Annotated in this window: 56 protein-coding genes and 2 pseudogenes (1 of these 58 running past the window's edge); 30 read left to right on the forward strand and 28 right to left on the reverse strand. The window is 71.0% G+C overall.

Translation table 11 applies throughout. The features are described 5' to 3' along the window. Positions 1-109: 109 nt before the first annotated feature. Positions 110-646: a hypothetical protein gene (locus E1288_RS21085; protein WP_132487698.1), complete on the reverse strand. Its 537-nt coding sequence runs from the start codon at positions 644-646 to the stop codon at positions 110-112. Positions 647-757: 111 nt separating this feature from the next. On the opposite strand from E1288_RS21085, the gene E1288_RS21090 reads away from it, so the two are divergent. Genes E1288_RS21090 through E1288_RS21100 form a run of 3 tightly spaced genes read left to right on the forward strand, consistent with a single transcriptional unit; the run spans position 758 to position 2,667 of the window. Then, positions 758-1,231, forward strand: coding sequence for a hypothetical protein (locus tag E1288_RS21090; RefSeq protein WP_235883708.1), 474 nt, complete (start codon positions 758-760; stop codon positions 1,229-1,231). Positions 1,232-1,269: 38 nt separating this feature from the next. Beyond that, positions 1,270-1,746, forward strand: a complete 477-nt coding sequence (locus E1288_RS21095; protein WP_132487700.1) for a glycine-rich domain-containing protein — start codon at positions 1,270-1,272, stop codon at positions 1,744-1,746. Between the two features lie 6 nt (positions 1,747-1,752). Beyond that, entirely contained in the window at positions 1,753-2,667 is a 915-nt protein-coding gene (locus E1288_RS21100; RefSeq protein WP_132487702.1) for an aminoglycoside phosphotransferase family protein, read from the forward strand. A 44-nt stretch (positions 2,668-2,711) separates the two neighbouring features. Here E1288_RS21100 and E1288_RS21105 read toward each other — a convergent pair whose 3' ends face one another. From E1288_RS21105 to E1288_RS21135, 7 genes are all read right to left on the reverse strand, one after another. Then, the gene (locus tag E1288_RS21105) at positions 2,712-4,265 is read right to left on the reverse strand and encodes a long-chain-fatty-acid--CoA ligase (RefSeq protein ID WP_132487704.1); all 1,554 of its coding nucleotides are present in this window, start codon (positions 4,263-4,265) and stop codon (positions 2,712-2,714) included. Positions 4,266-4,296: 31 nt separating this feature from the next. Continuing rightward, a complete protein-coding gene (locus tag E1288_RS21110; protein WP_235883709.1) occupies positions 4,297-4,881 on the reverse strand; it encodes an RBBP9/YdeN family alpha/beta hydrolase in 585 nt (194 codons plus the stop codon). A 25-nt stretch (positions 4,882-4,906) separates the two neighbouring features. Beyond that, on the reverse strand, positions 4,907-6,223 hold the full coding sequence (locus E1288_RS21115; protein ID WP_132487708.1) for an MFS transporter: 1,317 nt from the start codon (positions 6,221-6,223) through the stop codon (positions 4,907-4,909). A gap of 134 nt (positions 6,224-6,357) precedes the next feature. Next, complete coding sequence (locus E1288_RS21120) at positions 6,358-7,410, reverse strand: BKACE family enzyme (protein ID WP_132487710.1); 1,053 nt, start codon at positions 7,408-7,410, stop codon at positions 6,358-6,360. 48 nt (positions 7,411-7,458) lie between these two features. Continuing rightward, positions 7,459-8,343: a TauD/TfdA dioxygenase family protein gene (locus E1288_RS21125; protein ID WP_132487712.1), complete on the reverse strand. Its 885-nt coding sequence runs from the start codon at positions 8,341-8,343 to the stop codon at positions 7,459-7,461. A 68-nt stretch (positions 8,344-8,411) separates the two neighbouring features. Continuing rightward, a complete protein-coding gene (locus tag E1288_RS21130) occupies positions 8,412-9,386 on the reverse strand; it encodes a quinone oxidoreductase family protein (protein WP_132487714.1) in 975 nt (324 codons plus the stop codon). 69 nt (positions 9,387-9,455) lie between these two features. Beyond that, positions 9,456-10,496: a TauD/TfdA family dioxygenase gene (locus tag E1288_RS21135; protein ID WP_165968197.1), complete on the reverse strand. Its 1,041-nt coding sequence runs from the start codon at positions 10,494-10,496 to the stop codon at positions 9,456-9,458. Positions 10,497-10,621: 125 nt separating this feature from the next. On the opposite strand from E1288_RS21135, the gene E1288_RS21140 reads away from it, so the two are divergent. After that, complete coding sequence (locus E1288_RS21140; RefSeq protein ID WP_207954470.1) at positions 10,622-11,620, forward strand: AraC family transcriptional regulator; 999 nt, start codon at positions 10,622-10,624, stop codon at positions 11,618-11,620. Positions 11,621-11,627: 7 nt separating this feature from the next. On the opposite strand, the gene E1288_RS49855 is transcribed toward E1288_RS21140, so the two are convergent. Continuing rightward, complete coding sequence (locus tag E1288_RS49855) at positions 11,628-12,332, reverse strand: MarR family transcriptional regulator (protein WP_132487718.1); 705 nt, start codon at positions 12,330-12,332, stop codon at positions 11,628-11,630. A 231-nt stretch (positions 12,333-12,563) separates the two neighbouring features. Here E1288_RS49855 and E1288_RS21150 point away from each other — a divergent pair, with 231 nt between their 5' ends. The 4 genes and pseudogenes from E1288_RS21150 to E1288_RS21160 all read left to right on the forward strand — a co-directional run bounded on the left by E1288_RS21150 (position 12,564) and on the right by E1288_RS21160 (position 15,362). Next, positions 12,564-13,745 (forward strand): cytochrome P450, encoded by a 1,182-nt coding sequence (locus E1288_RS21150; RefSeq protein ID WP_132487720.1) that lies wholly within the window; start codon positions 12,564-12,566, stop codon positions 13,743-13,745. A 5-nt stretch (positions 13,746-13,750) separates the two neighbouring features. Then, a pseudogene (locus E1288_RS21155) lies at positions 13,751-14,554 on the forward strand (oxidoreductase); the annotation flags it as partial. 3 nt (positions 14,555-14,557) lie between these two features. Then, positions 14,558-14,746, forward strand: a complete 189-nt coding sequence (locus tag E1288_RS48870) for a ferredoxin (protein ID WP_268951851.1) — start codon at positions 14,558-14,560, stop codon at positions 14,744-14,746. Positions 14,747-14,879: 133 nt separating this feature from the next. Further along, positions 14,880-15,362, forward strand: coding sequence for an AraC-like ligand-binding domain-containing protein (locus tag E1288_RS21160; RefSeq protein WP_132487724.1), 483 nt, complete (start codon positions 14,880-14,882; stop codon positions 15,360-15,362). A gap of 146 nt (positions 15,363-15,508) precedes the next feature. Here the strand turns inward: E1288_RS21160 and E1288_RS21165 are convergent, their stop codons facing one another. The 4 genes from E1288_RS21165 to E1288_RS21180 are packed head-to-tail and all read right to left on the reverse strand — an operon-like array spanning position 15,509 to position 19,078. Further along, positions 15,509-16,864 (reverse strand): hypothetical protein, encoded by a 1,356-nt coding sequence (locus E1288_RS21165; RefSeq protein WP_132487726.1) that lies wholly within the window; start codon positions 16,862-16,864, stop codon positions 15,509-15,511. After that, a complete protein-coding gene (locus E1288_RS21170; protein WP_132487728.1) occupies positions 16,861-17,679 on the reverse strand; it encodes an ABC transporter ATP-binding protein in 819 nt (272 codons plus the stop codon). Before E1288_RS21170 ends, E1288_RS21165 begins: the two co-directional genes overlap by 4 nt. Positions 17,680-17,714: 35 nt before the next feature. After that, positions 17,715-18,542, reverse strand: coding sequence for a zf-HC2 domain-containing protein (locus E1288_RS21175; protein ID WP_132487730.1), 828 nt, complete (start codon positions 18,540-18,542; stop codon positions 17,715-17,717). After that, positions 18,539-19,078, reverse strand: coding sequence for an RNA polymerase sigma factor (locus E1288_RS21180; RefSeq protein ID WP_132487732.1), 540 nt, complete (start codon positions 19,076-19,078; stop codon positions 18,539-18,541). The genes E1288_RS21175 and E1288_RS21180 overlap by 4 nt, the downstream gene beginning before the upstream one ends. 201 nt (positions 19,079-19,279) lie before the next feature. Between E1288_RS21180 and E1288_RS21185 the strand changes: the two genes are divergently transcribed. Next, positions 19,280-19,684, forward strand: coding sequence for a hypothetical protein (locus E1288_RS21185; protein ID WP_207954471.1), 405 nt, complete (start codon positions 19,280-19,282; stop codon positions 19,682-19,684). Between the two features lie 111 nt (positions 19,685-19,795). After that, positions 19,796-20,707, forward strand: coding sequence for an aminoglycoside phosphotransferase family protein (locus tag E1288_RS21190; protein ID WP_132487734.1), 912 nt, complete (start codon positions 19,796-19,798; stop codon positions 20,705-20,707). Positions 20,708-20,733: 26 nt separating this feature from the next. Here the strand turns inward: E1288_RS21190 and E1288_RS21195 are convergent, their stop codons facing one another. Together E1288_RS21195 and E1288_RS21200 are read right to left on the reverse strand one after the other, a co-directional pair. Beyond that, positions 20,734-21,141, reverse strand: coding sequence for a YybH family protein (locus tag E1288_RS21195; protein WP_132487736.1), 408 nt, complete (start codon positions 21,139-21,141; stop codon positions 20,734-20,736). Between the two features lie 113 nt (positions 21,142-21,254). Then, positions 21,255-22,454: a S8 family peptidase gene (locus E1288_RS21200; RefSeq protein ID WP_132487738.1), complete on the reverse strand. Its 1,200-nt coding sequence runs from the start codon at positions 22,452-22,454 to the stop codon at positions 21,255-21,257. A gap of 144 nt (positions 22,455-22,598) precedes the next feature. On the opposite strand from E1288_RS21200, the gene E1288_RS21205 reads away from it, so the two are divergent. After that, positions 22,599-25,463 (forward strand): ATP-binding protein, encoded by a 2,865-nt coding sequence (locus E1288_RS21205; RefSeq protein WP_235883710.1) that lies wholly within the window; start codon positions 22,599-22,601, stop codon positions 25,461-25,463. 329 nt (positions 25,464-25,792) lie between these two features. Here E1288_RS21205 and metX read toward each other — a convergent pair whose 3' ends face one another. From metX to E1288_RS21220, 3 genes are all read right to left on the reverse strand, one after another. Continuing rightward, the gene (gene metX, locus E1288_RS21210) at positions 25,793-26,983 is read right to left on the reverse strand and encodes a homoserine O-acetyltransferase MetX (protein WP_132487740.1); all 1,191 of its coding nucleotides are present in this window, start codon (positions 26,981-26,983) and stop codon (positions 25,793-25,795) included. Then, a complete protein-coding gene (locus E1288_RS21215; protein ID WP_132487742.1) occupies positions 26,980-28,314 on the reverse strand; it encodes a bifunctional o-acetylhomoserine/o-acetylserine sulfhydrylase in 1,335 nt (444 codons plus the stop codon). Before E1288_RS21215 ends, metX begins: the two co-directional genes overlap by 4 nt. A 419-nt stretch (positions 28,315-28,733) precedes the next feature. After that, entirely contained in the window at positions 28,734-29,306 is a 573-nt protein-coding gene (locus E1288_RS21220; protein WP_207954472.1) for a TetR/AcrR family transcriptional regulator, read from the reverse strand. 248 nt (positions 29,307-29,554) lie between these two features. Between E1288_RS21220 and E1288_RS21225 the strand changes: the two genes are divergently transcribed. From E1288_RS21225 to E1288_RS21245, 5 genes are all read left to right on the forward strand, one after another. Next, complete coding sequence (locus E1288_RS21225; protein ID WP_132487744.1) at positions 29,555-30,679, forward strand: FAD-dependent oxidoreductase; 1,125 nt, start codon at positions 29,555-29,557, stop codon at positions 30,677-30,679. A gap of 287 nt (positions 30,680-30,966) precedes the next feature. Beyond that, complete coding sequence (gene pqqA / locus E1288_RS21230; RefSeq protein WP_132487746.1) at positions 30,967-31,107, forward strand: pyrroloquinoline quinone precursor peptide PqqA; 141 nt, start codon at positions 30,967-30,969, stop codon at positions 31,105-31,107. Between the two features lie 76 nt (positions 31,108-31,183). Then, positions 31,184-31,465, forward strand: coding sequence for a pyrroloquinoline quinone biosynthesis peptide chaperone PqqD (gene pqqD / locus E1288_RS21235; RefSeq protein WP_132487748.1), 282 nt, complete (start codon positions 31,184-31,186; stop codon positions 31,463-31,465). Beyond that, positions 31,458-32,549 carry a pyrroloquinoline quinone biosynthesis protein PqqE gene (gene pqqE / locus E1288_RS21240; RefSeq protein WP_132487749.1) on the forward strand — a complete coding sequence of 364 codons (1,092 nt, stop codon included), beginning with the start codon at positions 31,458-31,460 and terminating at the stop codon, positions 32,547-32,549. The genes pqqD and pqqE overlap by 8 nt, the downstream gene beginning before the upstream one ends. A gap of 22 nt (positions 32,550-32,571) precedes the next feature. Next, a complete protein-coding gene (locus E1288_RS21245) occupies positions 32,572-33,786 on the forward strand; it encodes an MFS transporter (protein WP_132487751.1) in 1,215 nt (404 codons plus the stop codon). 81 nt (positions 33,787-33,867) lie between these two features. On the opposite strand, the gene lexA is transcribed toward E1288_RS21245, so the two are convergent. Together lexA and E1288_RS21255 are read right to left on the reverse strand one after the other, a co-directional pair. Beyond that, on the reverse strand, positions 33,868-34,530 hold the full coding sequence (lexA, locus tag E1288_RS21250) for a transcriptional repressor LexA (protein ID WP_132487753.1): 663 nt from the start codon (positions 34,528-34,530) through the stop codon (positions 33,868-33,870). Positions 34,531-34,695: 165 nt separating this feature from the next. Continuing rightward, positions 34,696-35,400: an NAD(P)-dependent oxidoreductase gene (locus E1288_RS21255; protein WP_132487755.1), complete on the reverse strand. Its 705-nt coding sequence runs from the start codon at positions 35,398-35,400 to the stop codon at positions 34,696-34,698. A 135-nt stretch (positions 35,401-35,535) separates the two neighbouring features. On the opposite strand from E1288_RS21255, the gene E1288_RS21260 reads away from it, so the two are divergent. From E1288_RS21260 to E1288_RS21275, 4 genes are all read left to right on the forward strand, one after another. After that, on the forward strand, positions 35,536-36,462 hold the full coding sequence (locus E1288_RS21260) for an AraC family transcriptional regulator (protein WP_132487757.1): 927 nt from the start codon (positions 35,536-35,538) through the stop codon (positions 36,460-36,462). 87 nt (positions 36,463-36,549) lie between these two features. Continuing rightward, positions 36,550-36,885 carry an ArsR/SmtB family transcription factor gene (locus tag E1288_RS21265; RefSeq protein WP_132487759.1) on the forward strand — a complete coding sequence of 112 codons (336 nt, stop codon included), beginning with the start codon at positions 36,550-36,552 and terminating at the stop codon, positions 36,883-36,885. Next, positions 36,882-37,358, forward strand: coding sequence for an SRPBCC domain-containing protein (locus tag E1288_RS21270; RefSeq protein WP_132487761.1), 477 nt, complete (start codon positions 36,882-36,884; stop codon positions 37,356-37,358). The genes E1288_RS21265 and E1288_RS21270 overlap by 4 nt, the downstream gene beginning before the upstream one ends. Next, positions 37,355-37,981 (forward strand): dihydrofolate reductase family protein, encoded by a 627-nt coding sequence (locus tag E1288_RS21275; RefSeq protein WP_132487763.1) that lies wholly within the window; start codon positions 37,355-37,357, stop codon positions 37,979-37,981. The genes E1288_RS21270 and E1288_RS21275 overlap by 4 nt, the downstream gene beginning before the upstream one ends. 176 nt (positions 37,982-38,157) lie before the next feature. Here the strand turns inward: E1288_RS21275 and E1288_RS21280 are convergent, their stop codons facing one another. Together E1288_RS21280 and E1288_RS21285 are read right to left on the reverse strand one after the other, a co-directional pair. Beyond that, complete coding sequence (locus E1288_RS21280; RefSeq protein ID WP_132487765.1) at positions 38,158-39,648, reverse strand: sensor histidine kinase; 1,491 nt, start codon at positions 39,646-39,648, stop codon at positions 38,158-38,160. A gap of 8 nt (positions 39,649-39,656) precedes the next feature. Then, positions 39,657-40,320 (reverse strand): annotated as a pseudogene (locus tag E1288_RS21285) (response regulator transcription factor); the annotation flags it as partial. A 151-nt stretch (positions 40,321-40,471) separates the two neighbouring features. On the opposite strand from E1288_RS21285, the gene E1288_RS21290 reads away from it, so the two are divergent. Together E1288_RS21290 and E1288_RS21295 are read left to right on the forward strand one after the other, a co-directional pair. Continuing rightward, positions 40,472-41,203, forward strand: coding sequence for an ABC transporter ATP-binding protein (locus tag E1288_RS21290; protein WP_132487767.1), 732 nt, complete (start codon positions 40,472-40,474; stop codon positions 41,201-41,203). Next, on the forward strand, positions 41,203-43,695 hold the full coding sequence (locus E1288_RS21295) for an FtsX-like permease family protein (protein WP_132487807.1): 2,493 nt from the start codon (positions 41,203-41,205) through the stop codon (positions 43,693-43,695). The genes E1288_RS21290 and E1288_RS21295 overlap by 1 nt, the downstream gene beginning before the upstream one ends. Before the next feature lie 170 nt (positions 43,696-43,865). Here the strand turns inward: E1288_RS21295 and E1288_RS47050 are convergent, their stop codons facing one another. Further along, entirely contained in the window at positions 43,866-44,006 is a 141-nt protein-coding gene (locus tag E1288_RS47050) for a hypothetical protein (protein WP_165968198.1), read from the reverse strand. On the opposite strand from E1288_RS47050, the gene E1288_RS47055 reads away from it, so the two are divergent. Further along, positions 43,998-44,147 (forward strand): hypothetical protein, encoded by a 150-nt coding sequence (locus E1288_RS47055; RefSeq protein WP_165968199.1) that lies wholly within the window; start codon positions 43,998-44,000, stop codon positions 44,145-44,147. The genes E1288_RS47050 and E1288_RS47055 overlap by 9 nt on opposite strands. Before the next feature lie 35 nt (positions 44,148-44,182). Here E1288_RS47055 and E1288_RS21300 read toward each other — a convergent pair whose 3' ends face one another. Beyond that, the gene (locus tag E1288_RS21300) at positions 44,183-44,563 is read right to left on the reverse strand and encodes a winged helix-turn-helix transcriptional regulator (RefSeq protein WP_132487769.1); all 381 of its coding nucleotides are present in this window, start codon (positions 44,561-44,563) and stop codon (positions 44,183-44,185) included. Positions 44,564-44,638: 75 nt separating this feature from the next. Here E1288_RS21300 and E1288_RS21305 point away from each other — a divergent pair, with 75 nt between their 5' ends. After that, positions 44,639-45,568 (forward strand): NADP-dependent oxidoreductase, encoded by a 930-nt coding sequence (locus tag E1288_RS21305; RefSeq protein WP_132487771.1) that lies wholly within the window; start codon positions 44,639-44,641, stop codon positions 45,566-45,568. Positions 45,569-45,626: 58 nt separating this feature from the next. On the opposite strand, the gene E1288_RS21310 is transcribed toward E1288_RS21305, so the two are convergent. After that, positions 45,627-46,640, reverse strand: a complete 1,014-nt coding sequence (locus E1288_RS21310; RefSeq protein WP_235883711.1) for an Lrp/AsnC family transcriptional regulator — start codon at positions 46,638-46,640, stop codon at positions 45,627-45,629. A 334-nt stretch (positions 46,641-46,974) separates the two neighbouring features. On the opposite strand from E1288_RS21310, the gene E1288_RS21315 reads away from it, so the two are divergent. From E1288_RS21315 to E1288_RS21340, 6 genes are read left to right on the forward strand one after another with little or no spacing between them, the layout of a single operon-like run. Then, positions 46,975-48,621 (forward strand): ABC transporter substrate-binding protein, encoded by a 1,647-nt coding sequence (locus E1288_RS21315; protein WP_132487775.1) that lies wholly within the window; start codon positions 46,975-46,977, stop codon positions 48,619-48,621. Between the two features lie 39 nt (positions 48,622-48,660). Further along, positions 48,661-49,662 (forward strand): ABC transporter permease, encoded by a 1,002-nt coding sequence (locus E1288_RS21320; protein WP_207954473.1) that lies wholly within the window; start codon positions 48,661-48,663, stop codon positions 49,660-49,662. Beyond that, positions 49,662-50,543, forward strand: a complete 882-nt coding sequence (locus E1288_RS21325; RefSeq protein ID WP_132487777.1) for an ABC transporter permease — start codon at positions 49,662-49,664, stop codon at positions 50,541-50,543. The genes E1288_RS21320 and E1288_RS21325 overlap by 1 nt, the downstream gene beginning before the upstream one ends. A gap of 2 nt (positions 50,544-50,545) precedes the next feature. Further along, the gene (locus E1288_RS21330) at positions 50,546-51,556 is read left to right on the forward strand and encodes an ABC transporter ATP-binding protein (RefSeq protein WP_132487779.1); all 1,011 of its coding nucleotides are present in this window, start codon (positions 50,546-50,548) and stop codon (positions 51,554-51,556) included. Beyond that, positions 51,553-52,569, forward strand: a complete 1,017-nt coding sequence (locus E1288_RS21335; RefSeq protein ID WP_132487781.1) for an ABC transporter ATP-binding protein — start codon at positions 51,553-51,555, stop codon at positions 52,567-52,569. The genes E1288_RS21330 and E1288_RS21335 overlap by 4 nt, the downstream gene beginning before the upstream one ends. Next, positions 52,566-53,912, forward strand: coding sequence for a serine hydrolase domain-containing protein (locus E1288_RS21340; protein WP_132487783.1), 1,347 nt, complete (start codon positions 52,566-52,568; stop codon positions 53,910-53,912). The genes E1288_RS21335 and E1288_RS21340 overlap by 4 nt, the downstream gene beginning before the upstream one ends. 8 nt (positions 53,913-53,920) lie before the next feature. On the opposite strand, the gene E1288_RS50380 is transcribed toward E1288_RS21340, so the two are convergent. From E1288_RS50380 to E1288_RS21350, 3 genes are all read right to left on the reverse strand, one after another. After that, positions 53,921-54,070, reverse strand: coding sequence for a hypothetical protein (locus tag E1288_RS50380; RefSeq protein ID WP_165968200.1), 150 nt, complete (start codon positions 54,068-54,070; stop codon positions 53,921-53,923). 252 nt (positions 54,071-54,322) lie between these two features. After that, positions 54,323-54,658 (reverse strand): hypothetical protein, encoded by a 336-nt coding sequence (locus E1288_RS21345; RefSeq protein ID WP_132487785.1) that lies wholly within the window; start codon positions 54,656-54,658, stop codon positions 54,323-54,325. Next, positions 54,655-54,809: the 3' portion of a DUF5988 family protein gene (locus tag E1288_RS21350; RefSeq protein ID WP_207954474.1), read on the reverse strand. It continues 55 nt past the right edge of the window; the window shows 155 of its 210 coding nt (coding positions 56-210); its start codon lies beyond the right edge, outside the window; the stop codon is at positions 54,655-54,657. The genes E1288_RS21345 and E1288_RS21350 overlap by 4 nt, the downstream gene beginning before the upstream one ends.

Here is a 54,809-nt window from a genome sequence, read left to right on the forward strand (position 1 = left end):
CCGTGCAGCGAACTCCACCAGCCGCGGACGCATCCGATCGATCTCATCCGGAGTCACCACCGAAGTCAACCACAATCCACAGTAGATGATCACAACGACACGCCAAAACCTAACAAAGCACTACTAGTTCAGCTCCGCTGATCGCTGCGGTGCCAGTGAGCCGGACGTGTTGGGGCACCAACCAGCCCTGCAGGGGCTCGGTGAGGGCTGCACCAACGACGGCCGCTGCGGAAATCATTGCTTTGCGTCGCGAAAGGGTCACGTCCTGACTCGTCATTTCCTCGGCAGTGGCTACGACGTCCGAAGGATGCCAGCCCGCCGGCTGTTCGTCTGCCCCCACGGATCGAGACGGTGCCGGTGCCTGCCTACGCGGAATGAACCCGAGTTCGCTGTCGGACTTCGCGCCGAGCACTGCACGAAATCCTGCGCGGTAGGCCGCGCCCGGCCATCTGACTTCGCCACGCTCGTACCGCGCGATCTGGTGTCGATCGAGGTCGTACCGCTTGCCGGTCGCCTCGAACAGGTAGCGGTTCACCTCGTCGGCCAGCTCGGACCGCGACATGCACTCGTCAGGGATGCGGGACGCGGTGGCCTCCCGCGCTGCGCGAAGCGACGTGTTCGGCGTCGGCACGATGTCCCCTTTCACGATCGATCACCGAGTGTATCCACATGCGCGCAGCGGGTCAGATCGCAATCTGTCCCGTGATGGCCCGGAAAACGTGTCGGATGCCCCGCACTTTCCGACGAAGGTCAGGACATGACCAACTCGGGAGCGTCGGCAAGTCTGGAGGGCGGCCCGTCCTTGAGCACGTCCGGGATTGACCTCTTGCTGACCGAGCTGCGCCGCAATGCGTGGGGGCTGTGGGTGTTCGGTCCGCCGCATGGTCCCGACATCCTGGCGGCGGTACGCAGGTGGCGGACCTGCGCAGACGTGGTGATCCTCCGCGGCGAGGATGGCGAGAACGACGCGACCGCCTACCGGACGCCGACCATGCCCGGCTTGGACCCGTTCGCGCCCGAGCTGGTGTCGTGGCAGTACCACTCGTCGGCGGTGTGGACCTTGCGCGCTGTCCTCGCGCTTCCCGCGCCCGGGCACTCCCAAGCGCCGATCGCAGTGCTGGAGCCGAGCCCGTTGTGCTTCCTGCCGCCCGACATCGGCCGCCCCATCGCCTACCGGCCGGCGTCGATCAGCGCCGAACCACCGAACGCGATGCAGCCCGTCTCCCGCTGAATTTCACGTCCGAAACCACTTACAAGGCAGGAGGAAACATGACAACCGTCCTCGAACGGACAGCCGCACGGTCCCTGATACCCGATGACCTGTTCTTCCGATTGGTCGAGCGCATCGTGCGCGAGCACGCCGAGATCGACCGGGAGATGGCCGAACGCATCGTGGATCAGACGTTGGCCTTCCTGAGTGCATGTGCCCGCAACCGAGGTGAGCCGCTCGCCCCGAGCCCGATGGTCGACCACGGGTGGCACGAGTTCCTGATGTACACCCGCGAGTACGCCGAATTCTGCCAGCGGGTCGCGGGCCGGTTCCTGCACCACGTGCCCGAGGACACTGCCGCCATGGTGTCCGAGGCCGACCCGATCGAGGTGCGACGCCGCACCGTCGAAGCGATCGAGCAGACCGGGTTCCTCGTCGACCGAGAGCTATGGTTCGCCGAGGACACGAGCGTATGCAGCCAGTGTCACAACGGCTGCTACAACGACCCACCGCCGGACCCGCCGCCGAAGAAGTGAGCACCTATGACCCGACGTGATTGGAGCGAACTACCGGCCGCCGTGCGTGCCGCGATCGAGAACCAGTGCGGCAGCGTGACACGAGCGGTGCTCCCGGACGCCGGGCGGAACTCGGACGTGTCCGCCACCCTGCACACCGGTGGCGGACACGTCCTTTTCTGCAAGGGCGTTCGACTCGACACTCCGCAGGCCCGGATGCACCGGCACGAGGCGCAGGTGAATCCGTACCTTCCGCTGGGCGTGGCTCCGCGGCTGCTGTGGGAGTCCGAGGTCGACGGGTGGCTGTTGCTCGGCTTCGAGCACGTGCCGGGGCACCACGCCGACCTCTCACCGGGGTCACCGGACCTGCCGCTGGTCGCCGACACCTTGCACACGATCGGCGGCGCGTTGACCCCGTCGCCGATCTATGCGCCGCGGCTGGCCGAGCAGTGGGCGCGGCTGGCCGCATGGCGCCGCCTGGCGCACGACCAGGACGCCGAGGCCGACGAGTGGGTGCGGGACCGGCTCGACGAGTTCGTCGATCGCGAGCACCGCGCATTCACCGCGATCGACGGCGACGCGCTCGCCCACACCGACCTCCACCCGCTCAACGTGTTGGTGTCCGAGCGGGCGCGGGTGGTCGACTGGGCGTGGTCGCGCCGCGCCGCGCCGTGGGTCGACGCCGGGCTGCTGGTGCTGCGCCTCATCGGCGCCGGCCACACCCCGCCAGCTGCCGAACGATGGGCCGACGACGTTGTACCTGCATGGTCTTCGGTGGGCGAACAACTGCGCACCGACTTCGCCGTCGCCGTGCTCGGGGTGTGGCACCACATGGCCAGGGTCAGCCCCGGCCCGCAGCGCGCGCCGCTGGTCGGCGTCGCGCGCCGCTGGGTTGCTCATCGGCTCGGAGACGCCGCCCCTCTGATTTCCGTACAGCAGTAGCCAGAAGCCGAACGTGAGCTGATCCGGATCCGACGGCGTGGCTCCTACGGAGTCTGGGTCAGTTGTCGTTTGAGGATTTTTCCTGTTGCCGTCATTGGTAGGGCTTTGACGAATTCGATCTGCCTTGGGTACTTGTAGCTCGCCATCTGCTCTTTGGACCAGGCGATCAGCTCCTCCTCCGTGATCTTCGCCGCCTCCGCCGGGATCACGAACGCCTTGATCTCCTCGCCGTGGCTGTCGTTCTCGACTCCTACGACCGCAGCGAGGGAGACCGCTTCGTGGCTCATCAGCACCTCTTCCACCTCCCTCGGGTAGACGTTGAACCCTCCTCGGACGATCATGTCCTTGGCCCGGTCGACGATGTAGTAGAAGCCGTCGCCATCCCGGCGGGCGAGGTCGCCCGTGCGGAACCAGCCGTTGCGCATCACCTCGGCCGTCTCCTCCGGCCGCTTGAGGTAGCCCTTCATGACGTTGTGGCCGCGGATGGCGATCTCGCCCACCTCGTCGGCTCCGGTCACCGCGTTCCACCGGGCATCGACCAGCTCGGCCTCGACACCCCAGACCGGCAGGCCGATCGAGCCCGGCCGGGGCGCCTGCCCGCGCGGGCTGAAGAGGGCCAGCGGTGACGTCTCGGACAGGCCGTAGCCTTCGAGGATCCGGACGCCGAAGCGCTGTTCGAACCGCGAGTGGATCTCCACCGGTAGCGCCGCGCCACCGGAGATGGCCAGCTTCAGGTTCCGCGCGATCCGCTCGACGTCGACGCCTTCGCCGAGCGCGCCGAGCAGGCCCCAGTACATCGTCGGGACGCCCGCGAACACCGTGACGTCCTCGCCGACCATCAGCTCCAGCGCCGCCTGCGCCTCGAACCTCGGCAGCAGGACCAGGGTCCCGCCGACGGAGAATCCCGCGTTCATATCGATGCTCTGGCCGAAGGAGTGGAACAGCGGCAGTGCTACCAGGTGCGTGTCGTGCTGCGACGGGGTGCTGCCGAACATCTGGTTGGCCGTCAGGGCGTTCATCACCATGTTGGCGTGGGTGAGTTCGGCGCCCTTCGGCCGCCCGGTCGTGCCGCTGGTGTAGAGGATCACCGCGGTGTCGGTCGCCTCCCGCACCACGGTCTCGAATTCCCCGGGCTGGGCCGACAGCGCTTGCGCCAGCGTCTCGGTCTCCCCGACCGGTGCGGTGCTCTCGGCGGTGATGACGAACATGTCCCGGCAGGCCGGGGTCTGCCGGAACGCGGCGCGGCCGCGTTCCGCCGTCGGCAGGCTCGGATCCCCCTCGAAGCAGAAGTACGCCCGGGCGTCCGAATCGGCCAGGTAGTAGGCGATCTCCCGCTCCTTGAGCAGCACGTTGAGCGGTACGACGACCGCACCGGCCTTGAGGATCCCGTAGTACACGGCGGGGAACTCCGGCACGTTCGGGCAGGTGACCGCCACCTTGTCGCCCGGCCGGATCCCCCGGGAGACCAGGAGGTTGGCGATCCGATTGGCGAGCGCGCCGACCTCCGCGTAGCTCAGCCTCCGGTCGCCGCACACCAGGGCGTCGCGCCGCGGATACCTGCGGGCGGAGTCGTCGAGGAACATGGCCAGGTTCAGCACGCTTGGTCTCCTACGTCGTGGTTCGGCGGTGTCAGTGCGCGGCGTCTTCGTGCGTTCGGGCGAGCTCGCGGACGAATTCCTCGGCCCGCGGCCAGGGCCCGTACCCCGAGGCGGGGTTCAGGTGCCCGACGGCGCCGAGGTCGACCAGTCGGCTGCCCCAGTCCCGGGCCATGTCGGCCACCTGCGCCAGGCGCGCGAGGGGATCGTTCGTGCTCGCCGCCACGATGCTGGGGAACGGGAGTAGTTCGCGCGGCGTCGGCAGCCAACCGTTGCGGTACAGGTCGTCCGGTACCGGGTAGCCGTCGGGCAGCCGCGATTCGAAGTCCGGCGGTGTTGCCAGCAGGGCACCCCGGGTCTCACGCGCGTGCCGCTGCGCCCAGTGGACGGTGATCATCACCCCGGCGCTGTGCGCGACGATGACGATGGGTCCCGCGATGTCCGCCACGACGCGGTCGAGCGCCTCGACCCGGGCTTCCCGGCTGAGCTTGTCGTGTTCGAGCGGCGGCACCGTGCGGGTGTTCGGCAGCTTCCCGGCGAGATGGGTCTGCCAGTGGTCGGCCACGTGGTCCCGCAGGCCCGGGACGATCAGGACGGTCGGGTTCTCGGGGTTGTTCAACTGCTGCTCCGATCTTGCGCTTCGGTCATGCCGAAGGACGTCTGTCGAGTGCCGCGAGCCGCCGCAGCGCATCCGGGTAGCGGCGCTTCCCGATCAGCAGCGCCGCAATGGCTCCGAGGTAGACCAGCGGGGCGAGTTGCAGCGCCCCCAGCAGGCCGAGGCGATCGGCCAGGAGACCGACGACGAACGGCCCCGCGGCCAGGCCCAGGAGGCTGTTCGCCAGGGTCAGCGACCCGAACCCGGTGGCCCGCACGGACGCGTGCGTGAGGTTGGCGACCATGGCGGTGGCGGGCCCGGACGCGCCCGCCGAGAAGAACGCGCCGCAGCCGATCACGACGAGCTGCGGAACGCCTTCCGGCAACTGGAAACCGGTGATCAGCAGGACAGCGGCGGCCGCGCCGTAGCCGATCGAGGTGGTCCACTTGCGCTCCGGGCGCCGCCGGCTGGCCCGGTCCGTGATGACGCCGCAGACGATCATCCCGGCGCCGATGAGCAGGACCAGGATCGCCGAGACGAATCCAGCCGCGTCCGGGCTCATGGCGTGGTACCGGTTGAGGTAGCTGGGTGTCCAGGCCAGCAGCACGGCGGCGACGAACATCTGCAATCCGCTTCCGACGTAGGCGCAGAGGACGGAAGCGTTCGAGAACAGGCTGGACAGCGGAGCCCGGTATCCGCCGTTCGTGCCCGGCTCGACGGCGGCCTCGTCCTCGAACCGGTGCTGATCCAGCCTGCGCTGGGTGACGACCAGCCGGAACAGGACGACCAGGACCAGGCCGACGACGGCCATGAACGCCAGGGCCCAGCGCCAGCCGAAGTGGACGGCGATGAAGCCGCCGAGCGCGACGCCGATCGTCGAGCCGAACGAGCCGCCCGCCATGAACGCGCCGCCGAACGTGGCGCGCACGTGGGGCGCGAACACGCTGAGCACCACCGCGATGCCGACGCTGCCGTAGGCGGCTTCGCCCACCCCCACGAGGAATCGTGCGCCGAGCAGCTGGCCGTAGTCGGCCGCGATCGCGCACAGCACCGTCGCCAGGCTCCAGATGGTCGCCATCAGCACCAGGCTCCGGACACGCCCCCACCGGTCGGCGAGCACAGACAGCGGGAAGGTGAGCAGGCCGACCATCATCGCCACGATGCTGGTCAGCGAGGCGAGCTGGGAGTCGGACAGCGCCCACTCGGCCTTCAGGAAGGGGAACACCGCGTTGAGAACCTGCCGGGACATGTAGTCCGACAGCAACAGCGCGAACGTCAGGGCGAAGACCACCCAGGGGTAGATCCGCGGCTTGGCGGCCGCGGCCCCGCTGGGGAGTTCCCGGGCGGGCAGAGCGTGCGACTTCATTGTCACTCCTCGGCTTGCTGCTGATGCGTCCGGTGGAAAGCTCGTCCCCCTGGCGAAATCCGGGGCCGGGGCGCGGGCCCTCGTGAGGCGCCGCGCCCCGGCCTCCCCAACGGCGTCCGGTGGATCTCCGGCCGCTAGGCGTGGTGCGTGAAGCCGACCTGCCCCGGCTTGCGGTTCGGGGCGAACCCGATCTTGGCGAGGGTCTCGTCGGCGTCGGCGTAGCGCTCGCCGATCTTGTAGATCTCGCGGGCCTCCTTGCCGGTGGCCACTTCCCGGCCGAGCTCGCCCGCGATGCGCACCAGCTGCTCGATCTGCTGGACCGAGGTCAGCTTCGCGCCCTTGCGCCCCCAGATGGTGTCCTCGTTGCCGCAACGGGTGTGCAACCCCATGGCGATGGCCATCGCGTTGACCGGCAGGACGCTGCGCATGAGGGTTTCCAGCGTCAGCACCGCTCCGTCGGGGACGCGGCGGATGAACTCCATCATGTTGTACGGGTTGGGGCCGTCGAACCCGCCGCCGATGCCGACCCAGGTGACCATCAGCGGTCCTGTGTAGACACCGCGCCGGATCAGCCGCTCGACGGTCTCCAGCTGCGGGATGTTCGCCAGCTGGAAGTGCGGCTGGATTCCCGCCGCCTGGAGGCGCTTCAGGTGCTCCTCGACCCAGGCCGGGCCGGCCGGCACGTACATCTCGCGGTACGCCTCGGCCACCGCCGGCCGCGCGAGCGAGGTCCCGGCGATGTCGTCCTCGGTCATCAACTCCATGATGTTCATCTGGTTGGTGTTGATGGCGATGGTGACCTGGTCCGGGGCCGGGTCGAGCTCGGCCAGCATGTGGCGGGTGTCGTCGCTGAGCCACTTGGCGTCGGCGCCTTCGCCTTCGGGCGCGAACGAGATCGAGCCGCCCACCTGCAGGATCATGTCGGGGACGGCTTCGCGCAGCCGGCCCAGCAGTTCGTTGAACTTCGACAGCCGCTTGGACCCCTTGCCGTCGAGCTCGCGCACGTGGATGTGCAGCACCGTGGCCCCGGCGTTGTAGCAGTCGACCGCCTGCTGGACGTGCTCGTCCATGGTCAGCGGGAGGTCCTCCCGGAAGTCCTCCGGCTCCCACTCGGGCCCGTAGGGGGCCGCCGTGATGACGAGCTTCTCCTGGTTCTCGGGGAACAGCGAGTCGTCGTGGAAGTGCATCGTTCTTCTCCTTTTCCGAAGCGGCGGAACGAAACTCCCGGAGGGAGGTCAGAACGGCCGGTCGCCGATGATCCCGGCGCGCTCCATCTTGCGGACCGCGGGCCAGTAGTCCTGGACCGCGTAGTGCTGCGTGGACCGGTTGTCCCAGATCGCGACGCTGTTCTTGGTCCAGCGCCAGCGCACCTGGTACTCCGGGATCGCGGCCTGGGCGATCAGGTAGTTGAGCAGGTTGCTCGCCCCGGGGGCGTAGTCGCTTCCGAAGCGGACGTTCTCCGGCGTGTGGAAGTTGACGAAATGCGTGGTGAACGCGTTGACGAAGAGGATCTTCTCGCCGGTTTCGGGGTGGGTGCGCACCACCGGGTGCTCCGCGTCGGGGAACCGCTCCTTCAGCTGGTGGCGCTGCTCCACCGGCAGCGCCGCGCCGAAGGAGGCCTCGATGCTGTGCCGGGCGCGCAGTCCTTCGATCTGGTGCTTGATGTGGTCGGGGAGCTTCGCGTACGCCTCGGCCATGTCGACCCAGATCGTGTCGCCACCGACCGCCGGGCCTTCCACGCACCGGAGCACGCATCCCATGGGCGGGTTCACCCGCCAGGTGGCGTCGCAGTGGAATGCGTTCTCATAGTGCTCGGCGGGGCTGTCGAGATCCTTGTAGATCCGCACCAGGCCCGGGTGATCCGGATCGCTGCCGGCCACCGGGTGGTCTTCGAGCGATCCGAAGCGCCGGGCGAGCGCCACGTGGTCGGCCCGGCTGATGTCCTGGTCGCGCAGGAACAGCACCTTGTGCTTGAGCAGCAAGGCGTGCAGTTCCGCGAACAGCGCCTCGTCGTGCGCGACGTCGCCGAGGTCGACGCCGAACAGCTCGGCGCCGATGGTGCACGTGAGCTGTTCGTGCTCGATCGTGGTCGGCCGGGACGTCTGGACTGCGTTGGACATGATTCCTCCTCGGGTTGGTTGGTCGCGCCGCCGCCCGGAAACCGTTGCGGCGGCGAGGATTCGCTGCGTCAGAGGGAGAAGACCGAAGATCCGATGCTGCGGCCCGCTTCGAGGTCGCGATGGGCCTGCACCGCGTCTTCGAGGGCGTAGCGCTGGTTGATGCCGATCCGGATCCGCCCGTCGGCGACGTGGCCGAACAGCTCCCCCGCCAGCTCCGCGCGCTCGGCCGGGTCGGCGATGTAGTCGGCGAGCGCGGGGCGGGTGACGAACACCGATCCCTTGATGGCGAGCTGCATCGCGTCGATGGACGGGACCGGGCCGGAGGCGGTGCCGAAGCACACCAGCAGGCCGCGCCGGGCGAGCGAATCGAGCGAGGACTGGAAGGTGGCCGCGCCGATGCTGTCGAAGACGACCGGAACGCCCGCGCCGTCGGTGATCTCCCGGACCCGTGCGGCCACGTCCTCCTGCTTGTAGAGCACGACGTGGTCGCACCCGTGGGCGCGCGCGACCTCGGCCTTCGCCTCCGTCGACACCGTGCCGATCACCTTGATCCCCAGCAACTTCGCCCACTGCAAGAAGATCAGGCCCACTCCCCCGGCCGCGGCGTGAAGCAGGACGGTGTCCCCCTGCCGCAGCGGGTGGATGCGACGCAGCAGGTAGGAAGCGGTGAGCCCACGCATGGTCATCGCGGCGGCCGTGTCGAAGCCGATCTCGTCCGGGAGCGCGATCAGCGGCGCGGCGGGCATCACGCGCTCTGTGCTGTAGGCCCCGAGCGGGCTGCCCGTGTACGTGACCCGGTCCCCCTCCTGGACGTGCTCCACGCCGGCGCCGACCGCTTCCACGACACCGGCCGCTTCGACGCCCATGCCCGCGGGCAGCGGGGCCGGGTAGAGGCCGGTGCGGAAGTAGGTGTCGGCGAAGTTCAGCCCGACCGCCTCGTGGCGGATGCGGACCTCGCCCGGGCCGGGCTCGCCGACGTCGACGGCCTCCCACCGCATGACCTCCGGCGCACCGGTCTCGTGGAAGCGAACGGCTCGTGCCATGGCGTGCTCCTTCGCGGCACGGACGAATCCGCCCGTGCCGTTGCTCGGTTGATTTCCCTGTCCGCCCGGTCAGTTCGCCCGGGCGATGACGTCCCGGGGCGTCACTCCCCCGCGTCCCCGCGGACCGCCGTACCCGGCCGTCTCCCAGGTGAAGTTCGGCGGCAGCTTTCGTCCATTGTGGAGCGTCAGCCAGAGCCGGCGCAGGCGGTCGTCGGCCGCCGGGTCCGCGATGCCGCCACCCTGGGCGTGCGCGTGCAGGACCGCGTAGTTGTTGAACAGCTGGATGTCACCGGGCTCGACGTCGAAGCCGAACCGGAGTTCGGCCGCGGCCGCGAGCCGGTCGATCAGCTCGAACAGCGCCACGTCGGCGGGTTCCAGCCGGGGAACCTCCGGGTACCGCTGGGCCGACTCGATGTCGCGCCGGGCGTAGCGGACGCTCAGCTTGCCGTCGCACCAGCACGCCAGCGGAACCGAGCGGTAGGGCCTTTCCCCGGGGAGCTGCTCGCCCCAACGGTCGAACCCGAAGCGCCGGTACATGCGCTCGGCCAGGAGCGGATCCCGCCCCAGCAACTCGTTGTACAGCGCCGCCGAGCTCACCACGGTGCTGCGCCCGCCGAGCCGCGGGCTCAGCAGCGCCGCGACATCCGAGCCGCCCGTCCGAAGTTCCGGCCCCGCCGCCGCACCCCGGATGCGGCCGAGCTTGCGCCCGAAGGAGTCCTGCGAAACCGGAGAACCCAGGTACTGGGCCATTCCCCAGAAGAGCGTGTTGATCTCGGTATCGTCGTACCGCTGCACGGGAAGCCCCTTGATCACGGCGAAACCTCGCCCGTTCTCCAGAGCACGAGCGATGCGTCGCAGCTCAGCTCCCAGCGAGGGAAGGGGAAACCGCTCGCTGGTGATCCGGAGGAGCACGATCCCGTTCTTCCGCACCGCTTTCAGCGCGGTGTCCAGCTCGTCGAGGTGGGACGGCGAGAGCTCGAACCGCCACTCGGCCGGGCCGCCGAGGTCGGCCGCCCGCCACGCCGCAGCAGTCCGGCACGGCTCCCGCAGCACATCGGCGGACGGGGTCCCGATCGCCGAGGAGCCGCACTGCGTCGCTGGTTCGGCCATGACGTTCTCCATCGGAATCTCGGAGCGGGATCGGCTGTGATGGAGGCGACATTAGGCGCCGACGAGGGCCAGGTCTTATCCTCGCGGGACACGATGATTATCACTTGGTGACATCGCGGAGAGTGATGATGAAGCCCCTCGCCCGCTACGCCTCGCTGAACAGTTACATCGACGTCAGCCGGTCGGTCGGCATCGAGCCGACCCGCCTGATGCGCGGCGTCGGGCTCGACCCGGCCGGGATGGCGCTCCAGGACCGGTGGATCCCGGCCGTGTCCGTCGCCCGGCTCCTCGAACGGTCGGCGGCGGAGTCCGGGCACCAGGACTTCGCGCTGCAGCTGGCCGAACGCCGCCGCTTCGCCAACCTCGGTCCGCTGGGCCTGGTCATCCGCGAGGAACCCGACGTCCGCAGCGCCCTGACGATCCTGATCCGCCACGAGCACATGTACAACGAGGCCCTGCGGATGCACATGGTCGTGCGCAACGGACTGGCGACCATCCGCGTCGGCTTCGAACTCGGCGAGCAGACCGAGACCAGGCAGGCCACCGAGCTCGCCCTCGGCACGCTGCACCGGCTCCTGCGCGATTTCCTCGGATCGCTCTGGCAGCCGATCGCGGTCTGCTTCACGCACCGCGCACCGGCCGACGCGAGCACCCACCGGAGGGTTTTCGGCCCCACGGCCAAGTTCGAGCAGGAGTTCAACGGGATCACGTTCTACGCCCACGACCTCGACGTGGCCAACAAGCGGTCGGACCCGCTGATGCGCAACTACGCCTACCAGATCCTCGATTCCCTTGAGTCGCAAGGGGAAACGACGACATCGAGCCGCGTCCGCGAGCTGATCGAGATCCTGCTGCCCACCGGGCGCTGCTCGGTCGAACAGGTCGCGCGCAGCCTCGGGGTGGACCGCAGGACGGTGCACCGCCACCTCGCCGACGCGGGCGAGACGTTCTCGTCGATCCTCGACGCGACGCGGGCCGAACTGGCCGAGAACCTGGTGGGAAACCGGCGGTACAGCATGACGGAGATCGCCGAACTGCTGTCCTTCTCCACGCCGGGCAACTTCTCGCGCTGGTTCCGGGGCCGGTTCGGGTGCAGTCCCAGCCAGTGGCGTAGCCGGAGGTGATCCGCCGTCAGGGCTTGTTGGAGAGGGTCTGGCGCCAGTGCTCGGCGGCCTGGACCATGTCCCGGCCGAGGTGCTGGAAGAACCGGCTCGTGGCGCCCAGGCGGGCCCCGGCCGGGGTGGCGTCGCCGAGGAGATCGGCGCCCTGCCGGGTCAGGTCCGCCCACCTGGCCATCGACCCGACGCTGGCCAGCCACGCCTGGTACCAGACGTGCTCGTCGATCACGTACCGCTCCCGCCGGCCGTCGCGCTCACGCCCGACCAGGCCCCGCTGTTCGAGCCAGCCGACGGCCTTGGAGACGGACGCGGGGCTGACCTGGAGCCTGGCGACGAGCTCGGCGGCGGTGGTGCTGCCGGTGTCGCTGGTGAACAGGCAGGCGAGGATCCTGGCCATCATCACCGGAAGCCCCGTCTCGACCATCATGCCGACGAACCGCTCCTCGAACTCGCGGACCGTCCGCGGGTCGCGCCCGTCGGTGTCAGCGGCCGGGATTTCCGGGTGCCCGCCCGGTTTGCGGCGCCGGGCCCGCCACGCGGTCGCCTGCTGCGCCTGGTTGGCCCGGTAGCCCCGGACCCCGCCGTTGCGCGCGACCTCGCGGCTGATGGTCGACCTCGGCCGCCCCAGCTCGCGGGCGATCTCCGCGTACCCGAGCCCGGCCGCCAGTCCGGCGCCGATCCGCCGGCGCTCCTCGTGCGTCAGCCGACCTCCCGGCATCCCCGCCTCCACTCGTCGCCGAACAGCGCTTGAGGCTCGTGAGTGCGCAACCGGGCTCCAGCCCGATTGCGCACTCACGAGCCCACGCACCGTCGGTGCATTCAGCATCAATGTCATTGCACCGATCGTACTTCTCCTACCTGGAAGAACCGAATTCTCCGGTTGCGAAAGCGCGAAATGCGGTCCTAGCGTTTCGCGCACCGCGAACGAATCATGTGGAAGGAGACCGGCATGACCCCGTCACTGCCGACCACGCGGCCGGCCCACCGCCCCTTCGACCCGCCCGAGGGGCTCGCCGAGCTGCGCGAGCAGGCGCCGCTGAGCAGGCTGAGCTACCCGGACGGGCACGAGGGGTGGCTGGCGACCAGCCACGCCCTGGTGCGCGAGGTGCTGGCAGATCCGAGGTTCAGCGTGCGGCCCGAGATCCGGCACACGCCGATTCCCGGCGTCCCCGGCAGCGACCAGCCCGCGCCGCCCGGGATCTTCAACGCCATGGACGCGCCGGAGCACACCCGGTACCGCCGCTTGCTCACCGGCCAGTTCACAGTCCGCCGCATGCGCCGGCTGACCGAGCAGATCGAGGACATCACGGCCCAGCACCTCGACGAGATGGAGCGGCACGGCGGCCCGGTGGACCTGGTGGAGGCCCTGGCGCAGCCCGTCCCCGCGCAGGTGATCTGCGAGCTGCTCGGCGTGCCGTACGCGGACCGGGCGCGCTTCCAGGCGCACGCGCTGGACATGTTCCGGCTGGACTTGCCGCCGGAGCAGCTGGCTGCCGCGTACGGGGCGGTGCACGAGTTCGTCCGCGAGCTGGTGCTCGCCAAACGCGCCGCGCCCACCGACGACCTGCTCAGCGGCCTCACCGCCACCGACCTCACCGACGAAGAACTGGTCAACATCGGGTTCGTGCTGCTGGGCGCCGGGCTGGACACCACGGCCAACATGCTCGCGCTGGGCGCCTTCGCGCTGCTGAGCCATCCCGACCAGCTCGCCGTCCTGCGCGACGACCCCGGCATCGCCGGTCGCGCGGTCGAGGAGCTGCTGCGCTACTTGAGCATCATCCCTTTCACGATCCGCACCGCACTGGAGGACGTCGAGCTGCACGGCGCGCAGATCAAGGCGGGCGAGACGGTCACCGTCTCGATCCCAGCGGCCAACCGCGATCCCGGGCACTTCGCCGACCCCGACGTCCTCGACCTGCTCCGCGCGGGCAGCGGGCACGTGGCGTTCGGCCACGGCATCCACCAGTGCCTCGGCCAGCAGCTGGCCCGGGTGGAACTGCAGGTCGCGCTTCCCGCGCTGGTGACCCGATTCCCGGCGCTGCGCCTGGCGATTCCGGCCGAGGACGTGGCGATGCGGACCGACATGCTCATCTACGGCGTCCACCGGCTGCCCGTCACCTGGGAGGTGTAGCGGAAGTGGTCACCAAGGTCTGCCTCGTCACCGGCGCGTCATCGGGAATCGGCCGCGCCACCGCGCTGGAACTCCTGCGCGCCGGCCATACCGTCTACGGCGCAGCGCGGCGCGTGCACAAGATGGACGCCATCCACTCTGCCGGGGGCCACGCCCTGGAGATGGACGCGCGCGACGGCGAGGACCTCGACCGGGTGGTCGCGAGGATCCTCGACGAGCAGCAGCGGATCGACGTCCTCGTGAACAACGCCGGAACCGTCCTGCACGGCGCGATCGAGGACGTGCCGCTGGATCGGGCGCGCGATCAGCTCGAAGTCAACCTCCTCGCGCCGGCCAGGCTGGTCCAGCTAGTCCTGCCGCACATGCGCGCGCAGCGGTCCGGCACGATCGTCAACGTCTCCTCGATCGGCGGCGAGATCTCGCTGCCGCTCGGCGCCTGGTACTACGCGTCCAAGCACGCGCTCGAAGCCTTCTCGGACACGCTCCGCATGGAGGTCGAGCCGTTCGGCATCGATGTCGTGATCGTCCAGCCCGGCATCATCAAGACCGAGTTCGAGGATCAGACCGCCGCGCAGCTTAGGGAATTCTCCGGCGGCGGGCCGTATGGGGACATGGCAGAAGCCATGGCGCGGCGCGGGGAAACCGAGCTGGGCGACGGCTCCGAACCCGGCGTCGTCGCGGAGACCATCCGGCAGGCCGTCGAAGCCGACCGCCCGGACACCCGCTACGCGGTCGGCCGGCTCGCCGACGAGCTCCTGCAGCTCAACAGGTCGCTGCCGGATCGCGAATTCGACGAACTGGCCACCCGCCCGATCACCGCCGACACCGAGCTGTGCGCGGGCGCAGGACAGTGCGCGCTCACGGCCCCAGCTGTCTTCGACCAGCGCGACGAGGACGGCATCGTCGCGCTCCTGCAACCGGAGCCCCCGGCGGAGGCCCGCGACGCGGTGCTGCAGGCCGTCCTGCTGTGCCCCACCCGCGCCATCCGGGCGGACGAATGATGCGCGGCTGAACCGGCATCGACGCTCGTGGCCGGTCGGCCGTGGCTGACGTCCGGGAGTCCCGCACCAGATATTGATGGCCCCGCGGGCGCTACCGTGGATTCCTGGTCACGTGGTGAGGCGGTGGCGAGCGATGGGTGCTCTGGAGCGCTACATGGTGCTGCGGGGCAGCGACGTCGACGAGTTCCGGACGAGCGTGTCGCGGTTCCTGACGCCGCACCTGCTGACGCCGGTCGGGCGGTGCCATTCGAGCGTGACGGCCGATCTCGCCCAGGTGAGCCTCGGCCCGGTGTCCCTGGTGTACGGGCGCAATGCCGGTGCGGAACTGGGTGTGCGCCTGCTCGAACAGGTTTCGTACTACGACGTCAACCTGGCGCTCGCCGGGCGCAACCTGCTCAGCTGCGCCGGGGACGAGGTGCTCCTCGACGGGGCGACCGCCGGGATCATCTCGCCGAAGATGATCGCGGAGTTGCGGCTCAGCGACGGCTACAGCCAGTTGCACGCGCGCGACGACGTGTCCCGCCCGCAGGGGAGGCCAGCGCAGCGCGGCGGTGCGATCCAGCGCCGCGTCCGCGCCGCCAAGGCCGACCGCTCCCACGGAGATCCCGAGCGCTAGCCCGGCGACCACGATCCGGGCGGTGCCCGGCGGATCGGCGCTCCAGCGGCCCAACGCCCACACCGCGGCGGTCGACACGAGGAGCACGGCGCATGTCGCCGGGACACGGCGGGAACGAAGGTACAAAGCCAGCCCTCGCACCGGGATCACCCGCCCGGCGCGAGGACCGCGAGCGGATCGGGTTGGCATGTCTGGATGGCCGCGCGCAGTTGCACGACCGCCTGGGGCTGGGTTTCCGGCGGTAGGGCGCGCAAGGCGTGCCAGGCCGATCCCGCCCGCTCCCGGATCTCGTCGTCGGCGCCGTAGTAGTCGGGCATCGGCGTGAACTCGTCGGTGAGCCAAGACGCAATGACCGTGCGTGCGGCCTGCGACTCGTCGCCGTACCACTCGTTGCATCCCGGGACGGTGCCGCTCAGGAGGCTGATCCGGGCCGACAGCGAGTCCTCTCCGGCGCGTTCGAGCTCGTCGAAGTCCACCGGGAGCACGCCCGGCGGCACGTGCGGGACGGTGCCGCGGGTCGGGATCTCCGCGACGGCGCGGGGCGCATCCGGCAGTTTGCCCTGCAGCGACAAGGCCTCCCGCGCCGGCCCGGTGAGGGCTTCCAGCTCGTGGGCGTGCGCGCGGGTGACACACACGTCGCGGGTTTCGGTGCACACCAGCGCCGCCGTCTCCCCGTTGAGGACGTAGACGGCGTCGGCGTCGCGCGGCAAGGCGATCACCGCCACCACGAGCCCGAGCACAGCGGGCAGCAGCGCCGCGATCCGGGTTCCGAGACGGCTCGCGGTCACCAGGCCGAGAGCGGTCGTCGCCAGCGCGGCGAACCACCCGAGCTGCACCGCGCTCACCGTGCCCGACACCGCGATGAAGGCGGTGCGCGTCGTTCCCGCCAGCATCGGCGTCATCAGCTCCGGCACGCTCGACCCCGGCCCGGTGAAGTACTCCGCGTTGATCGTCGTGGCATGCGCGCGGATCAGGATCGCGAACCCGGCGGCCGCCACCACGGGCGGGGTCAGCAACGACGGCAGCAGCCGGCCGATGCCCATGCCGAGCCAGCCGGCCGCGACCAGCGACAACGCTCCGACCGCCGCGACCGGCAGCCAGCCGAGGTGGAAGAAGCCGCCGTTGGCCACCACCGAGACGCCGCCCGCGACCAGGATCGCGGCCGAGGCGGCGACCATCGCCAGGGCGACCGCCGCGGCGCTGTGCGCCGACCGCTGCCACGCGGGTCGCGGCGCCGACGCGAACAACTCCGCCACCCCGCTGCGGCTGTCTCGCGTCCCCAGCAGGGCCCCACCGCCGAGCGCCACCGGCACCAGCGCGAAGTGCATGAAGCGCAGGTAGTAGACGAAGGAATCCCATTGCAGGTACCAGGCTCCGGTGGACTTCTGCCACGGGGCGTTGGTCAGCAGGTACAGCAACCCCACCGCTGTCGAGAAGATCGCCGCGCCGGTCACCAGGGCGCTGGAACGCCGCAGGTCGATCCGCACCATCCGCGCGCTCACCAGGATCCCCCGGGCCGTTCGGCGTCGCCGCGGTGCCGGGCCAGCAGCGCCGAGTAGCCGCGCTCCGCCGGGCTGTCGCCGGGACTGCTTTCTCCACCTGCTCCGAGGAGTTCCTCGCGCGTTCCGCGGAACACCAGGCGGCCGCGGTCGATGAGCGTCACGTCGGCGCAGGCCGCGGAGACGTCCTCCACGATGTGCGTGGCGACCAACACGCAGGTGTCCTGGCCGATCCGGTGCAGGAGTTCGCGGAACCGCAGCCGCTGCCCGGGATCCAGGCCCGCGGTCGGCTCGTCGAGCAGCAGGATCTGCGGGTCGTTGACGATGGCCTGGGCGATGCCGGCGCGGCGCACCATCCCGCCGGAGAGCGTCCGCATCCGGTGGTCGGCCCGGTCGGCGAGCCCGACCAGCTCGATCGCGCGTTGCACCGCGCCCGGCCGGTCCTGCTTCGGGACCTCCTTGAGCCAGGCCACGTACTCGGTGAACTCGCGGAGCGTGAACCGCCGGTAGAACCCGAAGTTCTGCGGCAGGTAGCCGAGCCGCCGGCGCACCTGGCGCACCTCGCGCCCCCGGCCGATGGGGTGCCCCAGCAGTTCCAGGGTGCCCCCGGCCGGCCGGGCGACCGTCGCCAGGGCGCGCATCAGCGTCGTCTTGCCCGCGCCGTTGGGGCCGAGCAGGCCGTGCACGCCGGTGCCGAACGACAGGTCCAGGCCGTCGACCGCCATCCGCAGCCCGGCCCGCACCCGCAGCCCTTCGGCGCGGATCTCGGCGGCGTAGGTAGTGGGCGCGATTTCCTCGGCGCTCACCGCGCGTGCCATCATCTCCTCCTCATGTCCACAATGGATCTACGGGTTCACGGGTTATCGAGCCGGGTGCAGGAGCGCGAGCGCACCGCCAGCACCACCCCGCCGACTGCGAGAGCCGCACCCCAGAGCGGAGCGGCGGACGGCTCCAGCGGAAGCAGCGAACCGGCCGCGAACAGGCTCGGCAGGACGACCGCCCCGGCCCACAGCGCGATGAGGCCGACGGCTGCCCGGGTGACGCCGACGAAGCTACCGAGGGCCAACGATCCCGCGGTGAAGGCCAGGCAGGGCAGCAACCACCGGGCCGGCGACGTGCCCGCCGCCCAGCCCACCACCAGCAGCATCGGGATGACCACGGCCAGCACGGCCGCGGTGCGCCGCAGCACCAGCTCCACTCCCCCGCGGGCGGCGCCGGCCAGCACTTCGTGCGCCGGGTCCAGGCCGCGCGACCAGGCCGTCGCCACGCACAACAGCGGCGCCACCGGCGCAAGCAGCAGCACCATGGACGGATATCCCTCGCTCAGCAACGGAGTCCAGGTGTCGACCGCGAGGGCCAGCAGCAGCACGAGCGCGGTCATCCCGAACCACGGCAGCATCACCGGCGACGCCCAGGTGCGCAGGTGCCGCAGCCACCGGTTCCCGGCGGGCTGCGGCGCGCTCGCGGCCACCGCGGGCTCCAGCTCGGCCCACACGCCCTCCAGCAGCGCCGTCACATCACCGGAGATGCCGGACGCCAGTTGCCCCCGGCACGCCGCGCAGGATTCGAGATGGGCTTCCACCGCCCAGGTCTCGTCGGCCGTCAGCGCGGGATCGTCGCAGGTGTAGCGCCGCACCAGCTCGGCCGCGAGGTGATCGCCGTCGTGTTCGCGCACCCTCATGACAGCGCCTCCCGCATCGCAATCCGCGCCCGGCGGGCGCGGGTCTTCACCGTTCCTTCGGGAACACCGAGCAGCAGCGCGGTTTCCCGGACCGACAGCCCGTCCAGCACCATCGCCTGCAACACCTGCCGCAGTTCCGGAGCCAGCCGCCGGAGCGCGTCGCCCACCGTTCCCCCGACCTCACGGGCCAGCGCGTCGTCTTCGGCGGCGGGAGCGCTGGTCGGCTCCACGGCGACCGCACGCACCTGCGCGTACCGGGCCTGCCGCCGGAAACCGTCCACCAGGCGGCGCGCGGCGATGGTCCACAGCCACCCCACGGCGGTGCCGCCCACGGCGTCTCCCGCGAACGTCCCACCAGCGCGCCACACGGCGAGGTAGGTCTCCTGCATGACCTCGGCGACGAGCTGCTCGTCCGCGCACCTGCGGCGCAGCCGCAGCGCCAGCCACGGCGAGGTGCGCCGGTACAGCTCCTCGAAGGCAGCGCGGTCGCCTCGCGCGATGCGGCCGACCAATTGCGCTTCGTCCAGTGAAGCCATCGGCACCCGGTTTCCCCTCACGCCCCGGAAGACGGCGACCGAGCACCCCACGGTTCTTTAAGTGATGCAGATCACTCGGGAGAACCCGGGGCGACGACCGCCGCGACTTACGGCCAGATCCTGCCGGACGGCCGACTCCACACCGGCGGGACGACGGAAACCAATCAGGTCCTAATAGGACCAATATCTGAGGATGTCGTTGTGCTGAAGAAGAAGGCTGTCGCCGCCGCCATCGGGCTGACCGTTGCAGCGGGCGCGATCATCATCGCTACCAGCAGTGGGGCGTTCGCCGCGCCCGAGCCCGGCGCGGCCCCCGCCCCACCCAAGGGGGCCCGGGCGACCGTCCAGGTCGACCCGAATCCCGTTTGGCGGGGCCAGGAAGTGACCATCACCGGCGACTGCGGCGGCGGAACCGGCCTCAAGGCCGTGCTCAGCGGCTTCTCGGAAACGAAGCCGGTGCTGGAAGACGTGCGCATCATCGACCCCAACCCGGCCGGGTTCCTCGCGAAGGCCCGGCTGAGCGACACCGTGGGCAACGGCGTGGGCCCGGTCTTCGTCGACTGCGGCGGAGAAGCCGGGGTCACCCTCATCGTCACTCACGCCTGACGACCGGAACCCGCGCCGCCGCAAGCAGCCATCATCGCTTGCGGCGGCGCGCCCGCTCGGGTCCGTACACTGGCAGGCAGGAAAGCCCTGCCGCCGAAAGGAAATCCCCACATGCTCGCGTTCGGCGTCCCGGACACGCTGCTGGCGTCCTACGGCAGGAGCGAGGCGGGGAGGGCCTGGATCGCCGCGCTGCCCGGTCAGGTCGCCGAGCACCTGGAGAAGTGGGACCTCGCTCCCGACGGGGACGTCGCCGCCGGAGAGGCCTCGCTCGTGGCGCCCGTCGTCCGCGCGGGCGGGGAACGCGCGGTGCTGAGGTTCCAGCCGCCCAAGGAGGAAACCAGGGCCGCGCTCGTCGGGTTGCGCACCTGGAACGGCAGCGGGATCGTGCGGCTCCTCGACCACGACCCGGCGAACTGCACGATGCTGCTGGAACGCCTGGACGGTTCGCGCACCCTGGCCTCCGTCGCGGACGACGACGAGGCGATGGGCATCCTCGCCGACTTGCTGCGCCGGTTGACGGCCGTGCCCGCGCCGGAGGGGTTGCGGGGGCTCGGCGAGATCGCCGCCGAGATGCTCGACCAAGCGCCCCAAGCGGTTTCGGCGCTGACCGACCCGGCCGATCAACAGCTGCTGCGCTCGTGCGCAGCAGCGGTCGCCGACCTGGTCGACGAGCCCGGCGATCGGCTGCTGCACTGGGATCTGCACTACGGCAACGTCCTCGCCGGCGAGCGGGAACCGTGGCTGGCGATCGACCCGGAGCCGCTGGCGGGCGACCCGGGGTTCGACTTGTGGCCCGCCCTGGACAGCGAGTGGGACGCGGCGGTGGCCACCGGCGACCCGATCCGCGTCGTGCACCGGCGATTCGACCTGCTCACCGAAGCCCTCGGCCTGGACCGGGAGCGCGCGGCAGGCTGGACGCTCGGACGCGTGCTGCAGAACAGCCTGTGGGACGTCGAGGACGGCGCGACTGCGCTGGCGCCGAGCCAGGTCGCCATGGCGCAGGCCATGCTGGAACGCCCGTAGCGGGTGGCTTTCCGGAGTCCGGTCGCCTAACCTGCCAGGGGACCTCGCAGCGACTCGTGGTAGTGGATTCCCTTCCAGCCACCGGCTTTGCGATGCGCGATCAGCGTGTTGCGGCCCTGCACGGTGAACGGCTCGGAGCTCGCGCCCACCCCCTCGAGGTGGAAGGCGAAGAACACGCAGGCGATGTCGTCGATGATGTCGATCCGGACGTCGGAGACGGCCATGACGTGCACGTGGCGGATGCCCGAGAGGACGCGGTCGAAGTAGCGGTCGACCGAAGCCTTGCCCACCAGCGGCCGGTCCAGCTCGGAGGGGCAGTACACGGTTTCGTGCTCCGGGTCCCAGATCGATCGGAGCGCGGCGGCGTCCAGGTTCGCCCAACCGGCCCGGTACACCTCGACGAGCGCGGCGACTTCTTCGGTGTCCTTCGTCATGAACACCACGCTAGAACTTCGAGTTCGGTGTAGCTCAAGCCCTTCCCGCGTCCGAAGAAAACGGGGGGAAGGCCCCGCCTGCAGTCGGGGCCTTCCGTTTTCACCGGTCGGTATCAGTAAGCGGCGCCGCCGCTGATGAAGCCGACGTGCAGCAGGCGGTTCGTCGAGCCGGAGCCCGGGTTCCGCACCGCGTTCTGGGTTCCGTTGTTCACCAGCGCGTCGCGCACCTGCGCCGGCGTCGCCGACGGGTTCGCCGTCAGGTACAGCGCGACCGCGCCCGCCACGTGCGGGGTGGCCATCGACGTGCCGCTCATGCCGCCCGCGCCGCCGCCGTTGAGGGTGGAGGTGATGTCGGTGCCCGGCGCGAAGATGTCGGTGCAGCGGCCGTAGTTGGAGAACGACGACCGGCTGTCCTGCCGGTCGGTGGCGTTGACCGTGATCGCCTCCGGCACGCGGGCCGGCGTCGAGCCGCAGGCGTCCGTGTTGGAATTCCCAGACGCCACGGCGAAGGTGACGCCGCTCTGGATCGCCCTCCGCACGGCGTTGTCGGTCGCGGTGTGGCCGCCACCGCCGAGGCTCATGTTCGCCACCGCGGGCTTGGTGGCGTTGGCGGCCACCCAGTCGATGCCGGAGATGATCTGGGAGTACTGACCCGAACCCTGGCAGTCGAGAACGCGGACGCTGACCAGCTTCACCTGCTTCGCCACGCCGTACGTCTTCGAGCCGACGGTCCCGGCCACGTGCGTGCCGTGGCCCTGGCAGTCGGAGGCGTCGGCGTCGTTGTCGATGAAGTCGCGGCCGTCCCTGACGCGGCCCTCGAAGTCGGGGTGCCGCTTGTCCACGCCGGTGTCGAGGATGTACGCCGTCGCCCCAGACCCGGTGTTCGGGTAGGTGTAGCTGCGGTCGAGCGGCAGGTTCTTCTGGTCGATCCGGTCCAGGCCCCAGGTGGGGTTCTGCTGGGTGCCGGCGATCCGGCCGACGCCGTCCTGCTGCACGTACGCGACCGCCGGGTCGCCGGCCAGCCGCTTTGCCAAGCCCTCGTCGAGCTTCGCCGCGAAGCCGCGGATGGTCGAGGTGTACGTGGCGGTCGTGGTGCCCCCGTACTGCGCGACGAGGCGGGCGGTGGTGCTCGTGGTCGAGGCCGCGCTCGCGTTCAGGTCCTTCAGCACCACGATGTAGCTGCCCGCAACCGGGTTGGCGGCGGGGAGGATCGAGCCGGTCGGGGCGGCGGTGGCCGGAGCGGCGGCCAGCGCCGCGGCCAGCACACCCGCGCCCAGCGCGGTGGTCAGCCGGATCTTGCGTCCTTGTCGCATGTCGGGTGCTCCCTCTTCAGTTATGGCTGCCATACGGAGGTGGTGACGCACAGCCATTTCCGACACGATCGACTGATGCCCTCACGATGATCAATCCGTGTTTCATTACGTAGGGGTACCTGTCTTTCGGCGAGGGGAGAGCACATGGCACGCACCCGGCGCCCCGTTCGCCCGCAGATCCGCACCAGCTCACCGGTGCTGGTCGGGCGCGCCGAGCAGCTGGCATCGCTGCAGGCAGTGGCCGTGCTGCACCCGGCCGTGGTGCTGATCGAGGGCGAGGCCGGGGTCGGCAAGAGCCGGCTGCTGACCGAGGTGCTCGCCGGCGAGCTCGGACCGGCCACGTCGCTCATCGGGTACTGCCGTCAGGTAGGCGAACCGTTCCCGTACGGGGCGGTTCTGGAGGCGTTGCGCGGCGCGAGGCCCGCGCGCCGGCCGGAGCTGAGCCCGGTCACCGGCGTCCTCGGCCCGCTGCTCCCGGAGATCGCCGAGCACCTGCCGCCGGCGCCGGACCCGCTCGGCGACCCGCGCGCGGAGCGGCACCGGTTGTTCCGCGCCGTGCGCGAGCTGGTCGGCGCGCTGGGCCCGGTGCTGCTCGCCATCGAGGACCTGCAGTGGGCCGACGACGGCACCCGGCAGCTGGTGCGGTTCCTGATGAGCGACCCGCCGCCGAACCTGACGATCGTGGTGACCTACCGGCGCGAGGACGTGCCCGGCGGCCTGCCGCTGGGCGGCGCCTACCGGCCGCCCAACGGCGTGGTCAGCGTGGTGCTGGCGCTGAGCCCGCTCGGCGTCGACGACGTCCGCGCGCTGACCGAGGCGATCCTCGGCGAGAAGCAGGTGTCCGCGGAGTTCGCCGCCCGGCTGCACGAATGCACGGCCGGAGTCCCGTTCGTCGTCGAAGAAACGTTGCGGGCGCTGCGCAACACCGTCGGTACGGTGCGCACCGACGGCGCCGCCGCCCGCCGGCTGCTCGACGCGGTCGAGGTGCCGGTGCTGCTGCGGGATGCGATGGCCGAAAGGCTTGCCGTGCTGCCGACCGCGGCGACCAGGCTCGTCGAGACGGCCGCGGTGCTCGGCGCGCCCGCGACGGAGGGCCTGCTCGGCGCGGTCGCCGGCGTCCCGGAGCCGCGGCTGCGCACCGCGCTGACGCACGCGCTGAGCGGTCACGTGCTGCACGAGCTGGACGGCGGTTATGGCTTTCGGCATTCGCTGGCCAGGAAAGCCGTCTACGACACCATCACCGGCCCGGATCGCGCGCACCTGCACGCGCGCGCGATCGACGTGCTGGCCGGGGTCGAGCCCAAACCGCTGAAGCAGCTCGCCGAGCACAGCGAGCGCGCCGGCCGGGTGTCGGAGTGGCTTTCCTACGGGGAGGCGGCCGCCGACCGGGCCGCCGAGATCGGCGACGCGGCGACCGCCACCGAGCTGCTGCAGCGGCTGCTGAAGGAGCCGGAGCTGCCCGCCGAGCACGTCGACCGGCTCGCGATCAAGCTCGGGCAGATCGCGCACACCGGCCTGGACCAGCTCGATCCGACCGAAACGCTGGAGCGGCTGCTCAGCGACCGGCGGCTGTCCACGTCGGCGCGCGGCGAGGTGCGGCTGTACCGGGGGCTGCTGTTGCTGCGGCAGGCCGGCGGGCTGGTGGAGGCCCGTTCGGAGGTCGAGCGGGCGATCAACGAGCTGTCGGAGCGCCCGGACCTGGCCGCGCGCGGCACCGCGGTGCTCGCGATGCCCTACGTCGGGCAGACCTCGCTCGACGAGATCCGGCCGTGGCTCGCGCGGCTCACCGAGTACCGGTCGAAGGCCGCTGGCGAACTGCGGTTGTCGTTGCAGGCCAACGAGTTCGGCTCGCGCATGCACCTCGGCGACGCCACCGTGCTCGCCTCGCTCGACGAGCTGCCGGAGGAGGTGGCGACGGTCGGCGAGCAGCGCCACCTCGCGCGGCTGCGCTGCAACCTGGCCGACGCGTGCGAGTGGACCGGGCACCTGCGGATCGCCGACGAGCTGCTGCGTGGCGGCCTGCGGATCGCCACCCGCTGCGGCGCCCCGTTCGTGATCAGCACGGCCCGGGCCACCCGGACCCGGCTGGACTGGCTGGCCGGTGAGTGGGCCGGGCTCGACGAGCGGGCGCGCCGGATGCTCGACGAGTACCGGGACCTGTTCCCGGTGGTCAGCGAGCTGAGCCTGGTGCTGGGTTCGCTCGCGGCGGCCCGCGGCGAGTGGGCGACCGCGACCAGCCACCTCACCGAAACCGGTGCCTTCGCCCCGGACGAGGCGATCAGCCCGGTCGCGATCGCCGGCTGCGCGGGACTGGCCTGGACCCTGCTTTCCCAGGACGAGCCGGCGAAGGCGTGCGCGGACGTCGACCGCGGGCTGGACATCCTGCGGCGCAAGGGGGTCTGGGCGTGGAGCGGCGAACTGGGCCCGGTTGCGGTCGCGGTGTACCTGGCGGCGGACCGCGAAGCGGACGCGGCGCGAGTGGTGGACGAGATCGCCGCCGGAATCGCGGGTTCGGGCGTGCCGCTCGCGGTGGCGGCGCTGGCCCAGTGCCGCGGGCGGCTGGCCGAACACCGGGGAGACCTGACCGCGGCGATGGCGCACTACCGCGATTCGGTCGCGCACTACGAGGAACTGCCGGTGCCCTACTACGCGGCGATGGTCGCCGAACGAGCGGCCACGTGCCTGCTGCCCACCGATCCGGGACCGGCGAGCGAAGAGCTCTCCGCGCTGGTCGACGTGTTCGACCGCCTCGGAGCCACGCGCGACGCGGCCAGGTGCCGCCACCTGCTGCGCGGCGCGGGCGGCGGCAAGCCCTCCCGCCGGGGCCGCCGGGGGTACGGCGACGAGCTGTCGCCGCGCGAGGAAGAGGTGGCCAGGCTGCTCGCCTGCGGGCACACCAACCGCGAGATCGCCGGAATCCTGTTCCTCTCACCGCGCACCGTCGAGCAGCATGCGGCGAGGGTGCTGCGAAAGCTCGGCGTCACCTCCCGCGAACAGCTGAAGCCGTGAGAGCTCTGCGTCGCTGCAAAAGAATCCCGGGCACTCGTTCACGCGGTGGTGGATCCGTGCTGGCAGATGTGGAGTGAACGGCCTGTCGGCTCCGATAGACGAGGCGAACGGGCCGTTCACCCCAACCACCCCAACACCGGACCGCACCACCAGCACGCGGTGAACGGACTCCTCACCCCGATAGACGAGGCAAACGGGCCGTTCACCTCGATAGCTGTGGCGCCGGAAGGTGGTTCCGCGCTCCGCGGGCACCTGCCGCCCGACCGCGACCCGCCCGAAACAGGCCCTGCAGCAGCGGAAAGTACTCGCAGCCGGAGTGACCAGCGCGATCAACTGCCACCGGATCTCGCACCTCGCTCGGCCGGTTCCAGGCTGCGGTTCGGCAGCAGTTCGCGGACCAGCTCGGCGACCTGCGCGGTCTCGATGAGGAACCCGTCATGGCCGTGCGGCGAGGTGATGGTGCGCAGCGGTCCGGCGCCGGGAATTCCCTCGGCGAGACGGCGCTGCTGGTGCAGCGGGAAGAGGCGATCGCTGTCCACACCGGCGACGCAGGTCCGGGCCCGGATCCGGCTCAGCGCCGCCTCGACGCCGCCTCTCCCCCGGCCGACGTCGTGCCCGGACATCGCCTGGGCCAGCGTCACGTAGCTGGCCGCGTCGAAGCGCCGCACCAGCTTCTCGGCGTGGTGGTCCAAATAGGACTCAACGGCGTACCGGCCGCCGTTCCAGGGGCTTTCGCCGTCCTGGTGGTCGATGCCGAAGCGGTCCTGGAGCTCCTGCGGACTGCGGTAGGTGATGTGCGCGATCCGCCGGGCCACGCCCAGCCCGGCGTGCGGGCCGCGACCGGCAGGCAGGTCGTGGTAGTCGCCGCCCAGCCAGTCCGGATCCGCGCGGATCGCCTGGATCTGCGCCGAGGACCAGGCGATCTGCTCCGCCGAGGCCACGGCGCAGCAGCTCAGCAGCAGCGCCGCCGACACCCGGTCCGGGTAGGTGGCGGCCCATTCCAGCGCACGCATCCCACCGAACGAGCCGCCGATCACCGCCGCCCACGACCGCACCCCGAGCTCGTCGGCGAGCCGCGCCTCCGCGCGCACCGCGTCCCGCACGGTGATCGCGGGAAACCTGCCGCCCCAAGGCCTTCCGTCGGGCGCGGCACCCGCCGGGCCGGTGCTGCCCTGGCAGCCGCCGATCGCGTTCGGGGCGACGACGAACCATCGATCGGCGTCCAGCGCCCGGCCCGGCCCCACGAGCGCGTCCCACCAGCCCGGGCTCGGGTGGCCGTCACCGGCCGGACCGGCGACGTGGCTGTCGCCGGTCAGGGCGTGCAGCACGAGCACCGCGTTCGAGGCGTCACGGTCGAGACTTCCCCACGTCTCGTACGCCAGGCTGGCCGCCGGGAGTTCGCCGCCCGCCTCCAGCCGAAGCGGCTCGCGCAGGCGCAGCCACCGGCGCCGACCGGCCGGGCTCCCTTCCCGCCATGCCCCGGTGGCGGGAAGGGAGCCGGTCGCCTGCGGTCGGCTCATCGCTCCAGCTCGGCCTTGGCCGCGCGGAAACCGGCTTCGAGGTCGGCCTTGAGGTCCTCGACGGCTTCGATGCCCACGGACAACCGGACGAGGCCCGGGGTGACACCGGCGAGCAGCTGGTCCTGCTCGCTGAGCTGGCTGTGCGTGGTGCTCGCCGGGTGCGCGATGAGGCTGCGCACGTCGCCGATGTTCACCAAGTGGCTGAAAAGCTGCACGCCGTCGACGAATGCGCGCCCGGCGGACGTGCCGCCGCGCAGCTCGAACGACACGACGGCACCCGCACCGCGAGGCAGGTACTTCTGCCCGGCCTCGTACCACCGGCTGGAGGTGAGACCGGCGTAGTGCACGGACTCGACCTCGTCGCGCTCGCTGAGCCATTCGGCGAGGATCTGCGCGTTGCGCGTGTGCCGCTCGATCCGCAGCGACAGCGTTTCCAGCCCTTGCAACAGGAGGAAGGCGTTGAACGGCGAGATGGCGGGGCCGAGGTCGCGCAGCCCCTGCACCCGCAGCTTCGCCGCGAAGGCGCCGTGGCCGAGGGCGGGCCAGTACTGCAGGCCGTGGTAGGACGGGTCGGGCTCGACGAATCCCGGGAACCGCTCGGAATGGGCGCCGAAGTCGAAGGTGCCGCCGTCGACGACCACGCCGCCGATGGCCGCGCCGTGGCCGCCGAGGTACTTCGTCGCCGAGTGCACGACGATGTCCGCCCCGTGCTCGATCGGCCGCAGCAGGTACGGCGTCGCGATGGTGTTGTCGACGACGAGCGGGACCCCGGCCTCGTGCGCCACGTCGGCGACGGCCCGTACGTCCAGCACGTTCGCCCGCGGATTGCCGAGCGTTTCGGCGAAGAACAGCTTCGTGTTCGGGCGCGCGGCGGCCCGCCAGGCGTCGAGGTCGTCGGGGTCCTCGACGAAGCTGACCTCGATGCCCAGCTTCGGCAGCGTGTGCCGGAGGAGGTTGTGGGTGCCGCCGTACAGCGAAGAACTGGACACCACGTGGTCCCCGGCCTGCGCCAGGGTGAGGATGGTCAGCGTCTCGGCGGCCTGGCCGGACGCCAGCGCCACCGCCGCCACGCCGCCTTCCAGCGCGGCCACGCGGTTCTCGAGGACCTCTTGGGTGGGGTTGTTGATCCGCGTGTAGATGTTGCCGGATTCGCTGAGGTTGAACAGGTTCGCGGCGTGTTCGGTGTCCCGGAAGACGTACGAGGTGGTCTGGTAGATCGGCACTGCGCGCGCACCGGTCGCCGGGTCTGGCTGGGCGCCGGCGTGCACCTGCAGCGTGTCGAACGACCAGGCGGACTGGTCGAGGGCGGCGGAAGAAGCGTCAGCACTCATGCGTGTCTCCTGAGCAAAGCGGCATGCGCCGGCCGCAGCGCGGCGACGCGGCCTGGGAGTGGTCGACGGGGGTCCGCCGAGAAGCGTTGCGAGAAAGGCGATTCACGGTTCCGCGGTAACTGGTCGTGAGCGTTTTGGATCGCTATCACGATCCAAAACGCTCACGAGACCTGAGAAGCAGCGCAGAACTGCGAAAATCCAGGGCGATGGCCCGAGGATCAGGAGATCAACACGCCGAAGTGGTCACGCGCACGTAGTCGACGTGCCGGCGGATTACCAAGCGGATCATGAGCCGAAGAGTAGCGGCTCGATAGTCGCCCGCAAACCGTGTTCACCAGTTGAGACGGACGTCGCTGCCGACCAACGGACCACGCCACGAAGCACTTGTCGGCGTTCCGACACCACAATGGACAGTGATGTCATTCTACCTGCCAACCGTTTTCGAGCAGGTCGAACGCCGCCGCGACGACTTCTCCGGAATGAGGACCGCGAGCCAGCGCGCGAGTTTGCAACGCGAAATGCGCCAGGGCGGCGCACCTGGGGTCGTCGTCGGCACGTCCCGCCTGTTCCGCGATCGCGGCGGCGAGCGCGGCCCGGTGGCGCATCCACATCCGGTCGGCGTACGAGCGCAATGCACTGCTGGACTCGCTGAGCGCCACGAACGACTCCCACCGCGGATCACTGCTGACCCGCTCGACCGCCCGCAGCACGTACCGACGCAGCGCGGCCGGGACGGACTCGCCGGGCGCGCGATCCCGGACCGCCGCGACGAGTTCGGCCTCGTGATCGACGGCCTCGTCGAAGACGAGCGCCTCCTTGCTCGGGAAGTGTTTGAACAGCGTCGTCGTCGACACGTCGGCGGCGTCGGCGATCTCGCGGACGTTGACCTGGTCGAAGCCGCGTTGGAGGAAAAGCTCCATGGCGGCGTCTGCCAGCGCCTGGCGGGTGGCCGCCTTCTTCCGCTCCCGCCGCCCCATCGTGCCTTCCGTCATGCAACGCACAGTACACAACAGTGGAACAGTTTAAAAAGTTGAACAGTTGCACTTTTGCTCCCGATGTGGTGTTCTTCGGTCGGTCCGCACAGCGCGACGCCCGGAAGCTCTGATCCGCGCCGTCCGAGGCCGCCGAGCCGACGGGCTCTGGGGAAGTACCGGGAATCGCGGCCATCGACACCGATCCACCGGCGCAGCACCGCGCAACCGGCCCGACCACGCATCGCACACCGGAACGGAGCACGACCATGACCAAGTCACACCCGCGCATAGCCATCATCGGCGCCGGGCCCGCAGGGCTCACCGCCGCTCGCATCCTGCAGCGAGCCGGGCTCGCACCCACCGTCTACGAGCGCGACACCTCCGCGCACGCCCGCGGCCAGGGCGGCACCCTGGACATGCAGGAGGACACCGGCCAGGCGGCGCTCGCCGCCGCCGGGCTGCTCGGGGACTTCCTGGAGATCGCCAGGCCCGAAGGCCAGGAGATGCGCGCCGCCGACAAGCACGGCACGGTCCTCATGCGGCGGGTCCCCGACGAAGGCGACCTGCACAGCCCCGAAATCGACCGCGGCGACCTGCGCGAACTCCTGCTCCGCTCCCTGTCGCCGGGAACGATCCGCTTCGGCAGCGCCCTCGACCGCGCCACGCCGACCGGCAACGGGCGCCACCTGCTCCACTTTCGCGACGGGCACACCACCGAGGTCGATCTCCTCGTCGGCGCCGACGGCGCCTGGTCCAGGGTCCGCCCGCTCGTCTCGCCGGCCACGCCGTTCTACGAAGGCGTCATGTTCGTCGAGGTGCAGATCAGCGACGCCGACTCCTATCCCGGTATCGCCGATCTCGTCGGCCCCGGGTCCATGTTCGCCACCGCCAACGGCAAGGGCCTGTTCGCACAACGCAACGCGCGCAACAACATCCGCGTCTACGTCATCTTCCGCGAAGACCTCGACTGGCCGGCCCATCGCGGCATCGACGCCGCGGACCCGGCCGCCGTGCGCGCCGCGCTGCTCGACATGTTCCACGACTGGGCGCCCGGCCTGCGCGCCCTGATGGCCAGTTGCGACGACACCTTCGTCCGCCGGCCCATGTACGCGCTACCGGTCCCGCACGCCTGGGACACCGTTCCCGGCGTCACGCTCCTCGGCGACGCCGCGCACCTCATGTCGCCGATCTCCGGGCTCGGCGCCAACACGGCCATGCTCGACGGCGCCGACCTCGCCCGTGCCGTCATCGACTCCCCCGACCTCGCCACCGCCGTGGCCCGCTACGAAGCGGCGATGCTGCCGCGCGCCGCGGCCAACGCCGAAGCCGCCCACGAGGGCCTGCACAGCGCGATCGCCACCGACGAGCCCGACCTCTCCGACATCCCCTGACCGCCCGAGCACCACCCGCCTCACCGGCCAGGCGCCGTCGGCACCGACATCGCTGTTGACCAGCAGATTTCGGGTTTCCCGTGCCCTTACGGCGACGTTCCTGCGGGGCTATCCTGCACCTGCGGTGGTCCCGCGCGGCGGGGACGCGTCGGGGGTCCGGGCCAGGTCGGGGGGGCCGGTTCGCAGTGAGCGCCGGTACCGGACATCGCGTTCGCCTCGGCCGGGCACTTGCCCCGATCTCCGATCTCCGCCCGGGGACGCTCGTCGCCGGAGAGGAGGTGCCAATCATGAGATCAGATGCTGCTCGGTCCGGTCTTCTCGAATGGGAGCCCCCGGAGTTCGACGAAGTCGAATGGGAGACGCCCGAGTTCGAAGAAGTCGTATGCGCCTCAGAGGTCACGATGTACGTCTCGCGGCTGGAGGACTAGGCGCGGTGGGACGACCGGCAGTCGATCCCCGGGCGCCGGCAGCCCGGCGCCCGGCCACCAACGCCGCGAGACCGCGATGAGTACGGCGGTGCGCCCGTCGAGCCGGCCCCGGCTGGCGCCGCACGTGCGCCTGGGGTTCGACCGGTCCCGCAAGAAGTACATGCTGCTGGGCCCGGAGTCGGTGACCGTCCTGAACACGACCGGCGCGGCCATCCTCGACCTGTGCGACGGGCAGCGGACGGTCGCCGAGATCGTGGCGAAGCTGAGCTCCCGCTACGACCACGTGGCCGACGACGAGGTGGCGCAGTTCCTCACCCGTCTCGCCGTCAAGCGGTACGTGGAGGCCGAGGATGACTAGACCGTTCGGTTTGCTGGCCGAGCTCACCTACGCGTGCCCGCTGCACTGCCCGTACTGCTCCAACCCGCTCAAGCTCGCCGACTACGGCGACGAGCTGACCACGGCGGAGTGGCGCCGGGTGCTGACCGAGGCCCGCGAGCTCGGCGTGGTGCAGCTGCACCTCTCCGGCGGGGAGCCGCTCCAGCGCCGGGACCTGGTGGAGATCGCGCGCACCGCCGCCGAGCTGGGCCTGTACACCAACCTCATCACCAGCGCGATCGGCCTCTCGCCGCGCCGGGCGGAGCAGCTTCGGACCGCCGGTCTCGACCACGTGCAGATCAGCGTCCAGGCCCACGAGGCGGCCCTGTCCGACCGCATCGCGGGCACTCCTTCCTTCGACCGCAAGATCGCGGCGGCCCGGACCGTGAAGGACCTGGGCTGGCCGCTGACGGTGAACGTCGTCCTGCACCGGCAGAACATCGACCGGATCGACGACATCATCGCGCTGGTCGAGCGGCTGGGCGCCGACCGCATCGAGCTCGCCAACACCCAGTACTACGGCTGGGGCCTGCACAACCGCGCCGCGCTGCTGCCCAGCAGGACGCAGGTGGAGCGGGCGGAGCAGGTGGTGCGCGCCGCGCGGAAGCGCCTGGAGGGGCGGGCGGAGCTCACCTACATCCTCCCCGACTACTACCTCGACTTCCCCAAGCCCTGCATGGGCGGCTGGGGGAAGCTGCAGCTCACCGTGGTGCCCAACGGCGACGCCCTGCCCTGCCCCGCCGCCCACACGCTGCCGCTGCCGCACGTGAACGTGCGCGAGAAGTCGCTGGCGTGGATCTGGGCGGAATCGCCGTTGTTCCAGCGCTTCCGCGGCACCGGCTGGATGCCCGAGCCGTGCCGCGGCTGCCCGCGCCGCGAATTCGACTTCGGCGGCTGCCGCTGCCAGGCGTTCCTGCTCACCGGCGACGCGGCGCGCACCGACCCGGTCTGCATCCTCTCGCCGGACCACGAGATCGTGGCCGAGGCGGTGCGCGCCGCGAACGCGGAGACCAGGCCGGTCGCGGAAGTCCTCGCACCGCGCCCGCATCCCCGCGACACCCGGTAGGAACCGGACAACCCGGCGCGCGATGCCAGCGGCGGAACACGACCGGATCACGGTGCGGGCGTTGCTCGCGCGCCCGGTCTACCGGCGGTGGTGGGCCGCCGCGGCGATCTCGCGAGCCGGGGACGTCCTGGCCGGGGTGACGCTGCTCCTGCTGGTGCTGGACCGAACCGGCTCCGGAACGGGTGTGGCCGGAGTGGTGATCGCCGACGTCCTGCCCGTGCTGCTGCTGGCGCCCCTGGCGGGCTTCGTCGTCGACCGCTGGCCCCGGCGGCGGATCATGATCTCGGCGGATCTGGTCCGCGTGGCCCTCGCCGCGACGCTGCCCTTGGTCGAGGCTCACGTGTTCGCGATCTACGCGATCGCGTTCGCGCTCTCCGCCGCCGCGGTGTTCTTCAACCCTGCCGCCAACAGCCTGCTGCCCGCGCTGGTCGGCGAGCGCGAGCTCGTCGCCGCCAACTCCGGTGTCTGGACGACCGCCATCATCGCCCAGATCGCGCTCGCACCGCTGGCCGGAGCGCTCGCCGCGGCAGCCGGCTTCGCCGTCGCGTTCTGGGTCAACGCCGCTTCCTTCGCCGCCAGCGCCGTGTTGCTCGCCGGGATGGCGGTGCCCGGTCATCGCGCCGCCGCGATCACCCGGGGCTGGCTGCGCGACTCCCTCGACGGCGCGCGCCTGCTCGTCGCCGACAGGCTGCTGCGGGCGCTGGCCGCCGCGCAGCTGCTCGCCGCGCTGTCGGCCGGGGCCATCAGCGCCCTGCTCGTCGTCCTCGCCCGGGAGCGGCTCGGCCTCGGCCCGCAGGGTTTCGGGTGGCTGCTAGCGGCGGTCGCCGTCGGCGCCGTCGCCGGTCCCGTCCTGCTGACCCGGACCTTGCGCGGCCGCGTCGGCCCGAACGTCGTGTTCGCCTCGTTCGGGCTGCGCGGCCTGGTCAACGTGCTGCTGGCCGTGACGACATGGCCCGTTCTGGCCGCCGCGTCGCTGCTGCTCTACGGCCTGGGCACCTCGACGGGAACCATCGCCTTCACCAGCCTGGTGCAGACCCACGCCGACGAGACGGTGCGGGGGCGCGTCTTCGCCGCCCTGGACTCGCTGTTCCAGGCGGGCAGGCTCGTGAGCCTCCTCGTCGGCGGTCTCCTGGCCGACGCGCTCGGCATCACCGCCGTCTACCTCCTCGGCTCCGCCCTGCTGCTCGCCGCAGCGGCGAGCGGCTTCGCCCTCGCCCGGGATCCCCGCCCGCGATGAACGCGCCGGGGCCGTAGAGGCTGTTTTTTCCGAGGTTCCGCCACCCGCACCGCCACCCGAAACGAGGTTGGAAAAACCTCGTCAGACGCTGCGCAGCACCGAGACGACCGTGCCCAGCACGACGGCCTTGTCGCCGTCGATGACCTCGTAAGCCGGGTTGCGCGGTTCGAGGTACACGTGGCCGTTGCGGCGGCGGTACACCTTGACGGTGGCCTCGTCGTCGATCATCGCGGCGACGATCTGGCCCGAGTGGGCCTCGGACTGCTGGCGCACCACGACGATGTCGCCGTCGCAGATCGCGGCGTCGATCATCGAGTCACCGCGCACCCGGAGGCCGAAGACATTGCCGCGCCCGGTGAGCTCGCGGGGCAGGTTCAGCACGTCGTCGACGTGCTCCACCGCCGAGATGGGCGTACCGGCGGCGATGTCGCCGACCACCGGCACGGGCACCGAGTGCTCGGCGGACTCCCGTGTGGACGGTTCCCGGAGGAACGCGCGCACGTCGATCGGCCGGGACATCGTGTTGCTGCGCCTGAGGAAACCCTTCTCCTCCAGGCTCGCCAGGTGCTTCGACACCGACGAGGACGACCGGAGGCCGACGGCGTCGCCGATCTGCCGAGTGCTCGGCGAGTACCCGTGCCGTATCACCCAATCCCGGATGGTGACCAGGATTCGCTGCTGGCGCAGCGGCAGGGTCGAGGGGTCCAGGTGCTCGAACACGTCGAGATCGTCGTAGGCGGCCACCCACGGAATGGTAGAGGTGCACACCCGCGACCAACCCACCGCCCCGCGAGGTCATCAGGCCGTGGGCCGGACCCCCCGGGGTCCTGTCGCTTTCCCCGCTCCCGAACGAAGACCAGCCTTCTCCGCCTACGAAGTAGGGACATTCCGACCACGTGACCGCTCCGTTCAGTAGCCGATGGTGAAGCGCCGCTGCACGAACTTCGGCAGCTCGGCCTCGTCCACCAGGGCGATCGCGGCGTCCTCGAACGAGATCCGGCTCCGTCCGTCGGCGTCGGTGATCAATTGGTCGCCACCGATCCGGAAACGTCCGGTTCGCTCCCCGGGAGCGATCTCGGCCGCCGGGCTGAAGTAGGTCCACAGGCGGTTCGACAGCCGGTATGCGTTGAGGGCGTCGCGGTGTCCTCTGACAGCTGCGGCGTACTCCCGCGGAAGGCCGATCTCCGCCAGCACTTCTCCGAGTACGTCGTCGTTGCCGTCGGCCGGCACGACGCCCGGCTCCGTCTCCAGGCTCCCCGCGCCGCCGACGACGATCAGCCGCGTTCGAGGGTGCCGGTCGAGCGCAGTGAGGAGCGCTCGCGCCGCGTTCGCGTACACCGCTGGGTCGGCGATCGACCGCCGCACGGTGTCGTGGAAGTCGCGAGCGGCGTTCCCGGGTTGGAACGCGCTGATCAGGACGTCGAGTCCCGGTAGGGCTCGGGCGATGGCGTCGGCGTCTAGGACGTCCAGACTCGCCCAGGTGATGTTCGGCCGGTCCTCTGCCATGCCGTCGGCGTTTCGGCTGTACGCCCGCACCACGTGCCCGCGGGACAGGGCCTCGTCGACGACGCGCGTCCCGATGTTGCCGCTCGCTCCGATCACACCGATGTGCATTCGCTACCTCCGCCACTCGTCCTTGGCCACGAACGTAGGCGGCATCGAGCGGACGCAGAATGGCCATGCGTCTGGACCACCTATCCGAACGTCCGAGAACTCCGGTCAACCGAGACGATCGGATAGGTTCGCAGAATGGATGTGCTGAGCGACGTGCTCACCGCAATGCGCACCGGGCGCCCCCACGCCGCCCGCAGGCGAAGCCAGGCGCCGTGGGGCGTTCGCTTCTCGACGGCCGAGGCGGCCGGTTGTCACGTCGTCCTGCGCGGCACTTGCTGGCTCACCGTCGCCGGATCAGCGCCGATCGCGCTCTCCCCCGGTGACGTCGTCCTCGTTCCTCAGCAGTGCACGTACGCACTGACGGATCGGCCCGGGACTCCGACGGTCGACTTCGACCTCTCCGAGCGCGACGTAGGGCAGAACGACGACGTCGACCTCGGCGACGACGGCACGGTCACCGAGACCCTCTGCGCCGCCTATTTCCTGGACCGCGGACGTACCCACCCGCTCCTCCTGGAACTCCCACCGGTCATCCACCTGCCGGCGATCGCCGGAGCGCACACCTCGCTGCGCCAGGCCGTGGATCTCCTCGGCGCAGAACTCGCAGGCGCAAGGCATGGTGCCGACGTGATCGTCCCCGCGTTGATCGACGCACTCCTGCTCCTGATCATCCGCGAGTGGCTAGAGAACAACACGGCCGACAGGCTCTGGGCGACCGCGTTGAACGACCCGACGATCCTCGCCGCGTTGCGCACCATCCACGGTCGGCCCGAAGCGGCCTGGACCGTGGAGTCGCTGGCTCAATCCTGCGGGCTGTCCCGCGCCACCTTCGCCTCGAAGTTCAAGAACCTCGTCGGCATGCCGCCGCTCACCTACCTCACGTGGTGGCGGATGACGCTGGCAGCGCGAGAGCTGCGCACCACCGACGCCCCGGTCGCCGCCATAGCCCGACGCGCCGGCTACACCTCCGATTTCGCATTCACCAAGGCGTTCAAACGTGAATTCGGCGTCTCCCCGCAGGGTTACCGCCTGCAGCGGCGCGGGAATCCATCGAGGCGATGACCAACCCGGTGCGGCCACAGCCTGCCGGCGCGCGGACCAACACTTTGCCCTTGCGCTAAGTGTTGGGATGGGTTGATACTTAGCCGCATGGCTCAGTATTCGGCCGTGCTCGACGGCGTGTTCATCGCTCTCGCCGACCCGACGAGGCGCGCGGTTCTCCGGCGGCTCGGTCGCGGGCCGACGAGCGTCGGCGACCTCGCCAGGGACGCCCCCATGACGTTGCCGTCGTTCATGAAGCACGTGCGGGTGCTCGAGTCGAACGGCCTGATCCGCACGGCCAAGTCCGGCCGGGTGCGCATCTGCGAGCTCAACCGGGAGCGGTTCGCGCTCGTCGAGGACTGGCTGGCGGAGCAGCGGCGCAGCTGGACGGACCGGACCGATCGCCTGGAGCGGTTCGTCACCAACCCGAAGGAGGAGCAGTGAACCTAGAACTCGATCTCGGCATCGACCGGGTCATCCGCGCGCCCCGCAAGCAGGTGTGGGATGCGTGGACCGATCCGGCCAACCTCGCGCAGTGGTGGGTGCCCGCCCCGACCCGCTGCCGCGTCGAGCGCCTCGACGTCCGGCCCGGCGGCGCGTTCGTCACGCTGATGAGCGACGACGGCGACGCGTTCGTCCCGCACCTGGACGCGTGCTTCCTCGTGGTGGACGAGTACGAGCGGATCGTCTTCACCAACGCGATCGACAGCGGATGGCGCCCCGCCAGCCCCGCACCGGTCCCGATGACCGCCGAGGTCGTCCTGCGGGACCACCCGGACGGCACCGACTACCGGATCGTCGTGCGCCATGGCGACCCGGCCGCCCGCACCCGGCACGCCGAGCTGGGTTTCGCCGAGGGCTGGGGCACCACCACCGCCCAACTCGCCCGGCTGGCCGAGGGCGAGACCGGGCGGTGAAGGTCGCCGTCACGGAATTCGTCACCCTCGACGGCGTGAGCCAGGGACCAGGTTCGTCCACTGAGGACACCAGCGGCGGCTTCACGCGGGGTGGCTGGCTTGTGCCGCACATGGACGAGGCGTTCGTCCGGCGCGCGTCGGAATGGCTCGACCACGCCGATGGCCTGCTGCTCGGACGGCGGACGTACACGGCGTTCGCCCGCGATTGGCCGGCGATCACCGACCCCGACGACCCGTTCACCGAGCGGATGAACTCGCTGCCGAAGTTCGTCGTGTCGAACACCCTCAAGGCGGGGAACTGGCCGCCGACCACGGTGCTCCGCGGCGATGCCGGAGAGGCGGTCCGCGAACTGAAGACGCGGCCGGGGCGGGAATTGCAGGTCCACGGCAGTGCCCGGCTCGGCAGCGCGCTGCTGTCAATGGGGCTCGTCGACACGCTCCGCCTGGTCGTGGCGCCCACCGTGCTCGGCACGGGCCGACGCCTGCTCACCCATCCCGCCGCGGCGACCGGCCTGCAACTCGTCCGGCACGAGGCCACGACGCGAGGCCTGCTGCTCCTTGAGTACGAGGTCACCGGCGACGCGGTGGTCGGCGACTACGAAGGCGTCGCGAAACTCGGGTAGGCACCGGTCACGAGCACCCACAAAGGACAGTCCCCACAGCGCGAAGCGGCGGTGGGCGGTCGCTGGGGGTTGGGACGCACTGCGGTTCAGGCCGCCTGGCTCTGGGCGAGGAAAACCTCTGGTACGGCCCGTGGGAGCCCTGTCGGACAACCCGTCACGCTCACGAAAGCTGCGGCTCAGGCCAGGGGTTCGAGTTCTGCCCGCATGGCGGAGGGCAGCCTCGCGACCAGCCTGGCTCCCGCTTCGCCGTTCTCCACCCGGAGGGTTCCGCCGTGCCGGGTGGCGATGTCGCGGGCGAGCGTCAGGCCGAGGCCCGAACCTCCCGCGTCTCGGGTGCGCGCGTCGTCCAGGCGGGCGAAGCGGTCGAAGACCCTTTCGCGGTCCTCGACCGGGATTCCGGGTCCGTCGTCGAGAACTTCGAGGACGACGTCGTCCGCCTGCCGGCCGACTCGCACGGTGACGACGGAGCTCGCGTGACGCACCGCGTTGTCCAGGAGGTTCCGCAGCAGGCGTTCGAGCTGCACCGGTTCTCCCACCACCGGCGCCGGTCCCTCCACAATGGAACTCACGGCGGGCCCGCCGGGGTCGAACGCGCGCTCGGCGACCTGTTCCGTCACCACATCCGCGAGGTCGACGACCGCCGACGGCTCCGGCTGTCCGTCCGGACCGACGGCGAGTTGCAGGAGGTCGCCGGTGATGCGCTGCAGGCGCTGGACGTCGAGCAACGACCGGTGGGCTATGTCGGGCCAGTCCGCCCGGTCCGGGTGCGCGAGCGCGACCTCCAGGCCGGCCCGCAGGTTCGCGAGCGGGCTGCGCAGCTCGTGGCTGGCGTCGGCGACGAAGCGTTCCTGCTGGTCGTGCGCGCGCTGCAGGCGGTCGAGGGTCGCGTTCGTCGTGCGCGCCAGCTGGGCCACCTCGTCGCGGGAGCGGGGCACCGGCACGCGCCGGTCGTACCGGCTCTCGCTGACCTCGGCGAGCTCCCGGCGGATCGCCTCCACGGGTCGCAGCGCGCGCCCGGCCGCGAACCACGCCGCCAAGGCCGTGAGCAGCACCGCGAGCGGGACGAAGACCGCCAGGGTGTCGTCGAAGTTGCGCAGCGTGCCGAGCGCGTTCCAGGGCAGCACGAACAGGTACAGCGTGAGCCGCTGACGCTTCGCCGGGTCCGCGCCCGCCAGCTCTGCATCCAATGTGGATCCTTCGCGGCCGGTGGGCTCCACCAGATCGGCGGGCACGTCGTCGACCACGCGGCCCAGCACGGTGTACGTGCGGTACTCGCGCCAATGCGGATGGTCGCCGGGCCGCAGCGTCGCGGTCGTCGTGGTCGTCCAGTCGGCCGGCGCCCCGGCCGGCGCAGGCGGCAGCGGCCTCCACGCCGGATCCAGGCGGCGCAGCTTCTCGCTGCGCACCACCGCCTCCCCGGAGTCCGCGACGACCTCGAACATCGCGTCGCCGGACTGGATCGCCGCAGCCAGCGCGGCCCGTCCGTCACCCAGGGACCCGACGCGGTAAGCGGCGACCATCCGGTCCAGCTCGGTTCGCGTCGCGTTCACCGCGTCATCGGTCAGCTGCTTGCTCAGGAACTCGCGCGTCCCCAGCCAACCCAGTGTGAACACGAACATGCACAGCAGCGCCGCCGACAGGGCCGTGCTCCGCCGCACCGACACCATTCATCAGCCACCAGCCGGTAGCCGACGCCGCGCACCGTGGCGATGGTGCGCCGCCCGAACGGCGCGTCCAGCTTCCGCCGCAGCGCGCTCACGTAGACCTCGACGATGTTCGGGTCGCCCCGGTACGCCAGGTCCCACACCTGCTCCAGGATCTCGTGCTTGGCGACCACCTGGCCCTTGTGCCGCAGCAGGCATTCAAGCACCGCGAACTCCTTCGCGGTCAGCGCCACCGGCTGCCCCGCGCGCCGGCACGTCCGCTTCGCGGGGTCGAGCACCAGGTCACCGAACGCCAGCGCCGCGGCCGCACCGGCCGCGCCCCGGCGGGTGAGGGCGCGCAGCCGTGCGGTGAGCACCACGTAGGAGAACGGCTTGCTCAGGAAGTCGTCGGCTCCCGTGTCGAGCGCCTCGGCCTCGTCGTACTCGCCCGTTCTTGGCCGTGAGCATGAGGATCGGCGTGCTCACGCCGCCTTTCCGCAGCGTCGCGCAGACGCGGTAGCCGTTGAGCTTCGGCAGCATGATGTCCAGCACGATCACCTGGTAGGGGTACAGCTGCGCGAGTTCCAGCCCCTCCACGCCGTCGTGGGCGAGGTCCACGGCGTAGCCGTCGGCCTCCAGGCCCCACTGGAGCGTCTCGGCCAGCCGCCTCTCGTCCTCCACCACGAGCACCCGCATGGGACCGATCTTCCCAGACCCGCGGTGCGGTACCTGAAGCGTTCTTCAGGTCGTTTCAGGAACCGCTCAGGCGCCGCCCGCCACGATCACCGAGGCGGCCGCGGCGGGCGGCCGCCCTCGAAGTTCAGGGGAGCCAATGCGAAGGAACACAATGGACGGTCACGTCGCAGCAGGCGTGGCGGACGCGGTGAAGGTCTACGGTCGCGGCGACACGGCGGTGCGCGCGCTGGACCGCGTGTCCCTCGACTTCCCGGCGCACCGCTTCACGGCGATCATGGGCCCGTCCGGCTCCGGCAAGTCCACGCTCATGCACTGCCTCGCCGGACTGGACACCGTGGACTCCGGGCGGGTTCGCATCGGGCAGACCGAGCTCACCGGGTTGTCCGACGCCTCGCTGACCCGGGTGCGGCGGGACCGGATCGGGTTCGTGTTCCAGTCCTTCAACCTGCTGCCGACCATGACCGCGGAGGAGAACATCCTGCTCGGCCTTCGGCTCGCGGGCCGCGCGCCGGACCGGGCTTGGTTCACCGCGGTCGTCGACGCGCTGGGCCTGCGGTCGCGGCTGCGGCACAAGCCGGGTGAGCTCTCGGGCGGCCAGCAGCAGCGGGTGGCGTGCGCCCGCGCCCTGGTGGGCCGGCCGGACGTGGTGTTCGCCGACGAGCCGACGGGCAGCCTCGACTCGCGCTCGGGCGCGGAGGTGCTCGGCTTCCTGCGCACATCGGTCCGCGAGCTCGGGCAGACGGTCGTGATGGTGACGCACGACCCGGTCGCGGCGTCCTACGCCGACCGCGGGGTGCTCCTGGCCGACGGCCGCATCGCCGCGCACCTCGAACGCCCGACCGCCGAGACCGTGCTCGCGGCGCTCACCAGGCTGGAGGCGTGATGCTGCGAACCGCCATCGCCGGGCTGGCTGCCCGGCCGCTTAGGCTGCTGCTCTCGGCCGTCGCCATCGCCGTCGGCGTGGCTTTCGTCGCCGGGTCGCTCGTGCTCTCCGACGCCGTCGGCGTCGGGCTCCGCCAAGCCGTCGCCTTCGAGACCCGCGGGGTCGACGCATCGATCGACGCGACGCGCGGGGCCGAGCTCGACGACGTGGTGCTGTCGAAGGTGCGGCAGGTGCCCGGTGTCGCCGCGGCGGAGGGTCGCGCCACGGTGAGCGCTCCCCTCCGGGACGCCGCAGGCCGTCCGAGGGACGCCGCCGCCACCGCGTTGGCCGCCGACGAGCAGCTGCGCCCGTTCGACCTCGCCGACGGTCGTTTTCCCAGCAACACCAACGAAATCGCGATGGAGCAGGACATCGCCGCGGACTACGCGCTGGGACATCCCGTGACCGTCCTCGACCAGGACGGCCGCCAGCACACCTTCACGCTGGTCGGCACGTTCACCCGGCCCGCGGACGCCGGAATCGGGGCCAGCGACATGGTGCTGCTCCCCGAGGCCCTGGGCAGGCTGTCGCAGGAGGAGGAGTTCGGCGAGATCGTCGTGCGCGCGGCGCCGGGCATCGGTCAGCAGCAGCTCGTCGCCGATCTCACGCGAGCGGTGGGCGGGCGAGGCATCTCCGTGGTGACCGGGCAGGAGGCCGCCGCGCAGCTGCTGCGCGAGACCCCGTCGGATTCGGCCGGCCTGTCGAAGTTCTTCACCGCCTTCGCGGTGCTCGCGATGGTCGTGGCCGCGATGGTGATCGCCAACTCGTTCACGATCCTCGTCGCACAGCGCACGAGGGAGCTGGCGTTGCTGCGGTGCATCGGGGCCGGGAAGCGGCAGGTGTTCTCGGGTTTGCTCGCCGAAGCCGTGGTGGTGGGCGCAGTCGCGTCCGCGGTGGGTCTGCTGGGCGGGCTCGGCGTCGCCGCCGCGTTGCAGGCGATCGTCGGCGGGGACGTTCACGTCCCGCTGACCGCGCGGACGGTCGTCGCGTCCTTGGCGATCGGGGTGCTGGTGACTGTGTTCGCCGCGGCGATCCCGGCCTGGTCGGCGACCCGCGCCGCCCCCGTCGAGGCGCTGCGGACGCCGGTGGAGGGCAAGTCCGCCCGTGCCGGGCGGCCGCGAGCGGCCGTCACGATCGCGCTCCTGGTGGTGGGTTTCGGCACGGCCGCGCTAGCGCTGGGCTCCGAGGTGGAGACCGGTGCGGTGCTGTCCGTCGTGGCCATGATCTCGCTGCTGGGCGCGGCGCTGGCTGCGGGGCCGCTGGTGGTCGGCCCGGTGGCGAGGGTGGTGGGCGTGGTCTGCGCTCCGATCTTCGGCCAGCCCGCGCGGCTGGCCACGCTCAACGCCGACCGCAACCCGAAGCGCACCGCGGCCAGCGCCGCCGCACTCACGATCGGTCTCGCCGTCGTCTCGCTCGTGACCACGGTGACCGCGGGCGTCGAGGCGGGCCGGGACCGCGGCCTCGACCAGCAGCTGGGGGCCGACTTCACCGTCACGTCGGTGGTCGCCACCAAGCCACTGCCTCCCGCGCTCGCGGACACCCTCGCCGCGGTCCCGGGCGTCGCGGACGCGGCTCTCCGCCAGTCGTTCTCAGGTGACCTCGGGAAATACGGCGGCTACGGGATGACCGCCGTGCGCGGCGACGCCGTGGGCAGCCTCTTGCGGCCGGTGGTGCTGTCCGGCCGCCTCGACCGGCTGGGGCCGGGAGAGCTCGCCGTGAGCAAGCAGCTCGCCGAGGAGACGAGCCTGGCGGTCGGCGACACCGTCCAGGCCGGGCCCCGGAACCGCCCGGTCCCGCTGCGGGTCGTCGCGGTCTACGACGGCGTCAGCGCCGCAGGCGCCGATACCGGGCTCGCCATGGTCGATCTCGGGCAGCAGTCCGCGATCGCCATGGGCGAGGGCGGCTACGACGACAGCGTCCTGGTCAAGCTGGCGGCGGACGCCGACCACGACCAGGTCCGGCTGGCGCTGGAGAATGCGCTCTCCGGCGCGCCACTGGCTCAGCTGCGCAGCGTCGACGAGCTCAAGGAAGAGCTTTCGGCGCCCCTGCGCAGCACGCTGGACCTGCTGTGGGCGCTGACCGCGCTGGCCGTGCTGATCGCGTTCGCGGGCATCACCAACACGCTCTCGCTGTCCGTCCTGGAGCGGACTCGTGAGTCGGCCTTGCTCCGCGCACTCGGCCTGACCCGGGGCGGGCTCAGCGCCGCCCTCGCCGCGGAATCGGTCTTCGTCGCGCTGCTCGGAGCGGCGTGCGGGCTGTTCGTCGGCATCGGCTCGGCGTGGCTGATCGCGCAGGTGGCGTCGACGGACGCCGAGCCGGTGCTGTTCGTGCTGCCGTGGGGCCGGCTCGGGGTGCTGCTGGGGGCCGCGGTCCTGGCGGCGCCGCTCGCCGCGGTCATCCCGGCCCGTCGCGCGGCGCGAGGCTCGGTCACCGCCGGGATAGCGGCGCCGTAACCGGGCGCGTGTGGAACGCGGCCGTCTGGGGTGCAGGGCGGCGGTTTCGCGCGAAACCGGCGTTCCACGTGGGGCGCGGTGGCGGTTTCGCGCGAAACCGGCGTTCCGCCTGCCAGGCGCCGCACTCGGCTGTCGCTCCGGTAAGTGACCATCCAATTCGGACGAGAATCTCAGATACCGGGGTCGGGTTCTCCCGGCAGCGGGCGTTCGAGGTTGTCCTGCATGTTCATCAGGTCACCCATGTCCGCCGTCCACGCGTTCACCACCAGGTTCGCCGAACCCGTGAAGATGTCGTGTCCGCAGTGGACCACGCGCTTGACCTCGTGCACCGCACCTGGAGTGAGGCCGGTGAGACGTTCGTGGTCGTGGCCAGGACCACCACCCCGAGGTGGCAGATCGTCCAACACATCGAGAGCCTGCAGACCGAGCGCGGCCGGGCCGATACCGAGTAGCGGCCGAGAGGATGCTCAGTGCCCTAGCGGGGGCCTCAGCCGCTATGGGCGACCGGCTCGGGATCGGCGTCGAGCGCATCGAGCACTGCGTCGCCGTTCGCCCTCGCCCACTCGGTCAGCATGTGGATCGGATCGATCAGCGTCGCCCCGAGCGGGGTGAGCTCGTACTCGACGCGGGGCGGCACCTCGGCGTAGGCGTGGCGGCGGACGAGTCCGTGCGCCTCGAGCCGTCGGAGCGTCTGGGTGAGCATCTTGCGGGAGATGCCGCCGATCAGCTCGATCAGCTCGCCATGGCGCACCGGACCCTTGCTGAGGCCGTAGAGCACGACCACCGTCCACTTGTCGGCAATGAGCTCGACCGCCAGCCGCGCCGGACAGTCGGCGAGAAAGGGATCACCGGGACCGAAACCGCTCATGGCGCCAAAGGTACCTGCTGGTTCCTATCGGAAAAATAGCCTGGGTTCTCTCCCCCCTCCAAAGCCAGGAGAGTCATGAGAGTCATCACCCAGCAGACGCTCGGCGGTCCCGAGGTGCTCACCATCGTGGACGCGCCCGAGCCCCAGCCCCTCCCGACCGAGGTTCTCGTCCGCGTCAAGGCGATCGGGCTGAACCCGCTGGAGGCGCGCCTGCGCGCCGGCGAGTTCCCGCTGATCGGCCAGCCGCCGTTCATCCTCGGCTGGGACATCAGCGGCGTGGTCGAGGAGGCGCCGCAGACGTGGCGGTTCAGGCCCGGCGACGAGGTGTTCGGGATGCCGCTGTTCCCCCGGGCGGCGAGCGCGTACGCCGAGGTCGTGTCGGCGCCTGCGTTGCACCTGGCGCGCAAGCCGGCGTCGCTCTCGCACGTCGAGGCGTCGGCGCTGCCGATCGTCGGGCTGACGGCGTGGCAGGGCCTCGTCGACCTCGGTGGCGTGACCGAGGGCGACCGCGTCCTGGTCCACGGCGGTGGTGGCGGAGTCGGCCACGTCGCGATCCAGATCGCGAAAGCGCTCGGCGCGCACGTGATCGCGACCGCCAGCGGGAGCAAGCGGAAGTTCGTCGAGGGGTTCGGCGCCGACGAGGTGATCGACTACACGGCGGTCGACTTCACCGAGGCGGTCCGCGACATCGACGTCGTGCTCGACACGATCGGCGGCGACACCGTCGAGCGGTCGCTCGAAGTGCTCCGCCCAGGCGGTCACCTGGTGACGGCGGTCGCCGAGGAGGATTCGGAGCTCGCCGCCAAGTACGAGGCGGCCGGCATGCGCTTCAGCGGCATCGCGGTCGACCCCGATCCGGTCGCCCTGCGAGGTCTCGTCGAACTCGTCGAACAGGGCAGGCTCCGGGTCCACGTGCAGGAGACGTTCCCGTTCGAGCGCGTCGCCGACGCGCACCGGCTGCTCGACGGCGGTCACCTCCAGGGCAAGCTCGCCCTCACCGTCTGAATGCGGATCGGGCGGCTTCCGGCCGCCCGCCCCGCATTTCGTCGTGCGGCCACCGCCCTCAGACCGGGGCGTCCGCCGCCGGGCCGGGAAGCGGGATGACCTCGCCCGTGCAGCGGCCGTCCGGGTGCATCAGCCAGCCCACCCGCTTCCGGGTCCGCAGGATCACCGAACTGTTCACGATTCCCCCTGCCGGCAACAGCCGTTCGAGGTTGTCCTGCATGTTCATCAGGTCGCCCATGTCCGCCGTCCACGCGTTCACCACGAGGTTCGCCGAACCCGTCACCGACATGCACAACCGCACCCGCGAATCCTCGCGCAACCGGGACACCGCCGCGGGCAACGCGCTGTTCGGCAGCCGGCACCACCAGATCACCGCGATGGGCCACCGGGTGTGCAGCTGGGCGACTTCGCACCGCAGTCGCAGCGCCCGGGACCGCAGGAGGGCGGTCAGCTGGCGGCGCACCGTGGAAGTCGGCCGGTCGAGCCGCTCGGCCAGTTCCGCCGCGGTGGCCCGGCCGTCGTGCGCGAGCTCGGACACGAGCGGGGCGAAGACCTTGGATCTCAGGTAGATCGGTTCGCTGGGCCGGTCCCGCTCGGCGCGGCCCGCTTGCAGGATCGCCTCGCGCTGCGCGCGGTCCAGCGCGTCCAGCTGCCACTGGTTGCCCTCGATGTGCCGCTTGGTGCCGATGTGGGAGTGCAGCGACGCCACTCCGGGCAGCTTCGGCAGCTCGTCCAGCAGCAGCGCGGAGAGTTCGCCGAACGAGCTGGCGGAGACCGTCAGCAACAGGTCCAGTCCACGCGCGGCGTGTTCGATGTTGTGCACGCGGTGCGTCCGCTCCAGCCTCCGGGCCACGTCGTCCACCGCGCCCGGGGCGCAGTTCATCTCGACCAGGGCCACCATCGCGCCGCCGGAAAGCTCGCCGTACTCGGGATACGCGGTGATCCAGGCCAGTCCCGCTTCGCGGAGCCGGGCCCAGCGCTGCGCCAGTGCCGTGGGCGACGCGCCGAGCGTGGGGGCCAGCGCCGCCCACGGCGCGCGAGGCCGCAACTGCAGGGCGTGAATGAGCGCCAAGTCGTCCTCAGAGAAGTCCCGATGCACGTTTCTCGCTCTCTGCGGGCCGAAAATGAGCGTATCGAGCGAATGATCTCCCTCATCCGCGGGCGAGTCCACACTCTAGACCAGCTCGAAGCGAGATCAAGGGGTTCGCGAAGTTGGATCTGCTGGACGATGCGCGGGCGCCGCAACCGGTTCCGCCCCTGGAACGCCGGAAACAGCACCAGGCGCCCGGAATCGGCCCGCGGTCGCAGCGTACCCGGGAACCACGCACCCGATCCGGACGGCCGCGGACATCGTGCCGCCGCACCGGCATCGGTCCGTGCACTGAGGACCAAGGAAGGGAGCGGCGATGACGCACCAGTGCACCTCGACCGGCCCGAGGCTGACCCGCCGTGGCGTGCTCCAGCTGGCCGGGGCCGGGGCGGTGCTGCTCGGCACCGCCGGCTGCGGGGCCTCGGCCAGGGCCGCCGGCGACGTCTTCGTCTACGGCCGGAGCTCGGACGCCGTCTCCCTGGACCCGATGAACCAGACCGACAGCGAGTCCTACGCGGTCGTGCACCAGATCTTCGACTCGCTGCTGCGCTACGCCCCGGACGGAAAACTGCTGCCGGCGCTGGCGAATGCGGTGCCGGAACCCGAGAACGGCGGCCGGCAATACACCTTCGCGCTCCGCGAGGACGCGCGCTTCCACGACGGCACGCCGTTCGACGCCGACGCCGTGGTGTTCAACTTCCGGCGCTGGCGGGAGGCCGGGCACCCCTACCACCGCGGCGGCGGCCCGCAGAGCAGCAAGTTCGCCTACTACAAGAACCTGTTCGGCGGCTTCGACGAGAAGTCGGTGATCGCCGGGATCGAGAAGGTCGGCTCGCACGCGGTGCGGTTCGACCTCCGGGAACCCTACGGGCCGTTCCTCCCCACTCTCGCCGGCGCGCAGTTCGGCATGGCCTCGCCCACTGCGATCCAGCGGGACGTGGAGAACTTCTGGCAGCGGCCGGTCGGCACCGGCCCGTTCGCGCTGGAATCCTGGCAGCGCGGAAGCAAGCTCACCTTGCGCCGCAACGAATCCTGGTGGGGCACGCGGCCGGTCGACGCGGGGCGGCGCCTGAACACCGTGGTGCTCACGCCCATCCCGGACAGCACGGCCCGGGTGGCGGCGCTGGTCGGCGGCGATCTCTCCGCCGTCAACGGCATCGTGCCGCAGGACGCCGACGCGCTGCGCGACACCCCGGGATTCGCCGTGACCCAGCACCCGCAGGAGTGCTTCAGCTACTTCGCCATGAACACCCGCCGCGAGCCGTTCCGGAACCCCTTGGTGCGCAAGGCGATCGCGCACGCGATCGACCTGCCGCGGATCGTGCGGTACTTCTTCGGCGAAGGGGCCGAGGTGGCCGGCGCGCCGCTGTACAGGATCTCCGCGTTCGTCGACCGGTCGATCCAGCCGCACCCGTACGACCCGGACCTGGCGCGCAGGCTGCTGGCCGAAGCCGGGCTGCCCAACGGTTTTCGCACCACGCTCCGGTACATGTCCACCGCCCGGCCGTACATGCCGGACGGCAAGGGCGTCGCCCAGGCGGTGCAGGCGAACCTGGCCGCGGTCGGGATCACCGCGGAGCTCGTCACCTACGAGCTGGCGACCTACGTGGAGCGGACCGGCAAGGGACTGCACGACATCGCCATGTTCGGCGGCACCACGATCGGCGTGGACTCCTACTTCCCTCTGAACTACTGGTACGCCGGCGCCAGCGCGACGGAATCCAACTCGTCCAACTTGTCCTTCTACCAGAACTCGCAGGTCGACGCGTTGCTCGCCGAGGCCAGGGTTACCGCCGAGGTGGAGAAGCAACGTGCCCTCTACGCCGAGATCCAGCACATCGTGCACGACGAGGTGCCGGTGCTGCCAATCGCCTACGTCAGCCCGCCGGTCGCGCTCCGCGCGTCGATCCGCGGCTTCGGCACCAACATCGCCATGGACGACCTCGATGCCCTCACCGTCTGAAAGCCATGTTCCAAACGGACGCCGGGGAGGTGTCGGGCCGTGCTGACCTATATCGCGCGTCGGCTCGGGCAGCTGATCCCCGTGCTGCTCGGGGTCTCCGCGATCGTGTTCTTCACCGTGCGGATGATCCCGGGCGACCCGGCGCAGATCATCCTCGGCGAGAACGCCACTGCGGAGCAGATCGCCGAGCTGCGCGCCCAGATGGGCCTGGACGAGCCGATCATCGTGCAGTACTGGCTGTTCCTCGGCCGGGCGCTGCAGGGCGACCTCGGCGAGTCCGTAGTGTCCGGTCGGCCGGTGGTCACCGAACTGGCCGCGCGGCTGCCCGCCACCTTGGAGCTGACCCTGGCGGCGCTGCTCATCGCCGTGGTGGTCGGCATCGCCCTCGGCACGCTGGCCGCGAGCCGGCCGCACTCGCTACTGGACAAGGTCGCGTCGGTGTTCGCCGTCGCCGGGGTGAGCATGCCCATCTTCTGGCTGGCCATGATCTTCATGGTGGTGCTGGGCGTGAACCTGCACCTGCTGCCGTTCCCCGGCCGGTTGCCCGCCGCCGAGTCGCTGCCGACGGTCACCGGCCTGAACCTGGTCGATGCGCTGCTCGCCGGGGACTGGGCGATGTTCCGCGCCTCCCTCGCGCACCTGACCATGCCGGCCCTCGCGCTGGCCACCATCCCCTGCGGCGTGATCATGCGGATGACGCGGTCCAGCATGCGGGAGACGCTGGCCGAGGACTTCATCCGGACCGCCCGGGCGAAGGGCGTCTCCCCGCTGGTCACGACCGTCCGGCACGGCCTGCGCAACTCGATGCTGCCGGTGATCACGGTGATCGGGCTGCAGCTCGGCCTGCTGCTCGGCGGCGCGGTGATCACCGAGACGATCTTCTCCTGGCCCGGCATCGGTCAGATCGCCTACCAGGCGGTGTTCCAGCGCGACTACGCGCTGATCCAGGGCGTGGTGCTGTACGCCTCGCTGCTGTTCGTGCTGGTCAACCTGGTGGTCGACGTCCTGTACGCGGTGTTGGACCCGAGAGTGAGGTACTGATGGCCGACCAAGTGGCCACCGCGCCGCCGAGGGGCGCCCGGAGCCGGCGGCAGCGCGCGTTCTTCGCCAACCGGCTCGCGGTGTTCGGGGTCGTGGTGCTCGGGATCTTCGTGCTGGTCGCCGTGCTGGCCCCGGTCCTCGCGCCGTTCGACCCGTACGCGCAGGACCTCGGCGGGCGGTTCCAGCCGCCGAGCGGCACGCACCTGCTCGGCCAGGACGAGCTGGGCCGCGACATCCTGTCCCGGTTGCTCTTCGGGGCCCGGGTGACGCTGTCCGCCGGGCTGCTCTCGGTCGCGCTGGCCGCCGTCGTCGGGACGGCGATCGGGCTGCTCGCCGGCTACCGGGGCGGCTGGTTCGACGCGGTCCTGATGCGGCTGATGGACATCCTGCTCGCGTTCCCCAGCGTCCTGCTGGCGATCATGATCGTCTCGACGCTCGGGCCGGGGCTCGGCAACGCGATGCTCGCGGTGGGCATCGTCTCGGTCCCGCAGATCGCCCGGGTCGTCCGGTCCGCGATGATCGGGCTGCGGGACAGCGACTACGTGCTGGCGGCGCGGTCCATGGGCGCCGGGCACGGGAGGATCCTCCTGCGCACGCTGCTGCCGAACTGCCTGGGCCCGTTGATCGTCCAGGCCACCCTCACCCTCGCCGCGGCGATCCTGGACATCGCCGCGCTGTCCTTCCTCGGCCTCGGCGCGCAGGCGCCGACACCGGAATGGGGTGCCATGCTCTCCGACGCCTTCCGCGCCGGCTTCCACGTGTTTCTCACCAGCCAGTTCGCGATCGTCTTCCCCGGGTTGATGATCGCCGTCGCGGTGCTGTGCGTGAACTTCATCGGCGACGGCTTCCGCGACGTCTTCGACCCGAAGGCGGTGCGGTGATCATGCCCCTGCTGGAAGTCGACGACCTGCAAGCGCACTTCCGCACCGCCGACGGTGTGGTGCGCGCGGTGGACGGCGTCTCCTTCACCGTCGACGAGGGCGAAACGCTCGGCATCGTCGGCGAGTCCGGTTCCGGGAAGAGCGTGACCGCGATGTCCATCATGCGGCTCAACCCGTCGCCGCCCTGCCACTACGCCGGTGGCCGGATCCGGTTCCGGGGCCGCGACCTGCTCGGCGCCTCCGAGCGCGAGCTGCGGTCGATCCGGGGCAACGAGATCTCGATGATCTTCCAGGACCCGACCACCTGCCTGAACCCGGTGCTCACCATCGGCGACCAGATCGCCGAGGCGATCCGCACCCACGAGCGGGTCTCCCGCAGGGAGGCGATGCGCCGGGCGGTGCGGACGCTGGACGAGGTCGGCATGCCCAGCCCGGCGCGCCGCGCCCGGGACTACCCGCACCAGCTCTCCGGCGGCATGCGGCAGCGGGCCATGATCGCCGTCGCGCTGGCCCGGCGGCCGAAGATCCTCATCGCGGACGAGCCGACCACCGCGCTGGACGTCACCATCCAGGCGCAGATCCTGGAACTGCTCGGCCAGCTGAAGTCGGCGTACGGCATGTCCATCATCATGATCACGCACGACCTCGGGGTGGTCTCCCAGATCGCCGACCGCGTGCTGGTGATGTACGGCGGGAAGGCGGTGGAGTCCGGCACGCCGAAGCAGCTCTTCCAGGACCCGCTGATGCCCTACACCTGGTCCCTGCTGCGCGCGGTGCCCAGGCTGGACTCCGAGGTCGCGCCGGAACCGATCGGCGGCCATCCCCCGTCGCTCGCCGACGAATCGCCCGGTTGCCGGTTCGCGCCCCGGTGCCGGTTCGCCGACGACCGGTGCACCCGGACCGAACCGGTGCTGGACCACAAGGCCGAGGGCCGGCTGGCCGCCTGCGTGCACACCGCGGACGCCTTCCGGGAACTGGCCGGCGCGCTGGACGATGCGGAGGCGGGCCGATGAACGACTACCTGGTGGAGACCCGGGATCTCACCTTGCACTACCCGGTGCGGGGCGGGCTGTTCCGCCGGACAGGAGGCCTGGTCAAGGCCGTCGACGGGGTGAACCTCGGCGTGCGGGAGGGCGAGACGCTGGGCCTGGTCGGCGAGTCCGGCTGCGGCAAGAGCACCCTCGCCCGGCTGCTGCTGCGGCTGGCCACCCCGACCAGCGGCGAGGTCCGGTTCGCGGGCGAGGACATCTTCGCGCGGCGCGGCGCCGAACTGGCCCGGCTGCGCCGCGACATCCAGATGATCTTCCAGAACCCGTCGTCCTCGGTGAACCCCCGCCTCAGCGTCGGCGAGATCATCGCCGAGCCGCTGCGCATCCACCGGCGGCCGGACGTGCGGCGGCGCGTGCTCGAACTGATGGAGATGGTCGGGCTGCACCCGGACCACTACGACCGGTACCCGCACGAGTTCTCCGGCGGGCAGCGGCAGCGGATGGGCATCGCCCGGGCCATCGCGCTGCGCCCCAGGGTGGTGGTCTGCGACGAGCCGGTGTCCGCGCTGGACGTGTCGATCCAGGCGCAGATCCTCAAGCTGCTCAAGGAACTCCAGCGGGAACTCGGCCTCACCTACGTGTTCATCACGCACGACCTGTCGGTGGTCAAGCACCTGTGCGACCGGGTGGCGGTGATGTACCTGGGCAAGGTGGTGGAGGTCGCCGACCGGGCGGAGTTCTTCGCGAGCGCGGCCCACCCGTACACCGCTTCCCTGCTGTCGGCCATCCCGCTGCCCGATTCGGACGCCGAAGCGCGGCGGCAGCGGGTGGTGCTCGCCGGGGACGTGCCGTCGGCGCTGAACCCGCCGACCGGCTGCGCCTTCCACCCGCGCTGCCCCCGGGCCCAGGCTCGGTGCGCGCGGGAGGAGCCCGCTCTGATCGCCGACGAGTCCGGTCGCCGGACGGTTTCCTGCTTCTTCCCGGTGCGCCCCGGCGAGGAACTCCAACGGCCCGCAGAGGACGGTGCGAACGCATGACCGACATTGCCGGACTGCTGACCGGGATGATCCCGCCGCTGATGCGGCGCTGGGCGGTGCCCGGCGTCGGCGTCGGCGTGCTCACCCCGGACGGCAGCCACCGCCTCGGCTTCGGCGTGACCAATGTGGACCATCCGCTGCCGGTCGACGAGCACACGCTGTTCCAGATCGGCTCGGTGTCCAAGACGTTCGTCGGCACGATGCTGGCCGCGCAGGCCGACGCCGGGCGGCTGGGCCTGGACGACCTGGTGGCCGACCACCTGCCGGGCGCGGGGCTGGACCGCCGGATCACCATCCGGCACCTGCTCACCCACTCCTCCGGCCTGTTCGGCGATCACCTGATCATCAACGGGCCCCGGCTGCTCGCCGACGGCGCGGACGACTCGATCGCCACCGGCGTCGCGCACATCGCCGGGCTGCCGCTGGTGTTCGCCCCCGGCACGAACTACTCCTACAGCAACGCCGGGCTGATCGTCGCCGGGCGGCTGCTGGAGGTCTTCACCGGCCGGCGGTACGCGGAGCTGGTCCGCACCGAAGTGCTGGAACCGGCCGGGATGCGGCACACCTGCACCACCGCGGACGAGGCGATCACCCACCGGGTGGCCGCCCCGCACCGCAGCGACGCCGGGCCCGAGGTGGCCCGGACCGCGGGCTGGCAGCGCGGCTGGCAGCTGCCGGGCTGGGACGTGCCCGGCGGCGGGCTGGTGTCGTCCGCGAGCGACATGCTCGACTACGCCCGCTACCACCTCGCAGGGAAGACCCCGGCGGAGCCGTTCGTCCCGCAACGCGAGCGCAGCGGCGCGTCCGAGCGGATCGGGCTGATCTGGCGGCTGGACGACGTCGACGGCGTGCGGCTGGCCTACCACGGCGGGCTGACCATCGGGTACTGCACCCAGCTGTGCCTGGTTCCCGAACAGGGAATCGGCTTCGTGCTGCTGACCAACGGCACGTCGGGCGAGCAGGTGAACCAGGAGGTGCGCGCCGCGCTGCTGCGGGAACTGGTCGGCATCACTTCCGAGGCGCCGCCAGCAGAACCCGGCGACGCACCGGCCGACGCCGCGGGGCTGGCGGGCAGTTTCGACGCGTCCTTCTACCGCCTCGAACTCAGCCCGCGCCCCGAGGGGCGCGCCGCGGTGCGCATCCACCGCCCGACGCCCCGGCCGGGCAACTACTACCTGGAGCCGCCGTCGATCGAGCAGGTCGCCTGGTGCGGGCGGGACCGGCTGGTGATCACCGAGCCGGCGAGCGAACGCGGCACGACCATCGACGTCTGCCGGGACGACTCCGGCGCGATCAGCGGACTGCGCCTGCGCGACCGACTGGCGCCCCGGGTCGACGGCTGACGCGGCGATCAGGAGGCGCTGGCGAGCTGGCTCTTGACCAGCTGGCCCGAAGTCGACTCGACGGGCCACACGCCCTTCTCGGCCACCACTTCACAGTTGAATTCCTTGAACCGCTGTTCCATCCGGCCGCCGATGACGCTGCGCGGAACTCCGGGCACCACACCAAATGAACGCGCACTGGAACGCGACATTGGAGTTCGAGCGGAGACGCGGCAAACACGTTGATCATTAGAAGCAGGCACGTCACGTAATGATCACCTTGCCGCCGATGACACCAGTCAAGCGCTGGATGCACTAAACCGAGTCCGGCCAGGGACGACTTCGGTCACACCGGGCGGCCGGAACGACAAGCCCGGCACCGGACTCCACAGTGGATTCCGATGCCGGGCTCCCCCGATCTCAGGCGCAGGTCACCAGATGATCCGGGTCAGATCCGCGCAGGACAGTTCGAGCGTCTCGAACGGCGCGCCGGGCCCGCGACCGTTCCACTGCACGGGCATGACTCCCGCCAGCGACCAGGAGGCCAGCGGCGCGCGCTCCGGGCCGAGCATCGTGATCTCGCCGATCGACTTCTCCGGGCGGCTGCGCAGCCAGTCCAACATCGCCGCGGCACGGCCGGCCTGCGGGCGGCTGAGGACGACGACGACGGTTCCGGCTTCCAGGCCCGCGCAACTGGTGAACACGCCGAGGTCGCGATCCCCGATGCGCACCTCGAAGAGGCCGTCGAGCCCGTCCGATCCCGTCATTCCGCGACCTGCGTCCGGTACGCCCAGCGGAACACCGGGAGGTTCGAGTCGCCGACCTCGCGGTAGTCCTCGGTCCGCTCGAAGTGGTCGTACCCGTTCAACCGCCGGATCTTGATCCGCTCGGCCAGATCCACCTCCGCGGCCGTCACCT

It is taken from the genome of Saccharopolyspora elongata, from assembly GCF_004348985.1.
Classification (GTDB): domain Bacteria; phylum Actinomycetota; class Actinomycetes; order Mycobacteriales; family Pseudonocardiaceae; genus Saccharopolyspora; species Saccharopolyspora elongata.

Bases quoted from the DNA above. Each gene is read 5' to 3' on its own strand.
- pqqE (WP_132487749.1), top strand. From the start codon at position 31,458: ATGACTAGACCGTTCGGTTTGCTGGCCGAGCTCACCTACGCGTGCCCG.
- E1288_RS21290 (WP_132487767.1), top strand. From the start codon at position 40,472: ATGGACGGTCACGTCGCAGCAGGCGTGGCGGACGCGGTGAAGGTCTAC.
- E1288_RS21150 (WP_132487720.1), top strand. From the start codon at position 12,564: ATGACCCCGTCACTGCCGACCACGCGGCCGGCCCACCGCCCCTTCGAC.
- E1288_RS21200 (WP_132487738.1), bottom strand. From the start codon at position 22,454: ATGCGACAAGGACGCAAGATCCGGCTGACCACCGCGCTGGGCGCGGGT.
- E1288_RS21245 (WP_132487751.1), top strand. From the start codon at position 32,572: ATGCCAGCGGCGGAACACGACCGGATCACGGTGCGGGCGTTGCTCGCG.
- E1288_RS21205 (WP_235883710.1), top strand. From the start codon at position 22,599: ATGGCACGCACCCGGCGCCCCGTTCGCCCGCAGATCCGCACCAGCTCA.
- E1288_RS21255 (WP_132487755.1), bottom strand. From the start codon at position 35,400: ATGCACATCGGTGTGATCGGAGCGAGCGGCAACATCGGGACGCGCGTC.
- pqqD (WP_132487748.1), top strand. From the start codon at position 31,184: ATGAGTACGGCGGTGCGCCCGTCGAGCCGGCCCCGGCTGGCGCCGCAC.
- E1288_RS21120 (WP_132487710.1), bottom strand. From the start codon at position 7,410: ATGCACTTCCACGACGACTCGCTGTTCCCCGAGAACCAGGAGAAGCTC.
- pqqA (WP_132487746.1), top strand. From the start codon at position 30,967: ATGAGATCAGATGCTGCTCGGTCCGGTCTTCTCGAATGGGAGCCCCCG.
- E1288_RS21180 (WP_132487732.1), bottom strand. From the start codon at position 19,078: ATGGCTTCACTGGACGAAGCGCAATTGGTCGGCCGCATCGCGCGAGGC.
- E1288_RS21090 (WP_235883708.1), top strand. From the start codon at position 758: ATGACCAACTCGGGAGCGTCGGCAAGTCTGGAGGGCGGCCCGTCCTTG.
- E1288_RS49855 (WP_132487718.1), bottom strand. From the start codon at position 12,332: ATGCCGGGAGGTCGGCTGACGCACGAGGAGCGCCGGCGGATCGGCGCC.
- E1288_RS21315 (WP_132487775.1), top strand. From the start codon at position 46,975: ATGACGCACCAGTGCACCTCGACCGGCCCGAGGCTGACCCGCCGTGGC.
- E1288_RS21345 (WP_132487785.1), bottom strand. From the start codon at position 54,658: ATGACGGGATCGGACGGGCTCGACGGCCTCTTCGAGGTGCGCATCGGG.
- E1288_RS21330 (WP_132487779.1), top strand. From the start codon at position 50,546: ATGCCCCTGCTGGAAGTCGACGACCTGCAAGCGCACTTCCGCACCGCC.
- E1288_RS21305 (WP_132487771.1), top strand. From the start codon at position 44,639: ATGAGAGTCATCACCCAGCAGACGCTCGGCGGTCCCGAGGTGCTCACC.
- E1288_RS21335 (WP_132487781.1), top strand. From the start codon at position 51,553: ATGAACGACTACCTGGTGGAGACCCGGGATCTCACCTTGCACTACCCG.
- E1288_RS21100 (WP_132487702.1), top strand. From the start codon at position 1,753: ATGACCCGACGTGATTGGAGCGAACTACCGGCCGCCGTGCGTGCCGCG.
- E1288_RS21190 (WP_132487734.1), top strand. From the start codon at position 19,796: ATGCTCGCGTTCGGCGTCCCGGACACGCTGCTGGCGTCCTACGGCAGG.
- E1288_RS21125 (WP_132487712.1), bottom strand. From the start codon at position 8,343: ATGTCCAACGCAGTCCAGACGTCCCGGCCGACCACGATCGAGCACGAA.
- E1288_RS21340 (WP_132487783.1), top strand. From the start codon at position 52,566: ATGACCGACATTGCCGGACTGCTGACCGGGATGATCCCGCCGCTGATG.
- E1288_RS21135 (WP_165968197.1), bottom strand. From the start codon at position 10,496: ATGGCCGAACCAGCGACGCAGTGCGGCTCCTCGGCGATCGGGACCCCG.
- E1288_RS21175 (WP_132487730.1), bottom strand. From the start codon at position 18,542: ATGAGGGTGCGCGAACACGACGGCGATCACCTCGCGGCCGAGCTGGTG.
- E1288_RS21295 (WP_132487807.1), top strand. From the start codon at position 41,203: ATGCTGCGAACCGCCATCGCCGGGCTGGCTGCCCGGCCGCTTAGGCTG.
- E1288_RS21220 (WP_207954472.1), bottom strand. From the start codon at position 29,306: ATGACGGAAGGCACGATGGGGCGGCGGGAGCGGAAGAAGGCGGCCACC.
- E1288_RS21260 (WP_132487757.1), top strand. From the start codon at position 35,536: ATGGATGTGCTGAGCGACGTGCTCACCGCAATGCGCACCGGGCGCCCC.
- E1288_RS21115 (WP_132487708.1), bottom strand. From the start codon at position 6,223: ATGAAGTCGCACGCTCTGCCCGCCCGGGAACTCCCCAGCGGGGCCGCG.
- metX (WP_132487740.1), bottom strand. From the start codon at position 26,983: ATGAGCCGACCGCAGGCGACCGGCTCCCTTCCCGCCACCGGGGCATGG.
- E1288_RS21170 (WP_132487728.1), bottom strand. From the start codon at position 17,679: ATGGCACGCGCGGTGAGCGCCGAGGAAATCGCGCCCACTACCTACGCC.
- E1288_RS21300 (WP_132487769.1), bottom strand. From the start codon at position 44,563: ATGAGCGGTTTCGGTCCCGGTGATCCCTTTCTCGCCGACTGTCCGGCG.
- E1288_RS21265 (WP_132487759.1), top strand. From the start codon at position 36,550: ATGGCTCAGTATTCGGCCGTGCTCGACGGCGTGTTCATCGCTCTCGCC.
- E1288_RS21195 (WP_132487736.1), bottom strand. From the start codon at position 21,141: ATGACGAAGGACACCGAAGAAGTCGCCGCGCTCGTCGAGGTGTACCGG.
- E1288_RS21215 (WP_132487742.1), bottom strand. From the start codon at position 28,314: ATGAGTGCTGACGCTTCTTCCGCCGCCCTCGACCAGTCCGCCTGGTCG.
- E1288_RS21095 (WP_132487700.1), top strand. From the start codon at position 1,270: ATGACAACCGTCCTCGAACGGACAGCCGCACGGTCCCTGATACCCGAT.
- E1288_RS21140 (WP_207954470.1), top strand. From the start codon at position 10,622: ATGATGAAGCCCCTCGCCCGCTACGCCTCGCTGAACAGTTACATCGAC.
- E1288_RS21280 (WP_132487765.1), bottom strand. From the start codon at position 39,648: ATGGTGTCGGTGCGGCGGAGCACGGCCCTGTCGGCGGCGCTGCTGTGC.
- E1288_RS21325 (WP_132487777.1), top strand. From the start codon at position 49,662: ATGGCCGACCAAGTGGCCACCGCGCCGCCGAGGGGCGCCCGGAGCCGG.
- E1288_RS21160 (WP_132487724.1), top strand. From the start codon at position 14,880: ATGGGTGCTCTGGAGCGCTACATGGTGCTGCGGGGCAGCGACGTCGAC.
- E1288_RS21130 (WP_132487714.1), bottom strand. From the start codon at position 9,386: ATGGCACGAGCCGTTCGCTTCCACGAGACCGGTGCGCCGGAGGTCATG.
- E1288_RS21225 (WP_132487744.1), top strand. From the start codon at position 29,555: ATGACCAAGTCACACCCGCGCATAGCCATCATCGGCGCCGGGCCCGCA.